Genomic DNA, 57,671 nt, shown 5'->3' on the forward strand with positions numbered 1-57,671 from the left:
TCACCCACAATGCCTCGTTGAGGACAACAATAAGAAAAATCGATTACAGTTAAGTCATTTACAAAAAGTTGCATATTTTGTCCTTACTCTTTCACTTGCCAAGCAATCGTATCGTTTGCACGAATAGGCACCACAACGTCATCGCCAAAGTTAAGTGTTTCAGGAACGTGCCAACTCGTTTTTTCTAATGTGATTGTATCCTTATTAACGGGTAGATTATAAAATGCCGGGCCATGTAAACTGGCAAAACCTTCTAATTTATCTAACGCATTTTCTTGTTCAAATACTTCGGCATAAAGCTCTATCGCAGCATGTGCAGTATAAGCACCGGCACAACCACACGACGATTCTTTAGCATGTTTTGGATGTGGCGCAGAATCGGTACCTAAGAAAAACTTACTTGAGCCACTAGTTGCCGCTGCAATTAATGCCTGTTGGTGAATGTTGCGTTTAAGGATCGGCAAACAAAAATAGTGTGGGCGAATTCCGCCAACTAACATATGGTTTCGGTTATAAAGTAAATGATGCACCGTAATAGTCGCTGCTACATTTTCACCAGCCTGTTGAACAAATTCAACCGCATTTTTTGTGGTGATATGTTCTAAAACCACTTTTAAATTAGGGTAACTTGCCACTAACGGTTTTAAAATTGTGTCAATAAAAACCGCTTCACGGTCAAAAATATCGATATGATTATCGGTTACTTCGCCATGGATCAACAATGGCATATCTACTTCTTGCATTGCCGCTAATACTTGAGCAATGTTATCGATCGAAGTAACACCTGAAGACGAATTGGTTGTAGCACCCGCTGGGTATAATTTTGCTGCGTATACAATACCACTTGCTTTCGCCTGTTTTATATCTTCTGCCGTGGTGTTGTCAGTAAGGTATAACACCATTAATGGCTGAAATTGTGCCGCAGGTTTTTCTGCCATAATTCGTTGATGATAACGTTGCGCTAATTCAGCATTCGTTACTGGCGGAACAAGGTTTGGCATAACAATGGCACGACCAAAATATCGGCTAATATCTGCAACGGTAGTTTTTAAAGCATCACCATCGCGTAAATGTACATGCCAATCGTCTGGACGAGTTATCGTTAATGTTGTCATTTTTTACCCTATTTTCAATTATCTGTAATTCTGTTTGATTTTTGGTTTATTTCTTTGGTCAATTCAATGTGAAATGCTACACAATGAGCCTTTCAAGTAAAAGTGAACTATTTAGAATTCTTCATTTTGTTTATCTTGTTTATCTTGTGCTTGTAATAAACTCAATAATTGCTCTTTTAAATTTGGCGGCACTTTATAAATCGTAATACTTTCATTTGCAGCATTATAGATAACATCTTGTCCGAAATGGCTGCGCTCGAAACTTAAACTGATACCAGCACCAAAGCCGGAATATTTCGTGATTTTATTGACTACGGCTTGATCATGCGGAAAAGATTCTTCAATAGGATAAGACTGGTCTTGGCAAAACTGATAAAAATCTTGTTCACTGCCTTCTTCACCAATAACGTGTCCTAGCTCTTTAATTGATACATCTTGTGCCGATTCTTTTTGTTCTTTGCAATAGCTGAGTAACTCTTTTCGCGTTTTTTGCTTTTCTTGGGCATCTAGTTGATTAACCGCAACAAAATCTTCCACCGCTTGTACTAAGGTTTGAGTTTGCTCTTTTGCGTCTAAGCCTTCTTCACAACCTAAAAATTCTAAAAAGAAATCCGATACTTTTCTACCTGCACGCCCTTTAATAAAAGAGATATATTTATTGCCGTTAGCATTTTGCTGATAATCAAATAAATCAATACGTGCCGCTAATTGCAGTCGTGACGTGTCTAAATGTTGATCCGCAGAAATATTTAATTCGCCATCTACCGAGTAATGCTCTGAAATTGGAATAATAGCGGCAAGTAAATAACGACCTCCCATATATTCATAATGACAAACCACTAAATAGCCAGTTTCAGCCAGCTCATATTTTTCTAGTTCATTTTTTAATAAATTACCGGCTTGGCAACTAAAGTCATGAAACCCTTGCGCTTCTGACAGGTAACTTTCCATGATATCAACAAAGCGTGCTTTGTCACCTTCAGCTGGAATGGTAGCAAAATGGCCATAGGCTTTACTGCCTTTGCTGTTGTAAATACCGTGTAAGGCATCAACAAAGTTTTCTATTTTATGGGTAACTTCAACCGATTCAGGCCCTAAACGAAGCAAAACTTCGCCTGTTTCTTCTTTTTTCGATAAATAATGTAGTGCAATATTAGAAATAATTAAGCTCATAATTAAAGGTCAGTATTATATTGTTAACGCATTTGATAAACTTACGACAAATTATCCAATGCTATTTAGTAAATTATATGCCTATTGTATCTAAGTATTCGAACGAACGTGTAGAAAAAATTATCCAAGAGCTATTAAATGTTCTTGTTGCTGAAAAAGTAACGCCTGATCTTGCCTTAATGTGTTTAGGAAATACTATTACAGACATTATTCATAATGAAGTACCTGAAAACCAAAGAGCCGCGATGGTAGAAAATTTTACTAATGCGTTAAAACAGTCTATAAAGTAAAAAATTAATAAAACCAATATAATAGATAATTCAGTACCCTGCTATTGAATTAATAACAATATAAAAAGAGCACATACGTATCCATGGTTTCATTTGGTTCTACAACATACAGTAAACGGCTATTACCTTTAGTAAGTTGGAGCCATTGGTTTACGTTTTTTAATATTATTGCCTCAATTTTATTATCGTCTTTCTATTTATTTAACGAAGCGAGTCCTGAAACTTTATTAGGCAAAGTTTATTTAGTGATGACTTGGTTAAGTCATATGAGCTTTTTAACTTTTATTGGCTTTGTTTTACTTATATTTCCCCTAACGTTAATTTATCCTAAAACACGTTTTATCAGGGGCTCCGCCTCGGTAATATTTACCTTAGGGCTATTACTGCTTTTACTTGATGCTTTTATATATTCACGTTTAGGTTATCATTTAAACGCCTCGTCTAGCGATCAAATTATCGCGTTAATACAAACCCAAATAGCTGATAACAGTCGTGTTTTTTGGTTTGTTAGTGTTTTATTGTTTATCTCAATTCTTGTTTTTCAATTGGTGGTGAGCAATTACGCTTGGAAACATTTAAGACAATTACAAAAAACGGTGTTTGCTCGTTTTATTGTCATGGGATTAGTAACCGCGTTTTTTATCAGTCATTTATTACATATTTGGGCTGACGCTAATCTCAATTATGATATTTTAAGACAAGATACCATTTTGCCTTTATCTTATCCGTCAACAGCAAAAACCCTACTTACTAAATATGGCATGTTTGACAAAGAGGATTACATCGCCCGTAAAACGAGTCCTTTATCTTTTACTGATGTTTTACCTACTTATCCTGAATTAAACCAACAATGTGCCTCGATTAAACAGGTAAATCAATCAGCTATTTTAGTGTTAACCGATCGGTTATTAGATAATCAGCAAATTAGTCAGTTTGCGCGACGTGCAACAAGTAAAAAGCTAAAATTAACCAACCATATTGATAACGCGTTACCAAAAGATGCTTGGTTCAATCTCTTATATAGCTTGCCCTCTATCTATAAACAAGGCGTTATTAAGCAAAATAAAAAACCGTTACTTTTTTCTGCTTTATCAGCCAATAATTTAACGACTTCTTTAACCGTTATCGATGAGTTGAAAGACGTTTCGTCTGATTTACCTGGTTCTTTGTTGAACTACAAACCGCTTTTTGATGAGGTTAGTCATTTAAAAGATATTTCGAGCTTAGTGTTAAGCCAACGCCTCAATAATTTGACCCATGGCTTACATGTTTTTTATTTTACGGCTTCAGATCATTATCAATATGAATTGTTTATCGATGCCCTATTACTTTCTCAAAAAAATAAAACAGAAAAAGACATTGTTTGGATTAGCTCTGTTGGCAATAAAACTGAGGAAACTAGTTTAACCATTAAGCCCGCTTTGTTTATTTTACCTGATGAAAGAGAACAAGAAATTCATCATTTAACCAGTCATATGGATATACAACCGACGTTAATGCAGCATTGGTTAGCATGTGATATTTCATCCAGTTCATACAGTTCAGGTAAAGATATGGTTAAAGTGAATAATGACCGTGTGATCGCCAATACTATGGATAACGGCATGATAGTTTTTAATAAAGATAAGTCTGTTTTTATCGACCAAAATGGTAACTTTCAAAGTTATTCTCGAGAATTAGAATCTCCGATCACAGTCAGTGCTGATTTTCCTTTAATGATTGATGGCGTTCATTTTATTAAAAGTTTCGCTCAACAACAAAAAGTGACGAATAAATAAGCTAACAGCTTAATCGCTATAGTTTTTTCTTTGCATTAACGGGCGAATTCATTATCATACACGCGGTAAACTGATTATCCCTCCTCAAGTTTACCTTACTCAATAAATATTCGGGGTGTAGCGCAGCTTGGTAGCGCGTGCGTCTGGGGGACGTGAGGTCGCAAGTTCGAATCTTGCCACTCCGACCATGTTTTCAACTTATAAAACAGTCACTTATAGATTTACAATAAAAATTTTAGGTGGCTTTTTTGTATCTAGCACACACATAGCACACACTAGCTAAGAATATTTAGATATTAATCATATGAGAAATAAATTACATCTGTTGGTGGATTATCTTGGGTATTGCAATATTCATTCATATTCTTATAAGCCCAGTTAAAACTAGTTAGTGAAAGATTAACAACCTTGTTATCAATTTGAACTAAAACCTTTTTCCCTAACTTTAAATCGTCTACTAAACGCATTGCTTTGTCTTGATCGGTATATTCCCATTTATACTTTCCTACACCATCTGATGAGCCTGTGTTATCCATTGACTTCATCCATACACGCATATCTATAGGTTTCATTTCATCGATACGTATTTTAATAACCTTCATAGATGAGTATGTTATTTTTTTATGATGAAAGACGATATCTGGTCTATAGCCTTTCCCATTAAATGCTTTAGCACAACCAAGAGTGATATGAACACCATTAACTTTTTCGCTAGAATATTGCATGTATTTTTGATCTGTAAACTTATCAACATGCCCTAATTGAGTCCATTTATTATCTGGTTCACCACATCCCGTAACAACGGTTATTACAACTGGTATTACTAATTTTGATATTTTCATTGTTTATTTCCCTATTTAAGTTTTCCATTACTTCATGAACTCAAACGATGCCTCACACTCAATAAGAATTCATTCAATTTAAATGCTAATACTATTTAACTAAGTACCTTTAATGATGAAAGTAATTCCTACTCAATACAAACTATACATTCAGGCTGTCACAGTACCTGTGTATGTTTTAAATATTAAATCGAAAAAAATTATAATATCATTTGGAAGTTAAGTTGTACTTTAAACAGTCAACACTTAAAAAGTGTCACTTATTAATTAAGAGCTTGGAAACTTAATTGACTTCAATTCCCTTTGCTATATCTAACCTATAAATAAACTCAAAGTGACAATCTTTTCAGTGTTAAATAACTTAGAAAATTTGACCACTATCCTTTAAGGCTTGTTGAACACCAGTAAGTGCATTATCAGCACATTTATCATCTTCATATAATATTTGATAACCAGTTAACTTTCCATCATCGGTATGGTCTAGTTCTCTTTTTAGAGTAGTGTTAGGCTCATAAGCTTTAAGTGCTTGAATATTTATCTTACCAGTTAGTACCATTTCGGCATCAGTATTAATTAACTTTCCGTCAATTCTTATTTTCTCTGGAATGCCTAATCGTTTACATTCAAGAGCATGGATAGCTTTAGCTTTGTACTGAATTTCACTTGATGTAAATTCATTAACGCGATATTCCTTCTTTTTAATTGATTTATATGCATTTAACTTATATGTGCGCTGAAACTCCTTAATAGCTAATCTTTTTTCTAATATTTTTTTAAGTTCAGCATTTGATAACTCAATAGCAGGCTTTTCATAAAAATTTTTACAAGTTCCCCAATCTGATAGCTGTAATCCATTTACATACTGGTTTATAAAATCCTTTTTACCTAGCTTCTGATTTATCTCAACAGGGGCAATATATAAATTTTCAGGTATATTAATTAACCCTTTATGGCTAGAGGGTATCAGGTGACATAATTGCAGTTCTACACTCTTAAACGTTTTAGCACTTGGCAATTTCTGCATAATGCTTTCGATCTCTATACTAGTATTACCGGATATTAATGACTTTAGCCTTTGAATATTTAATAGGCTTTCTTCTAGTTCCTCAACCTCTATTTTACTCATGTTTTCTCTATCATAAGCAAAGTAAATACCACTGTACTCATTTCTTAACCTATATATTTTATAATATTCATAGATCATGAATTTATCTTCTGGTATCTGTTCAATATGGCTAAAGTTTCTACTATATAAATTTAATAACCACTTCCCAAACAAATTATTCCAAAAGTCATTCATTTTACAATTAATACAAAATTGCTTTCCTTTTTCAGGCTCGCTGATGCAATCAGATGCTTTACACTCTCTTGGTTGTTTAGCTGCCTCAATACATTTAGGACATTTTTTAGCATTCTCCCTTTTAGTACTAAAGCGGCTTTTACATTTAGCGCATATAGGTTGCTTTCTTTTTGCTAATGCCATTAATTGTTCCAGTTAAAAGATAATATTATTCAAAAACGCGTTGTGTAATTGTATCGTAACTGCACAGTAAATAACAAACAACACCACATATATAAAGGGGTGTAGAGTGATAACTGACAGTAAATGTTAAAGTTAGAAATACCCACTGCATGCCACCTTAGCAGCGTATTTATTATTATCTATAAGGGAGAATATGGGGTTTTCTTTTGATTATTCCACATACGATCACCTGTACGAAGGATTAAAGGCTCGAACCTTATAATAAAGCTCATTATCAATAATTCGATTTAAAACCGCTAAGTTTGTTATTCACACACCGTAACAGGCTGAAAAAGATCAAGTATTATATTTGAATGGTTAAGAATTTATACCTTAAAGCGTTATTGATTTTGCAATAGTCAGACTGATACAGGACAAGCGACTTCAGACTATAACAACTTTTTAAAATAGCAAAAGCCCTGTATAGGTACTCTGTAATTATCTTTAATTAATTTGTTTTAGATACTAACTCGTCATAACTTAAACTTTTATAATCACCTGCTTTGATTACCTCTTCATACTTAGCACAAGACTCATTTTTAAACCCTAACTTAATTAAACTTTTACAAGCATCAATCCCTCGAACTAAGTTGTCTTTAGTTCTTGTTTCTGACATACCTGATTTTTTGGATGCAGTGAATTTTTGTTTTGTGTTGTCGGTTAATTCGATTTTAGTTTTTAATTCTTCATAACTTAGTTTTTTATAGTTTCCAGAGTTAATAATAGGCTCATATTTTTTACATGACCATGAATTAGGGTTGCTCTCTAATATTTTTTGGCAATAACTAATTGTACTTATCCATTGAGATTTTTGGTTCTCTTTAGCCTGTTTAGCTTTATTTTCCTTAGATTTCTTTTCTCCTAATGCCTTTTGCTGCTCTTGTTTCTCTTTCATCAAAGCAAGCGCTAAGTCTTTTTTCTTTTGTTCTTGTTTATATTCATTTGAATTTTCGTATTCAATTCTATCTTGAATGGCTGCAAAAGTATTTGATCTACCATCATTAGCAATAATGCTTTTATATATTGATGAACACCTATGAATGTATTGCATATTAGCTGCGTTTTTATCACTCAGCCTGAGCATAGTTGCCATTCGCTTAATATCACTGATTGGACTGTAAACAATATCTGCAACAAGTAAATTAATTTCATTGTCTGGCAGTCCTTTTGTTTGATAATAATCTTGCACCTCCTTAGTGACACTATCTAAATAAACTTTAGCCTCTTTATGCAAACTTAAAGAATGAGCAATTCCGGCACAGTTTTGTTTTTCACCCGAAAAAACGTTAAAGCTAATAACAAAAACAACAACAAACATTAATACTTTCATAAACATCCTATTTAAAATTCCATATAGCCAATTTGCTAGTTTTAATATAATCAACTCACAATAATTATCAATTGAATTATTGTATTACCTCATCGCATTCAATCTATCTTTAGCTGTCACCTTACCTTTAACAACCACAAGCGATATATCAGAAGTACCATAAACAGAATCACGAATAGCGTTATCACAAGCAAAGTAAGCTGTTTGATCTCGGTGTTCAGGGTGCATGCTCTCGATAGTAGCGGCTTCCTCAATGTAACAAGCGACTTTATGTAAATTACTTCGCTTAACTTCAATGTTTGCTGATTGAATATAATTTTTTCTTGTTACTGTTCCATCAACATGATTCATAAGGGCTTTTATATTACTTTCACTAATATCTAATTCCTCGAGAATAGTTGCAAAACTGCGCCTTAAGTCATGTGGTCGAATAGTTGGAATATTGGCATCTTGGCAGATTCTATCTAATGTTTTTCTGCAATCAACAATATGCTTTTCTTCACTCAACCCCTTACCTATTCGAGCAGGAAATATATATGGATTAGATTTGGGGTTGTCATTCATACGCCTATCTAATAAATCAGACATTAAAGGCGTAAATGGTAAAGCATGAGGCTTACCATTTTTTGTATCTTGAACTGTTATTAAATAGTTATCCGAATCAATATCAGACCATTTTAAAGTTCTTGCTTCATCTAATCTTAAACCCGTCATAAGAAGCCAAAGAACAAAGTCTCCTTGCACAGCATTAACTTTGTTATTGCCAACTAAGCCAATCCATGCGTCAATAAATTTGGTTAGATTATGAGTTTCAATCAATCTAGTTCTTGGTTTTATTTTATACCGCATTTTCCTCATATTAACAGCGGCACAAGGATTGAAAGAAATCACTTTAGTGCCAACCATGTATTCCATAATGGCTTTTAACGACCTAAATGCTTTATCTATAGCTGTAGGTCTATCTTTGCCATTTAAGTACCAAAGGCAAATATCCTCTTCACTTATGTCATTTACAGGTTTATTAATAAAATCAGAACAATACATGGGGATTTCATATCTATAACCCTTGATAGTACTGGGCTTTAGTTGCTTAGCACTAAGGTATAATTCCATGGCATCAACAAGCTTAATATTCTTAATTTTACTTTCTGTTTCTTCGCTTGCTGCTCTTTCAGCTTTAATCTTCGTAACATCAACACCTTGCTGTAATTCACCTAGAAAAGTTCTTGCGCTAACTCTTGCATCATCAAGAGAAACTAATTCAGCATCACCAATTGTTAAAGTTCTGGTTTGATTGGTTGCCCTCACTCGACCAACTGCTATAAACCTTTTACTACCCGTTGGATTAACTCGAACTCTTAAGCCAGTCACCAAAGTATCTTTAATATCAAACCTTTTAGCTCTTGGTACAATATTACTGATGATTTTATTAGTAAGCTTGATAGGCTTATCGTTAGCCTTATTTAGGTGAATTACTTTGTTGGATGTTACGGTAGATAATGACATCATAGATCTCTCTTACTCGATAGTTTTTAGCACACTTATAGCACGCAGTTAGACATGTAAATGTGACTAAAGGATTCTAGCACACAAAAGCACAATAATTTAATTTATTGTTATACAAGGATAAATATCTTGATTGGAATCAATCTTTCAACTGGGGGACGTGAGGTCGCAAGTTCGAATCTTGCCACTCCGACCATGTTTTATGTATCCATACGTCCTTTTACGTTTTTATGTCTTTTTTTGTCAAGCAACACATCTTGTTGCCATTTGCTTGGTGCTTTATCTGTTCGATGAATACAACCTGGCCAGCAACAAGGACGTTTCTTACCGTTCGTTAAATCATCTATGGTTCGATACACTCGCTTAATTCTGGTTTTTTCTTGTTTAGCATCTTCAATCCAACAAATAAACTCATTACGGCCAATTGGAGTTAAGCTTTCCCATTGATTAATCATTTCTTTTTCAATCAATAATTCAGCAAGAACCGCCGGTATTTTATGGAACAGACCATTTGAAAGTGTGTGATTCATGAGCAAAAACCTCCTTTATTTAGCATATCCTTTACCAGCTTAACTTTTTCGATAACTCAAGATTAATATTCGTTAATCGGCCAATAATCTTGATAGCCGGCAAGATATTCGACTGTGTTTGGACTTGGCGCTAAACATCGTGTTGCATTCGCTAACATCAATATTTCTTGAAAATTTGTAGTGATAAATAATTCAATATGGCAATGTAAGCCTTTTGATAGATATTGATAACCCGCCCACATATTTTTTGGCTCACCACAGGTATGATGTATTTTTATTAACTCATCTTTAAGGGTTTCAAGTGTTACTTGAGCTATATTGGCATCACCTAAATCTTTACAAAACCAAGTAGTGTTCGCCATAAAATAAACTCCTTTTATTTTTACTCAAGCAAACAGTATAGCGTTATATCGAGTTATTCAATACATTAGCAAATAGGCTTTTGTTAAGTCCATTGAAACACTTATCAAATATTGTGGATTGAATAATCTTGTTAACAACGTATTTTCGGGATGTCACGCCAATTTGTGGTGTATTGAGGACTAAGAAATTGGCGTTTCATATTCCACTTTTCGGTTTGTCCGGCACTGGCAATATTGATCGCCCCTGCTCCATAACGTTTATTAATGGTATCGAAGCACTGCATTAAAGCCGGATCACTTTTTTCAACGCTAAAAAGATCTCCTTGTTTAAATTGATCACTTGCCAGTTCAATAGCCCCCACTCCACACCGATAAAAATTAACGCCCGCCTGATATATTTGTGGTAACACCAATGAAACAATATTCGCTAAATAACTCGCACTATTGCTCGGAACAACCAGTGAATAAACAATGGCTTGCTTATAGTAATAATCATCATGTGGAGACGTTGAAGCAAACACCATTAACTTCTTAACCTGTGACGATTGCTGGCGTAGTTTTTTTGCCACAATACTGGCATGACTACACAATGCCGCTTTTAATACATGATAATCGCTAATGCGTTCACCAAAACTTCGTGTTGAAAATATCTCTTTTTTCGGCTCTTTAACCTCATCCCAAGTCAAACAACTGATGCCATTTAGTTCATTGACGGTCCGCTCAGACATAACACTAAATTGTTGACGAATATCTTTAGGATTTTGTTGGGCTAAATCAAAAGCACTATAAATATGTTGTGCGGCAAGCCTTTTACTAATGCGGCTTCCCACGCCCCACACTTCCGATGTTTGCATTCGCTGTAAAATTGGTGCTGCGCTATTAACATCATCAATTACGGCAACACCATCAAAACCATCCAGCTTTTTTGAGGCATGATTTGCTGCTTTGGCTAACGTTGCGGTAATGCCAAAACCAACCCCCACAGGTAAACGTATCTCTTTCCAGATGGCTTTTCTAATTTGGTGACCGTAGTCATACCAATTATCAATAACCTGATGAAAACGATCAAAATATAAAAAGGCTTCATCAATCGAATAAACATGTTGGTTATCACAATAACGAGCAATAATTGTCATCATGCGCTCTGATAAATCGGCATATAGCTCATAATTCGAAGAACGAATAACAACACCGTGTTTGTGTAATAAGTCTTTAATTTGAAAATAAGGCGTAAATTTAGGGATGCCTAATTTTTTTGCGATAGGACAAGCAGCACAAATACATCCATCGTTATTGGTTAATACCACCACAGGCTTATTACGGATACTAGGATCAAAAACCTTTTCAACAGAAGCATAAAACGAAGTGGCATCAACTAAGCAATACATGCTGAAAATTCTGGCACTTGATGATGTAAACGAATAGAACGAGTAACAACGCCTTCTAATTGAAAGTCATCTTCTGGTGTAATCACCACCGGCTGATGATGCTTGGACGCAGAAAGCAACCTAGCTTGTTGTTTATCAATTAATTTACAGACAAAGCAACCGTTAAAATTAGCCACAATAATGTCACCATTTCTTACGGTTAAAGATCTATCTACAATCAATAAATCACCATCAAAAATACCGACACCTTTCATTGAACCGCCTGATGCTTGGCCAATAAAAGTAGCATTGGGGTGTCGTATCAGTAATTGATCTAATGACAAACCTAATTCTTTATATTCTGCTGCAGGTGATTCAAAACCTGAAATTCCTGCTTCTATATATATCGGAATAACTTTCATAATGCTCACAAAATAACTGTATATACTTACAGTATACTTATCTATTGAAAATTAGAAAAGCTAAAAATATATATTTAACTGTTTGAGTTAAGATGTAGCGCTACAACCCCTTTTATTGAATTTATCATTGAAACCTGAAAAGCAAAAAGCCCGTCACTATCGTAACGGGCTTTTCTAAATATGGCGGTGAGATAGAGATTTGAACTCTACTCGAAGGTATTACGCTACAAACCCTAAAATTTATCTAACAAATTAAAGACGAAAAAAAACCGCTAACTTTTCAATTAGCGGTTTTTTAGAATATGGCGGTGAGCTAGAACTTTGAACTCTACTCGAAGGTATTACGCGACAAACCCTAAAATTTATCAAACAAATTAAAGACGAAAAAAAACCGCTAACTTTTCAATTAGCGGTTTTTTAGAATATGGCGGTGAAATAGAGATTTGAACTCTACTCGAAGGTATTGCGCTACAAACCCTTATCTTGATTTTATCGTTGTAACTTAAAAAGCAAAAAGCCCGTCACTATCGTGACGGGCTTTTCTAAATATGGCGGTGAGATAGAGATTTGAACTCTAGAAGGGCTACAAACCCTTGCCGGTTTTCAAGACCGGTGCTTTCGACCACTCAGCCATCTCACCTGTGTGTTGCTTCGTTAAAAGCGGTGCGAATAGTAAAGACTACCAATATATTTGTAAAGGGTTATTTGAAAAAAATCTGTATTTTATTAAGAAAATATCAAGAATAAGCTTTCTCCCTTTCAATAAAAGCAATTGGTTAGTCAAAATGGTTGTTTAAACAAGACACTAAGATAAGTGACAAGAATAATAAATTATGGTTAAAAGTGCATAAAACTTTATGGTTGTGCTATGTTTTTATTAATAAAATATAATTTTTTAAAAGTTTCCTTCCTATGATAATTAAATTACCTACATTTATTGCTTGTAGTTTATGTAGTACCACTGTCTTTGCCCAAGAAAATTTTTTAGAAATAATAGAAGTTACCTCACAATTTAAAAAAGAAAACGTGCAGAAAGTCGCCATTTCAACCTCGGTAATAAATTATGAGCAATTTATCGAGCAAGATATCAACAATGCTACCGACCTCGCGAACATAACCCCCGGCATGTCATTTACTTCATTTGCACCTGGACAAGGAAATATGTCAATTCGAGGAATTCTCTCAAGTGAAGATGGCGCAGGAATGGATAGCTCTGTAGCGATATTTATTGATGGTTTATATCAAGGGCGAATGGCTCATTTAAATACTGAACTATACGAAATAGAACGTATTGAAGTGTTAAGAGGTCCGCAAGGTACAGTTTTTGGTAGAAATGCCATTGGCGGTGCCATTAATATCATTACTAAAAAGCCCGAAGATGAGTTTGCAGCCAATGTTTCAACGACGGTCGGTAGTTATAATACCTTACGATATAACGGCACGATTACAGGCCCCATCAATGAATATATGCAAGGTAAGATCAGTTTTAGTCATCGAGAGCACGACGGCTTTACCGAAAACATATTACTGAATGAAGAAAATCAAAATGAAGATAGCGACATTTTTCGAGCTCAGTTATCAATAAATGAAGCAAATTATCAATGGTATTTTTCTTATGAGAAAAGTACCGATGATCAAAATGATATGGGGCGAACCCCCATTGTAAATGGCAATTTTGATTATGTTAGTACTTGGCAAGCTTTGGGAGGAAAACCGTATTCTGCAACCTCTCCTATCTCTGGGTTTTCATTACGAGAAAGCGAAAGTATTACGATTCAAAATGACATTGAACTGGCTAATGGCAAAATAACGACAATTGTCGGATGGCGAGACAACTTATCTGACTGGGAAATGGCCAGTGTTGGCGCTCCTTTAGCGGGTAATTATGATCTCAATAATGGCATATTAGGTGCTGATGTTAATGATGATATTTATGAAAACGTTAAACAATATTCCATCGAATCACGTTGGTTAACTCAAATAAATCCTTCGTTAGATTTTACGCTTGGGCTCTTTTATTTACAGGAGAAAACCGACAGGCTCGAACAATATAAACTAGATTTTAATTCCCTTGATACTGGGCAAAACACCTTAGGGAATGAATTATCAAGTCAAAAAAATAAAACTCAAAGCGCTGCAATATATGCACAAACGCAATGGCAGTTTATGCCGAAGTGGCAGCTGATATTGGGTGGCCGATACAGCCACGACAAAAAAAATGCTGAATTTCTCACTATCAATTGTGGTCATCAAGACAACGCGCTCGCCATTGATAGCCCATACTGTAGTTCAGGCCAAGGCAGCTTAAACATTTTACAAGAAACCTTTAATACCAAAGTAGATAAAACATGGTCAGATTTTTCACCTAAGTTGGCTATTCAATATTCACCTAACAAAAACATGATGACTTATGCGAGTATTTCTAAAGGCTATAAATCAGGTGGCTTTCCTGGCTCACCCGGGCTTGAGAATATTTCGTTGCAATCGGTTGATCCGGAAAAAGCGATAAGTTACGAATTAGGCATAAAATCAGATTGGTTAAAGCAAAGGTTACGTGTGAATAGCAGTGCTTTTTATACCGATTATAAAAACTTGCAAGTGACTTGGTTTGGTCCTTCAACGCTAAATCCCAGTTTTGGTAGTTTTGTTTCTACCAATATTGATAAATCAAAGATCACTGGGGCAGATATTGACGTGCAATACGTAGTAAATGACTTTGTGTCGTTATCAGGAAATTACGGATACTTAGAGACAAAAGTAAATGATTTTATTATCCCAACTTTTAATGGTGAATTAGATTTAAGTGGCTCTTCACTACGCCAGTCGCCAAAACATAAAGCCTTTATTTCAGCTGATATAGACTACCCTCTTGCTGATGCAAGCCGCCTATTATTCAATATCACTTACCAATACACAGATGAGCAACTTGGCGATTATCTTAATCAGCAAGTGGTTATGCCGAAAACTAACTTAACAAATGCTCGGTTAACTTGGCGGTCAGAAGATGAAAAGTATCAATGGATATTGTGGGCTGAAAACTTAAGTGATCAACAATATATTGCCCATAGTTATGTATTGGGTCCGGGAATAATAGGTGTTTGGGGAAGCCCAAGAACTGTTGGATTAACTTTTAGCATAAAGTTTGAGTAACACGATTATGGAACTATCTGTCATTATTAATATTGTAGGGATCACCGCTTATTCTTTATTAGCGATATTTTTTCTTTGGGTTATGTTAGTCCCGAATATACTATCTCGAACTTTTTTTTGGTTAATTTCAGTTCTTGCAATTCTTTTCGGTAGATTAAATTTATACTTTTTACCTGAATATCTTGCTCAACAAGAAATACAAACAATTTACATGTTCTTGTTAATAGTAGAAAAAGTATTCTTAGTGTTGGGGTTATACTATTTTTTCAATAAAAGAATTTCTTTAAATTATTATGTAAAGGTTTTCTCATTCGCGATAACAGCGTTTGTTTTGATTATTGGTCTCAAATATGGTGCGGATGCTTCATTTATTGCAATGATAGTATTTTCAACTTGCCAAGCCTTTTTCTTACTGTATATCATGAAAATGCTGTATCAAAAGAAAAAGCACATGTATTTAAATCAGCCTTTCTTTATTTTATCTCTATTTGTCTTTTACGCCATACATTGGTTAACGTACCCCATAGCATTAAATTATCCACTTTGGCTGACATACGGCTACTTATTTGGCAACGTATTGAATTTAATCATCTACCTTTACTTAGCTTATCTAGTGTTAGAACGTTTTCAATATAGAATGCTAAAAGCAGAAACATCAGCACTTGAGCTATTAGATGAGGCGAAAAAGGCAAATAGAACAAAAAGTGAATTTTTAGCCAATATGAGTCATGAAATAAGAACGCCCATTAATGGTGTCATGGGCATGCTTGAATTATTGCAAGATGCTGAGATGAAAACTGAGTATAAAGAAAAAATAAATATTGCGTTTACCTCAAGTAAAATTCTCCTTGATGTAGTAAATGAGGTTTTAGATTATTCAAAAATAGAAGCCGGAAAATTATCCTTAGAATACATAGAATTTGACCTGATCAATTTATTTACTGAGGTTTTTCATACCATGGAAAACCTAGCAAATAATAAAGCATTATCACTTACTTTAGACACTGACCTTATAATAAGTCGGCATGTAAAATCTGACCCACTTCGAATTAAACAAATTCTCTTTAATCTGATTGGTAATGCCATTAAATTTACCGAAGAAGGTGAAATCATTGTCAAAGCGGAACAAGTACATAAAGCTAATGTTGATTATTTAGTGTGTTCGATTATTGATACAGGTGTTGGAATTGATGAAGATAAATTAGCCACGGTATTTGAATCATTTCAACAAGCCGATAGTTCTACAACCCGTAATTTTGGAGGTAGTGGCCTAGGGCTTTCAATCTCAAAACAATTAAGTCAATTATTAAAAGGCGATATCACGGTTGAAAGTGTCGAAAACCAAGGCAGTAAGTTTACCGTTACTATTCCTCTAGAAATCATTGAGGATTTTACTTTTGAAAGTACAGAACTTGATACAACTGACATACCTAAATGGCAAGAGAATACTAAAATATTATTGGTAGAAGATAATCGCATCAATCAAGTAGTTGCGATTCAATTACTGAAAAGCTTTAACTTAGTATGCGACGTCGCTGAAAATGGCGCCATCGCAATAGCTAAACTTAAATTATCATTAAGAATTGATACCCCCTACACTTGCATATTGATGGACTGCCAAATGCCCACCTTAGACGGTTATGAAACAACAAAACGGATCAGATCGGGTGAATGCGGTGGTTTATATAAAAAGATACCTATTATCGCCATGACCGCCAATGCTATGACAGGTGATCGCGAAAAATGTTTAGCTACAGGTATGAATGATTTTATTTCAAAACCCATTGAACGAGAAGTCATGTCTAAAGTGTTAAAAAGCTGGATATCAGAAAAGTAAAACACTATGAGAGTAAAGGTGTTTCACTGTTTAAAAATAAAGCAGAGCCAATACTTAAAAACAATTATTTAATAGGTCTTTGACAAACTATTAACGATTCATTGCGTTTTAGTGAAACACGGTTGTTAGTTGTTTATTTTAAACGTAAGATAGCGACAAATTAATTGGTCATACCTATATTTGATTTTTGTAAAGCGGTATCTACTTCATGAATAAATTTAAACTTTTCGGCATTAGTCTGCTTCTATGACTTTTCATCGGTTACAAACATCATCAATCAGAAAACGACGGCAATATTGAACATGTTCATGGCGCGGGATATGAAGCCTGGGTTAACGGTCCTTCATCACATCCATTATCCCCTACTGATGCCGTAAAAGCATTTAAACTGCAAGATAATTTAGCGATAGAAAACGTAGCGGCAGAGCCATTGGTTCGTGATCCAGTATTAATCAGTTTTGATGCTAAAGGACGAATGTGGGTAGCTGAAATGACCAACTATATGCTTGATGTAGCTGGTACTGGCGAGACAGATCCTGTTGGCCATATCGTTATTTTAGAAGATACCAATAACGATGGTATCGGTATGGCGTAGTCTTTGCCTTGGTAACGATATTCTCCCTCGTTTAATCGCCCCACCACGGGAAATAAAATAGGAGCAGAGCCTGCCCAAATTGCAGGATCTGCTTGCCATATATACTCTTGATGATGAGTGGTAGATACTAAACTGTTAAGCTCTGCACCTCGTTCATTAATTTGACAAGTTAACAAGTTGTTGGAAAGCGTATAAACAGCCATAGTCAGTTACTATCAAAGTTAAGCAAAAGTGCGTAACACTTCAAAACATGCGCCTAAGGTGTGGTAGTCACATTTAGCGCCAGCACTACTTTTTTCATTAGATACCTTACTATTATCTCGGTTTAACAGTCTAAACCAAGCGCCATGACTATGGTCAACAAAATGATCATCACAATATTGCCACAGCTTCATATAGTGCTCTAAATATTTTGGTTCATTCGTTTCTTTATACAAGAGCGCAGCGGTTGCGAAACTTTCAGCTTGTACCCAAAAGTATTTATCATCATCACACCAGTTTCCTTGTCGATCAAAACCATAAATTAAGCCACCATATTGATTATCCCAGGCAAGGTTGTATGCTCGTTCATACAAATCAATTGCGCGCTCCACCAGCCAATCTTCTGGGGCGTGTCGATTCAGGACCAGCAATAATTTTGCCCATTCAGTTTGATGACCAGGTTGAAACCCCCAAGGTCGATATAAGTTTTTAGGATCATTTTTATTATAGTCCCAATCAGGTTCAAAGCTTGGGGTAAAATGTTCCCACACTAAGTCATCCGTTAAGCCCGCTTGTTTTACTGCGATATTTTCAGCTAATAATTTAGCACGAGTTAAAAACTTGTCGATTTTGGTTGCTTCGTAAGCGGCGATCATTGCCTCACATAAATGCATATTGGCATTTTGGCCACGATAATCACTAAGCAAACCTTCTGGGCTAATTTCATCCGCGTACAAGCCAAAATCACTTTGCCAAAATCGTTGTTCTAATAAGTCATAAGTTGCCAGCAGTTTCTCATCACTGGAAATTATGCCTACTTTTCTTACCGCTGCATAAGCTAACAACACAAAAGCATACCCATAAGCTTGTTGAGTCATATCGCTTGGTTGATTATTGACAAGCGTCCATGCATAACGTTGGGTATTTGCTTGCCAATGTGTTTTTTCTAAAAACTCTAAGCCGTGTTTTGCAATTTCAACATACGCTTGTTTGTTAAAAACTTGCGACGCTAAAGCGTAATTAACAATTATGCGAGTACTGCTAACTAATTGTTTATGTTGCTGATTAAATGTTTCACCATCATCATAGTAATTTTGAAAATAGCCGCCTTGTTCATCAACAACACGAGGCGTGTAAAAATCTAATATTTCTTGGCAATGTTGTAATAAAAATTGATCACTTAAATAATTCATTTTCTGATCCTACTTAATGAAACGTTCTCTATAAATGTGTTAAAACTGGTGTTGCTCCGCGCTGCGAGCAAACATAGGATGATACAAGACTGGCAAACTCACCGATTTCACTCAACGGCTTGTTTTTTAATAAACCTAAGGTAAGCGCCGCTGTAAACGAATCACCCGCCCCGACAGTGTCAATAACCGTCGTGGCAACAATTGGCACTTCTATCACTTCATCATGATGCAATAACACCGCACCTTGCGCGCCTTGGGTAAAAGCTATTGTCGTTAATTGATATAATTGTTTTAACTGTTGAAGTAACTCGAGGTTATCTCCTGAAATTCCAACGACTTTAGCAATAATCGGTAATTCTTCTTCATTCAGTTTTAGAACATTCGCTAATTCAAGTGACTGCAGAATAACTTCGGTCGAATAAAAAGGCACTCTTAAATTCACATCAAACACTTTTAACGCTTGTTTAGGGACGTGTTGAATAAAGCGATGAATGGTCTCTCTTGAACCAGCATTACGTTGAGCTAGGCTTCCAAAACAAACCGCATCAATTGATGCAGCAGTTTCAGCAAGCTTGGATGACCATACTAAGTTATCCCAAGCACAATTATCAGCAAATTGATAACTGGCTTGATTAGCACCATCTAACATTACCGTTACCGTACCTGTTGGATAGTTTACTTTTTCAATAAGTCCTACATTCACTTGTCGATTTGCCAAATAAGCAATCGCATCATCACCTAATTGATCAGCACCTACAGCACTTATCATATTAACTTTAGCGTTTTTGCCTGATAAATCCGTGATAGCACAAATCATATTAGCAGGTGCACCACCAAAGCGAGGTCCGTCAGGGAAAACATCCCACAGCACTTCGCCGATGCCTACAATATTAAAAGGGTTTTTCATTGTTTACTGTCCTACTATTGATGAACTTTGTTTAATTTCAATGTCATTATGAGAAGCAATGCCCAGTTTTTTTTGTAACGCTTCAAGGGGAACACCTTTTGTCTCTGGCACCATAAAAAATACCCAAATGAGTTGACCTATCATCATCAAACAGAAAAAGCCAAAAACATATTGTGGTGAAAAAACCGTGACAACCGTTGGAAAAAACAATGTCATCATAGCGGCAAATACCCAATGGGTAGAACAACCAAGTGATTGACCAGTTGTGCGGTGCTCGGTAGGGAAAATTTCTGCAATAAAGACCCAAATTACGGCTCCTTGTCCTACGGCATGTGCGGCAATAAAGAAGAAAATACAAAATGGAACAATAGCATATACTTCATTGGCAAACGCCCATGCACATCTTCCTAGTGCAAGTATATAACCAACAGAGCCTATATAAAGTAAAGTTCTTCTACCAATACGGTCGATCAACCATAACCCAACAAAGGTAGCGATAAGGTTGGTAATACCTATACCAGCAGACTGTAATAATGCAGCCTCTTGCCCTAAACCGGTCATTTCAAAGATACGAGGGGCAAAATAAAGAATCGCGTTTATTCCTGATAATTGATTAAAAAAAGCAATTAAAAACGCCAAAATGATGGGATATTTTAAGCGTTGACTCCAAAAAGGTGTTTTAACTCCCACTGTGTTGGCTGCATTGACAATAGATTGTGTTAAGTCCTCAATTTCACTGTCTGTCATGTGTGGGTTTACTTGCGCTAACACTCGTTTACCTGATGCAATATTTTTACACTTACCTATTAACCATCGTGGGCTTTCTGGCAAGAAAAAACAAAAAGCACAATAAATAACCGCAGGTATGGCTTCCACACCAAGCATCCATCGCCACGCGTTTTCACCTATACCACCCAACAAAGCATTAGAAATAAAAGCGACAAGAATGCCAAAGACAATATTAAACTGGAACAAACCTGTTAAACGGCCACGTTTATCTGCTGGTGATATCTCAGAAATATATAAAGGTGCGACAATGGTTGACACCCCAACTCCTAAACCACCAATAAAGCGAGCGATCATAAATGAATAAGGATCAGTCGCTAACGCTGACCATAATGCCGACACTAAATAAAGCACACCAATGGCGATCAATGTTTTTACACGACCAAACCGATCCGTGGGCCAACCGCCAAATAATGCTCCTAAAACCGTACCCCATAATGCAGCGCTTAACGCTAAGCCATGAAGTGTAGATGATAACCCCCATAACGATTGAATGGTTTTCTCAGCACCTGAAATAACCACAGTGTCAAAGCCAAAAAGAAAACCCGCTAAAGATGACGTGAGCGCCCATAAAAATAATTTATTTTTATTATTTGTTTTTTTATTATCGACCATTAAAGCATCCTTTAATTTGTTTTGTATTACGATTCTATCCTTAAAAATTTGATTTAAAATGGTTCTTATTGCTATTTTCTTGTGATAAATTGTGATTTGGTAAAAATTAACAAACATTAGGTAAAGCGTGCAGAATCAAAATCCCCCCGATTATTTACGCTGGGATCACCCGCTATCTGACGATAATGACAAGGTTATTCGCCATTGGTTTGGCGATGAACTCCAGCCCGAATCGTTAATGACCGTGCGTGGTATTGGTATTAAAGAGCCGATGGTAAATGCCAATGTAGATAGACCCATAGGTACGGGCGATTGGTTGATCATGTTGTTTCATCAACCGGCCAGATTGATTAAACAACAAAAAGCACCTTCTACTGAAGCTAAAACGTTGATCATTTGGCCACCAGGTGAAAAGCAATTTTTTAGTTGGGCGACCAAAGCAGGCATTGAATACCACTCTTGGATGCATATTGAAGGGACATGGGTAAATGCACAAATTGAAAGTAATTTATTACCAATAGCAACACCGATAACTTTAACGGATGAGACAGTAATGATCTGTCATTTACAAAATATGATGGATGAAATGCTACACCCTTTTGCATTTGATCCCATTATTATCCAAAACCTTTTTCAAAATTGGGCTCGTGCCATAGCAAGACAAATTGGTACAAAAAATCCAAACAGTAAAATGCCAAGTTATGTGCTCAGTGTTAAAAACTATTTAGACAAATATTTTAATCAAGCGATTGTATTAGATGAATTAGCGTCATTAGCTGGCGTCTCTAGAAGCCATCTTTGTCATCAATTTCGACAGCATTTCGATACCAGTATTAGTCATTATGTTATTCGAAAACGGATGGCAACCGCGCAAAGGTTGTTATTTGATGTTGATATTAAACTCGGGGCAATTGCTCACCAAGTTGGTTATGCTGATATTTATCAATTCTCTAAACAATTTAAAAAAACCTTTGCTGTTTCACCAAGCCGGTATCGTAAACAACAGCTTGTACATTGCCAATAAAATAAACATCTACTTCAAAAAACAAACCATTGATTAAACTTGATGACTTTCATTAATGACAACTTGCAATTGTTTTGATTCTTTTCAAGTTTTAAATTGAGTTCATCAAGTATTTTCAGCTGCTTAGTTTCAGCATTTAATGAAAAAAGCATTCACCATTATCTCAATATGTTCTTTTTCAATTTCCGTTATCGGTTTTAAAATAATCAGACACTATTGAAAATTACCAGCGAATTTAGGCAATTCCTACCTGACAATCTCGGATATTTAACTGTCGTAACTAACACGATAACGTCTGCAATTTCTTATATTTACCACATCATTTACAACCCTAATAACTCCTTAGTACTTTATCTCTATTGGCTTAGATGGCTAATCACACCTTTAATAAATATCCACCGATTTAACTTATTTACATTGAAAGTGAATATTCACACCACCAAAACATAGAGTTATCGGGGTTATTGGTGTCTGCGATTTTAGGGTTACCAGAGTTATTAATGCTAATCTAGCGGAGTTATCAGGGTTATTAGTTGTTGACCATAAGGGGTTATCAGGGTTACTATGATAAACTCATTAAAAAGGGACAAAAACAATGAAATACCCTATTGCACTAAAAAAGATTATTGGCAGTGAACACTATAAAGTTAGCGTGCCTGATCTACCTGGTTGCGAGTGTCATGCTACGACCATTGATCAAGCTTTAATCGACATAGAAAAAAGCATGGCATCACACTTTTCGATTTTGGCTGAATATGGGGAAAGTATTCCTCATGCGTCAACGATAGAGAAACATCAGGAAAGTATTAATCAGGTAATTTGGTGTTTAGTTGATATCGACATCACGCCCTATTTAGGCAAAAGTCATAAAATTAACGTGACATTGCCAGAGCTGTTAATTAAACAAATAGATGATCGGGTGAGTAAATCAGAAGCACATAAAACACGCTCTGGTTTTATTGCCAGTGCGTGTTTACAAGCATTAAATAATTAACTTATGTATGACAGTTATATTCTAAAGACGCTTATGTTTTAAAAGTACAAGCGTGTTAAAGATGAGCCAGAAGCGGTTGTAAATTAAATTTAGCCGCTGCTTTTTGTATATCGGTTTGTTTATCAAGTTGTGCTAGCAAAGGCATAGGAAAAAACTGTGATAGTTCAGCAATGTTTTCCTCAAGATATGGCATGTTGTCTAGGCAATTTGCCACCCAGCCTACACACGTTAAACCGTCTGAAACAATTGCTTGATAAGTTAAAATTGCATGATTTAAACAACCAAGTTTCATATTAACTACGAGAATAACGTCTTGCTTGCTGCTTTGAACAAATTGCGATAAAAATTGTCCATTACCTAGCGGTAGGCGCCAGCCACCAGCCCCTTCAGTGATCACAACATCACAATGATTATTGGTGATACTCTGATAATGTTCATCAAGAAAAGCTAAATCTATCACCTTATTATGTTTTTGAGCGGCAATATGCGGTGCAATGGGTTCTTCAAAAGCAATCGGGTTTACGTTCGCTAACGATTGTTGACAATTTGAAGCATTTGCCAGTAATAAGGCATCTTCATTAACAAGCTGGAACCCCTGCTGCATTTCGACTTTATCACAACCTGCTGATATTGGTTTATAAACAGCAACGGTTAATTGCTGTACAACAAGTGCAGTAATAAGCGACTGCGCCACATAAGTTTTACCCGCATCTGTGTCAGTAGCAGTAATAAAAAGTTTAATCATTTAGTTTTACCATTAAGCCAGAAAAAACTTTATACGTGGCAGGATAAATACCACTAGGTTCAAGAAAGTCCTGATAAGAAACCATCATTTTTTGCCATTTATCTTTACCTGCTAAGCCCTTTGATTGCTTTTTAGGCACTTGGTTAGCGCCTAAACCTTTTAGTTCTTTGGCAAGATGAAGCACATTTTCATATTCTAAAACAATATCTTTGTTTGAAAATTCAATTAACTTTGATTCATCGGTATTGAAGATCGCGGAAAGGTCTTGTTCAGTTTTAAAATCAATAACATGTTTATCATCATCAACTTGTGCCCACGACGATTTTAGTTCGAATAAGGTTCCATCGACTAACGTTGAAAAGATAAATAAACCACCTGGTTTTAACACTCTAATGATTTCAGCTTTTAAAACAGGTAAAGCTTCACACCATTGGATCATCAAATTAGAATAAATCAGATCAATGCTACCATTTGCAAAAGGTAACTGGTAAGCGTCGGCTTCTAACCAAACAATTGACTCATTTCGATTGTGTTTGGCAAATTCCAACATTTTCGTCGATATATCTAAACCAATCACTTGATGATATCGAGACGCTAAAATATCAGTAAAAAATCCGGTTCCGCTGCCTAAATCTACCACGGTTAAATCGTTACGATTTGGTAACCAAGGCATTAAATTTTTTCCGCTATAACGTTGTAAACGAGCAGAAATATCGTACGACTCACTGGCTGAGCCAAATGATCGCGCTATCTTTGATAAATTTATATTTTCTGGCATCAATTGATGGCCTTATTAATGTTTTCAGCTAAGTACTTGATATCTTGTTTATTATGATTAGCACAAATAGTAACACGTAACCGAGATGTGCCATTAGGAACAGTCGGAGGTCTAATTGCTGTTAACCAAATACCCTTAGCTTTTAATTTCTCTGCAATGTCTAAGCTCTTCTTTTCATCACCGACGATTATGGCGTGAATTGATGAGGATGTTGGGATCATTTCGATGTTATCATTTAAACTTTTGGCAAAAAGTCTACTTAACTCTGCAATTTTTTCACGTCGCCAATTGTCCTTTTGAATAATTTCGACACTCTTATTTGTTGCCCAAGCAATTGCCGGTGACATTGCGGTTGAATAAATATAATGACGTGAAAAATTAATCAAATAATCATGCAGTGTTTCATCACACGCAATAAACGCACCTGATGTGGCAACAGCTTTGCCAAATGTCGCCATAACGATATCAACGTGCGGATTAATACTGACACTGCCTTGACCTTTTTCACCTATGATCCCAAGGCTATGAGCATCGTCTAAATATAGCCAAGCTTGGTGTTTTTGCGCGATTTTTTGTAAGGCATTTATATCGGCTTGATCACCATCCATGCTAAATACTCCTTCAGAAACAATAAGATTGTTTGCTAAAGATTTTTTCAGTAATAATTGTTCCAGTTGCTGATAGTTATTGTGTAAAAAGCGTTTCACTTTCGCTTTTCCTGACAATGCTCCATCGATAAGCGATGCATGAGAGAGTTTATCTAACCAAAATTGTGTTTGCTCACATGCTAAAGCACTCAATAGACCATGATTTGCAGAAAACCCACTATTAAATAACAAACACTTTGGTTTGTTTAACCATTCGCATAAAGTATTTTCTAACACGTTATGAGCATAACTAAAACCAGTCACTAAACTGGAAGAACAAGACGATACACCAAATTTACTAACCCCTTCTTGTAAAGCATGGTTAATATCGGGGTGTTGATTTAACCCTAAATAATCATTCGAAGAAAAATTTAAATATTCTTTATCATTACAGAAAAGGTTTGCTTCTTGTTGCTTTGCAATACATTGGCGTTGCCTGAAACGATGGGTAAGTTTTTGCTGAGCGAGTTGCTCAGCAAGATATTCAAAAGCCATAATGTTTAGTCAGTTAAACGCAGACTATGCTTGAGTAGCATCATAAAACAATTCACTGTTCTGCTGATTGATCACAGCAGTGTGAATGGCTTTTTCGTCATTTTGATCAGGGCTATCAACCGTTTCAGTATTTATCCCTAATTTTGCAAATAACTGCATATCTTTATTCGCTTCAGGATTACCTGTGGTTAGTAGTTTACAACCATAAAAGATTGAATTAGCTCCAGCTAAAAAGCACATGGATTGCATTTGTTCATTCATGGCATCTCGGCCTGCTGATAAACGAACATGACTTTTGGGCATCATGATACGGGCAACGGCAATACAACGAATAAAATCGAAATGATCTAAATCGTCGACATCTGCTAATGGCGTGCCTGCTATTTTCACTAACATGTTAATTGGCACACTGTCAGGGTGCTTAGGTAAATTCGCGAGTTGGGCTAAAAACGAGACACGGTCTTGTGCTTTTTCGCCTAAACCAACAATGCCACCACTACACACTTTCATGCCGGCATCTCGCACGTTTTGTAAGGTGTCTAAACGGTCTTGGTAACTACGGGTAGTAATAATTGAATTATAATGCTCAGGTGAAGTATCAAGATTATGGTTATAGTAGTCTAAACCAGCTTCTTGTAGTTCACCGGCTTGATCGCTATCAATCATGCCTAAGGTCATGCAAGTTTCCAACCCCATGGCTTTTACGCCTTTCACCATTTCTACAACATATGGCATATCACGAGCTTTTGGGTTTCTCCATCCGGCTCCCATACAAAAGCGTGTTGAACCTTGTTCTTTAGCAATTTTTGCGGCTTCAAGTACTTTTTCTACTTCCATTAACCGTTCTTTTTCTATGTCCGTGTTATAACGAGCACTTTGAGAACAATATTTACAATCTTCAGGACAAGCACCTGTTTTAATAGACAATAATGTACTGACTTGCACTTCATTTGGATTGAAATTTTCACGGTGAACCGTTTGTGCTTTAAACATTAAATCATTAAAAGGTAAGTCAAATAATGCTTTCACTTCAGCATGTGACCAATCGTGACGGATTTGACTATTGGGGTTAATGCCTAATTGATTATCTTGAACCATTGCGCTACAGCCTATTTTAATTGAAATTGCATCATATAATTTTAACGGGTAGTCTATGGCGCATTAGCGAGTTGTCAACAAAAAACACCACAAAAAGTTTACATATGAACAATAAACATACAGAATTACTTGAATTTGATCGCCAACACATCTGGCACCCTTATACGTCAATGTCAAAACCATTACCGTCATACCTTGTCGAATCTGCTCATGGAGTAGAAATTAAACTTTCATCCGGTGAGACATTGATTGATGGTATGTCTTCTTGGTGGTCAGTTTTACATGGTTATAATCATCCTGTACTTAATCAAGCGTTAACAGAACAAGCTCAGGATTTTTCTCATATTATGTTTGGTGGCCTTACTCATCAACCGGCGATTGATTTAGCCAAAAAGCTGATTCATTTAACCCCGAAAACATTAGACAAAGTCTTTTTCTCTGATAGCGGCTCTGTTGCAGTAGAAGTCGCATTGAAAATGGCGTTGCAATATTGGCAAAGTAAAGGACAAGCAGATAAGTACCGAGTTATGACCGTCAGAAACGGCTATCACGGTGACACTTTTGCAGCAATGTCCGTGTGTGACCCCATTACAGGTATGCATCAAATTTTCGAAAAAGTACTGATGAAGAGTATTTTTGCTCCTGCACCAAGTATAAACATTGATGAAACTTGGCACGATGATGAAATCACGACACTAGAAGCTTTATTTAAACAACATCATCACGAAACAGCCGCCTTTATTATTGAGCCTATTGTTCAAGGCACTGGCGGCATGCGTTTTTATCATCCTAATTACTTAAAAGCGGTACGTCAGTTATGTGATCAATATCAAATTTTATTTATCGCAGATGAAATTGCCACAGGTTTAGGCCGTACAGGAAAATTATTTGCTTGTGAATGGGCTAATATTTCACCTGATATTATGTGCTTAGGAAAAACATTAACCGGTGGTTACCTAACCTTAGCAGCAACCCTTTGTACGGCTGAAATAGCGCAAACCATTAGCGAAGGTGAAGCCAGTTGTTTTATGCATGGCCCCACTTATATGGCTAACCCCCTTGCCTGTGCTGTTGCAAATGCGAGTATTGACTTATTAATTAATCAAGATTGGCAACATAAAATTAGTTCGATTGAACTACAGTTCCAACAACAATTATTACCATTAAAGCAATGTAACAAAGTAGCCAGTACTCGTGTGCTTGGCAGTATTGGGGTGGTTGAAACCACTCATGCGGTTAATGTGGCAACGATTCAAAAACGTTTTGTTGAGTTAGGGGTTTGGATCCGCCCTTTTGGTAAGCTAATTTATATCATGCCGCCGTTAGTGATCAACAAGACACAAATAAGCCAACTGGTTTTAGCGATTAAAACTGTCCTTTCGGAAGATGAGTGTTTTCTCGATTAAACCAGTCTAGTAACAATATAAGCAACCCATGCGATAGAGACAATAAACAATAGAAAGACATTAAATTGTTTATTGTCGGTTTTTCTTCTGCTGCGATATTTGTGCACAAAAATAGAGATATAGCTAAATAAAGCACTTAACCATAACATAATATATAAATACCCAGTCAAAGGTGTTAACCAGAATTTTCTAATCGAGATATTGTGATAACGTAAAACACCATAATCATTTTCAGGTGCTGCATAGTACGAAATGATCAACGCAATGGTAAATAATCCCCACGCTAACAAGGTAGAAATACGAATAGCTTTTAACCAAAAATCTTCTGATCGCCTCCGTTCTTGTTTATCTGACTCCATAAAAATGCCTTTGATTTAAAAATTTATAAAAATTCATCAATAATTAGACCGTAAAACTCAACTTTTACTTGTTAAACAGTACAAGCACGGTAACATATCCCTCCTTATTTCGAGAACAAAAATTTACTAGCAAAGAGGTTGATAAATGTCAGTTATAGCAATTACTGATGTCTTAGCAGGACAATACCCTGTAAACGAAGAAATAACCATCAACGGTTGGATCAGAACTCGCCGTGATTCTAAAGCAGGTATTTCATTTTTAGCGATACATGACGGTTCATGTTTTGATGCCATACAAGCAATTACGCCAAGTGAACTAGACAATTATCAATCTGAAGTTTTAAAACTGACTACCGGTGCTGCAGTTAAAGTGACGGGTATTTTAGTTGAATCTCCAGGTAAAGGTCAGTCATATGAAATTCAAGCAACCAATGTTGTCGTTCATGGCTTAGTGGATGATCCTGATACTTACCCAATGGCAGCTAAACGTCATAGTATTGAGTTTTTACGTGAACAAGCTCACTTACGTGCACGAACAAATATTGGTGGCGCTGTCACTCGTGTTAGAAATAGCTTAGCCCAAGCGGTTCATCGCTTTTTACATAGCAAAGGTTATTTTTGGATCAGTACCCCTTTAATTACCGGCAGTGATTGTGAAGGCGCAGGTGAAATGTTCCGCGTAAGTACGTTAGATATGGAAAACTTACCGAGAACAGACAAAGGCGATGTTGATTACCAAAAAGACTTTTTTGGCAAAGAAACCTTTTTAACGGTTTCAGGCCAACTAAACGTTGAAACATATGCATGTGCCCTTTCCAAAGTGTATACCTTTGGGCCAACCTTCCGTGCTGAAAATTCAAATACCACGCGTCATTTAGCGGAGTTTTGGATGATTGAACCTGAAATAGCTTTTGCTGATTTAGCCGATGCCGCCGATCTGGCAGAAGAAATGTTGAAATATGTTTTTACTGCTGTACTTGAAGAACGTGCCGACGACATGGCGTTTTTCCAACAACGTGTTGATAAAACCGTCATTGATCGTTTAAATTCAGTGATCAATAACGACTTTGTTCGCCTTGATTACACTGACGCAATTACCATTTTAGAAAACTGTGATAAAAAGTTCGAAAATCCTGTTTCTTGGGGAGTTGATTTAAATTCAGAGCATGAACGTTATTTAGCAGAAGAACACTTTAATGGCCCAGTCGTTCTACAGAACTATCCAAAAGATATTAAATCGTTCTATATGCGTTTAAATGACGATGGTAAAACGGTTGCTGCAATGGATATTTTAGCACCAGGTATTGGTGAAATTATTGGTGGTAGCCAACGTGAAGAACGTCTTGATGTCCTTGATTCGCGTTTAGCAGAAATGAACCTCAATCAAGAAGATTATAGCTGGTATCGTGATCTACGTAGATACGGCACTGTGCCTCATTCTGGTTTTGGTTTAGGGTTTGAACGTTTAGTAGCGTACGCAACAGGTATGCAAAATGTTCGTGACGTGATCCCATTCCCAAGAACACCAAATAATGCGGCTTTTTAGATAATTAAGTGTATCCTACACTGCATTAATACCTTATGAATTACAAAGCCCTTTAATAAGGGCTTTTTTTTGTCTTGTTCATTTTATCTGCTTTATCTAACACGGCTTTAAAAGCAAGTCAGTACCCTTTGACACGGGATGAGTTATCAACAGAAACCGGCCGAATTATAAATAACTGACCCGATCATCATATAGTTTTGTTGGTTTTAACGGTAACGATTTAGCTTGCGTACCAATATATAAAAAGCCAACGATATCTTCATGTAAATCAATTGATAACGCCTGTTTAACATGATCATTTAAACTTAAATCCCCTGTTCGCCACATCGCACCATAGCCTAATGCTACGCTGGCCATTTGCATGGCATGTACACAACAACCCGCCGTGATAAGTTGCTCATGTTTTGGTACCTTATCGTGGCGTTGATATTGAGTGGAAACAACCACAATTAACGGTGCTCTAAAAGGCATTTTCGCTGTTTTATCTAACTTAGCTTGATCTGTCGTTGAGGGTTTTATCGCCTGAACAAAAATATCACTGAGTTTTGTTAATCCTTCATTTTGTACAACGGTGAAGTGAAAAGGTAATAATCCTGCATGATCAGGCACCCGCATCCCTGCTGTTAAAATAAGTTCCAAGTCGGTTTTATCGGGTGAAGGCGCGATTAATTGAGGAGTAGATTGACGAGTAATAAGCAGATCTATTGCATTCATATTCTATTTTTATTCACTAAACGAGGTTTTAGCCAGTGATTATATAGGTAATGATCTATGCTGGTAAACCTCCCAGCACCAATAAAAAACAACGCCAATAATAATATAAAATAAGTCGACGCAAACTCAATGCCATTATTTAGCACAACGATTGAGCCTGTTTCATATAACCATTCAGTATGACCATTTTCTGCTAATAACCCCCGCATGGCTTCTAAACGTTTAGCCGCTTCAAGGCTATTGTCTAAACTGCTACTTGCCTGTTCAAAGCCTAACCAAACGAACACTTTGGCAGGACTAATATCTGGATTTGTTGGCGTAATGGCAAACCATCCATTTTCGCCATGAACAGCAGTGGCGGCAATGATCATGGTAAACATTAGAGGAATTGAAATTAATCGAGTGAATAATCCGAACAAAAGTAGCCATCCTCCTAAAAACTCACTCCAAGCAGCTAAATTAGCTAACAGCTCAGGAAAAGGTAAACCAAGTCCCCAGTCAGCATTACCTAACCATTGGACGATATCTGGCGAGGCAAAAAATTGCTCTATTCCAGACACAGAAGGATCCGATAATTGTAGTTTGCTATAACCTGCCATAATAAAAACAGGAGCTAAATATAAGCGAATCAGAAAAGCCGGTAAGCCATTAACGTAATGGAGTTTATCCAATAATTTATGGTAAAACGAAATCAGCAACATAAGTCATTTTATGTAAATAAAGATACTTATAAGAACCCTGCTCACTAACAATAATTTCAATGGATTAACAAAATATGTATTTTTTTACAATTATTACTACATAAAGGGGTGAGATTTCATTAGCATAGGGTATTAATTTTAGTCGGTAACATGGTTATTTATGAATGAACATCCAAGTGCAATTAAGCGCATCTCAAAAAGTCTTTTTGAACTCCTCAATATCTCCCGAAAAATTATCGTTAACTTAGTATTTTTTACGGTGTTATTGCTGTTATTTATTGTATTAACTGCCGATGAAGACGAAATTAATGTTCCCAATAAAGCGGCACTGGTATTAAATTTAAAAGGCGATATTGTTGAACAAAAACAAGAAATTAAACCAATGGATGCTTTTTTAAATGAAGCGTTTGATCAACCTCCTGAAACTCCAGAGGTGTTATTGGCTGATATCATCAATGTGATAGATACCGCAAAAAACGATAATAGAATTCAGGTATTAGCATTACAATTACAAGGCATGAAAAGTGCGGGGTTAACCAAACTAAGAGATATTGCTGAAAGTATCGAAGCATTTAAAGCAACAGGTAAAAAAGTTATTGCATACGGCGATCATTTTCAACAAGACCAGTATTATTTAGCCAGTTACGCCGATGAAATTTGGTTAAACCCAAATGGCTGGATGATGTTAGATGGCTATGGCCGCTACCAATTATATTTTAAATCAGCATTAGAAAAACTGTCTATTAGCCAACATATCTTTAGGGTTGGCACTTATAAATCTGCCGTTGAGCCTTATATGCGTGACGATATGTCCCCTGCTGCCAAAGAATCCAATAAACAGTGGTTATCAGATCTATGGCAACAATATAAACTCGATGTTGCTAGTCAGCGTGAATTTAGCATAGATAATTTTGATGAAACCACTGATGCCTTACTGGAAAAACTGCAGCGTGTAGACGGAAAAATAGCACAATACGCGTTAACCAATCATTGGGTTGATCAATTAAAAACTCGCCAAGAAATCACCCAAGAAATGATTTCACTCGTTGGTCAAAATAACCACAATACTTTTAATCAAATATCATTTAAAGAATACTTAAAAGCAACATCGGATCCTTTTCCCGCGTATCAAAACACTGGTGATCAAGTTGCTTTGATTGTTGCCAAAGGGACTATATTAGATGGCACGCAAAGCCCAGGTACCATAGGTGGTGATAGTACGGCTCGATATTTGAAAAAAGCACGCTTAAACAGTCAAGTAAAAGCCGTGGTGCTTCGGGTTGATAGTCCAGGTGGTAGTGCTTATGCTTCAGACATTATCCGCCAAGAAATAGAATTAATAAAAGCGGCAGGTAAACCTGTGATTGCTTCTATGGGCACTTATGCAGCCTCGGGTGGCTATTGGATTTCTGCACCAGCAGATAAAATTTTTGCATCGCCAACAACTATCACAGGGTCTATTGGTATTTTTGGTTTCTTCATGACCTTTGAAAACTCATTAAGTCAACTTGGCATTCACACTGATGGCGTTGGAACAACCGAAATAGCGGGTTTTGGCGTAACACGTCCTCTAAACGATGGCATGGCGCAAATTTTTCAATTAGGCATTGAGCGTGGTTATCAAGACTTTATTGAGCTGGTAGCGAGTAATCGAAATATGTCATTAGAACAAGTAGATGCTATTGCTCAAGGGCGCGTTTGGTCAGGTATGCGAGCTAAGGAACTAGGTTTAGTGGATGAATTAGGTAATTTAGATGATGCGATTAATGAAGCGGCAAACCTAGCAAAACTTGATTCGTTTGAAACCTTATTAATCGAAAAAGAACGTTCACCACAAGATCTCTTTTTTGAAAGTTTCTTTGGTCAAGCAGTAAAAATATTGCCTGAGCAGCAAGTTCGAACACCGAACGTTATAGATAAATTACTCTTGTCTATACGAAATGAATACCAAGCCCTTAGTAAGCTTAATGATCCACAAGGGATCTATTCATTTTGTTTAGCTTGTCAGATAAATTAACTCATGATCTAAAACAAATATTTGTTATTATAGCCCCGACTTCCGGGGCTTTTTAATGCTCTTAACTAACAGATTATAATAATGAAGAAACGAATATACATTGCTTACACTGGCGGTACCATTGGTATGAAAGCTAGTCAAAATGGTTACATACCCGTTAAAGGTCATTTAACCGAATCAATAAATGCCATGCCTGATTTTCATCGTGAAGAAATGCCTGATTTCACTATTCATGAATATCAGCCATTAATTGATTCATCCAATATGACACCAGCTGACTGGCAAAGAATTGCTGATGATATAGATAAAAACTATCACGCTTACGATGGTTTTGTTGTTTTGCATGGCACAGATACTATGGCTTATACCAGTTCAGCCTTGTCGTTTATGTTCGAAAATTTATCTAAGCCTATTATAGTAACAGGCTCGCAAATTCCTTTTAGCCAATTACGTTCAGATGGACAGGTGAATTTACTCAATTCATTATTTATTGCCGCAAACTACCCGATAAACGAAGTTGGATTATTTTTTAATAATCGATTATTTCGAGGAAACCGTTCGATAAAAGCTTATGCAGATGGCTTTAATGCGTTTGATTCACCAAATATGTCACCGCTGTTAGAAGCCGGTATTAATATTAAAGTACTTGCAGGAAAAATAAATGAGAGCACAAACAACAAAGTGACTCTTTCTAGCATTACTCCTCAACCGGTAGGGGTTGTGCATTTATATCCTGGAATAAGTGCAGAGCTGATTAAAAATATAATCAAGCAACCTGTTAAAGCCCTGATTATTAGAAGTTATGGGGTTGGTAATGCCCCTCAAGATGAAGCTTTACTTAACTGTTTAGCAAAGGCACATCAGCAAGGGATCATTATTGTAAACTGTAGTCAATGTATAAAAGGTACGGTAAATATGGATGGTTACGCCACCGGAGTTTCATTAAGTCAATGTGGTGTGATCAGCGGTGCCGATATGACTCTAGAAGCGACTTTGACGAAATTACATTATTTATTAAGTCAAAATTTTTCCGCCGATGAAATTCGCTCTAAATTACAAGAAAACTTACGCGGTGAGTTGACGTTAAATTAGTTCCACGAAATGTTTGTTAACTTAAACCTTAATTGAGCATTTGCATGACTAAGGCAATATCAAAATTATAATGGTCATTATTCGTAGTTGTTAAAGTGAACACATTAAAATCCACCTTTTGCCACGCTACTTTTTCCGCAAGTAGATAAAAGGTATCAATATTGTCTTGATCAATAACTTGTAGGTCATAAGTTTTTTGATCAAGACCTTTGATGAAAACATTTTTATCATGATGGTGATCATATATTTTTATTAACCCCCACGCCGCTTGAAAAATATGCCCTCCTACCGTAGCGACTAACTCTTTCGATTTCACTTTTTCGATGGCTTCGACCGTCCAATCAAAACCACCAATTTTCATCTTAGGATTCACTTCTTCGTAGCCACTTTTAACAGAATCAAGTACCCCTAGCGCCATACCATCTGACGCAGCCCAAGCGATATCTATTTTCCCAAATCGGCCGGCCATTTGATGAATAATATATCGGCTTCTTTCACGACTCCATATAGCCGGAGCTACTTGTAATAACTCAATATTTTCGTGTTTATCAATACTTTTCTCTAAACCTAACGTTCGTTGAGTTGATTCGCCACTGAAACTACCCGCAAGTCCGGCGACTTTCAATATGTTTTGGTTATCTTTAACAGCCCCAGCGATTAAGGTATCCGCTAATAGTTCTCCAGCAGCGGTATTGTCATGAAAAATTTCACCGAGCCAATAACGATATTTTTCTTGGGGTAACTCAAGAAGTTTTTGTTCTTCAGGTAAAAGCGTGCGTTCTAAAGTGATAAAAGGGATTTTAGCATTCTCCAACGTGGAAAATGACAGCTCTGAGTTGCCATCGTAAGGCATAAACATCAAATAATCAGGTAAGATATTTTTTGAAGTGACGGTTTGAATGGCCTGTAAATTAAAGACTCGGTTATCTTTGCCATACACAACGGTTAAATTGATATCAAGATCTTCAGCGGCCGCTTTTGCGATGGCGGTTACTCTATCCCAAAAAGGAGTTCCCGGCACAGAAGGATTAATAAAGGTGACTTCAATCGCAAAAACTTGCGATTGACACAGCAACAAAAACAAAAAATAAACATACTTCATCTGATTTCTCCTAAAGTATGTTATTTAATATAGCAGTGTTTCAGAAATATTTTATTTCAGCATGAAAAAGCATTTTTTCCCGATAGAAGTTTCAGATACTGATTATGTTTCGATAAAGATCTTATGTACCCGTGCTAATAATGGTTTATCTTCCGAGCTAAGTTGTCCTAAATTAAGCCATTCAAAAAACTGTTCTTCTAAATTAAATGTTTCGCCAGATGACATATGGCTTTGCATTAATTCTACTTGAATGGCTAATCGCTGTTGTTTGTCTTCATCAGGAGATTCAACTTTTGCCATAATTTCTAATGCAATCGTTTTAGCAAGACGATCGTTCGGATCACATGATTCACTCGTTAAGTTCGCCAATTTTTTCTGCCAACTCATCGGTAACGCGTTAAAGTCGTTGCTGTCTGTAGCTATAGTGCTGTCGATAGACTCTGTAAGTATCGAAAATACACGTTGCCAATTAATAACACGTTCTTGTTGTTTCAATTGTGTGAGTGTTTTTTGAAAACTTACCTGTAAAGTCTCAATTTTTTGTTGAACTGCTTTAAGTGGAACTGCCTGTTGCGCCACTTTATCTTTAAGTTGTTTTAAATCACTTAGACATGCCTTTAAAATTTTACTCGAGTTGTCTGTTGACACTTTCTGTTCAATCTCAACCAGCGATTGCATAAAATCATTAGACATTTGTATTGCTTGTTCTTTTTCTTTGTTTTGTGCTTCATTTCTTCGTGCGAAGACTTGATCATTTATCGTTCTAAATTGTTGCCATAATTTATTTTCATCTTTTGGACCGCTGTAACCTATGTCACGCCATTTAGTTTGTAACTTTTTAACGTGATCAACCGCCACTTGAATGTTTTCTTCGGCTAACACTTTTTCAGCTTGTTTTATTAACGACAATTTTTCATCTTTATTATTAAGATGATGCTGATGAATCGCCAGTTTAATAGGCTTAAGTAAGGTATTAAATTCTTCATTGAGTGTTTTATATTTTTCTCTATCAACCTCACCTGCATCACGCCACTTTTGCTTTAATTGATTAATTTTTGCGTCAATTGATTTCCAATTAACATTTTCTTCATCAAAATTCGCCGTGAAAGTAGCGACCTCTTCGAGGATAGTTAACCGGTTAGTAAGATGGTTAGCACGGATTTTATCTTGCTCTGCATAAAACAATCGACATGGAGCAAACGCCTGTTCACAAGCGTGATTAAACTTATCATTCAATTCTTGTTCAACATCATCTTCAGCATGACCTAAAGCATTCCATTGTTGACGAAATGCTTTTACCTTACTTGCTTGTTCAATGGGATTATCTAAAGGAACGTTAACCAACAGATTGATTTGCTCGAGTAATGCTTGTTTTTTCGGCGTTGAAACATAATGTTCCCAATCACTGAGTTCATTGATTTTTTCCTGCGCGGCAGTAAACTCGCGTTCTAATCTATGCTGTTGTTGACCACTTAATAATTCATAGCTGGATTTGATCTTTTTGAATAAGCCAAAGCAAGGATTAAATTTCCCTTGGGATATTAACCGATTGAAATCATTCAGTTTTCGCTGTACCTGATGAAAGTTTTGTTTTTGTTGTTGATGTAAGGGTTTTAATGCTATATCCCACTGATTAACAATCACTTGGTATGATTGCACAATAGAGTCAGGTAAGCTGCCATTTGATTTTTCACTGATAAGCTGCCAATTTTCTAGCCACGCTTGATAGCTCGCTTCTTGTTCTCTTAATTGGGTTAAATTTTCAGGCACAGCATGTTGCGACATCTTAGAGATAAGATGCGTGGCTTGCGTTAACGACTCAGCTATTTCAGGTAACTTTGACAGTTTATTTTTTATTACTTCAACTTGCTTAATAAACGTATGTTTTTCTTTTGCTGCTAATACGGATGTATCGATAGTTGCTTGAAGTTGAGTAAGTTGTTGAATAAATTCGTCTTCATCTATTTGAATACTATTAAAAATAGCATCACTTAAAGATTGCTCATATTTTTGAATATGTTCAGCAAACTGTTTAGTGAGCAATTGTTTTTCTTTTTCTAAAGCATCAGCGATCTTTTGTTGTGCAAATAATTCGGCTTTCACGGCAAATATTTTTTCAAGCTGATCATTAATATCTTGATATTTTGTAGTAAAAGTTAACTGTTGTGATTCTTCTAAGCATGTAAAGTCAGTGGTTAAATCACCCCATTCTTTCGTTAAAGACGCTTGTTTTTCCAAAACGGTTTGATAATCACTGACATCCTTTAAGGCAAGGAGCTTAGCTAAAATTAATTGCGCTCGCTTGGCAATTTTAATCGGTTTTTCTTGTTCAATTTTTATGGCAATAATTTTAGCTTTTATGGATTCAGTAATTTCAGCTATCGTGCTTTTTTTCAATAATTTTTCTAAATTATCAATACTTGTAGCTTGTTCAACTAAATACTGTTGGATTTCAATATGGTTATGGTGTTTGAATACGGTTAAAGCTAATTGCGGTTTCGCAAGTTTTTGGTAAATGGCGATAACTATTTGTGGGTCTGACTCTTCTTTAAGCCAGGTTTCTAAGAATGCTAATGTTGGCTGTTCATTTAAATAAGCCAACTTTTCATCTTTGGATAATTTTAAGCTCCGCTGATTTAAAATAATCGCTACAACTTCTTTTCTCGCATAATCACGAACATTAATGTCATCATTGTTTTCACTAGTTTGTTGCCAAAGTGAAAAATCATTGAATTTAATTAAAACGGCACGACGAACAAGTTCATTGGGATCCTTTGCTAATAACGAGAGTAAAATGTCTTTTTGTTCGACATTAGAAATATCTAAGTCATTGTTAACAGCACTAATGCGCGTATTACTATCTTTACTTTGCCACGTACTTTTATTGCGGAACCGAGAAAAAATCATATATCAGTAAACCTAGCTATATCGTCTTGTATTGGCGTGTTTTCTTTATTACACGCTGTTATTTCACCCTTGTTATTATCTGCACTAAATTGACTTTTTAATTCACGTTTGGTTTTAGTGACTAACTCACCATCTGAGCCAACAGTTAACATTTGATCTGAATTTAAATGTCTAGCTTGATACGCCATAGAAAGTTGTAATGCAGAATCTCGTTGTGCTTGTTCAACCGGAGTACCTTCTGGCCATTTACCGGTTTCTGCTGCATGTTTTAATCGTTGATACATCTCTGGTGACATATTATCGACGACTTGGTGTAGATCCATATTATTTACTCTCTCGTTTTAATAAGATTAACTGCACTCGCGTAGCGATATAGATAAAAAAACCAATTACGGTAGATCCTACGGAAAGGTAATATTGCCATGTGCCAGGCTGCACATTCTTCCAGTAATAAACTAAGAAGCCACCACAAAACATTAACATTGCAATAAATGACCATGTCATAATGCGTTGTGATTTATTGATACGTTCAACTTGCCTATTCGCAGCAAGTTTTTCTTCATCTAAGTTCACTAAATCAATTTGACAATGTGAACATGATTTGGCTTTATCGGAAATTTTTTTACGACAACTTGGACAATTTATAACAGCCATATCTTTCCCTCTTAATTTCAATGGCGATATTCTACCTAATTAAAATAAAAAAAACGCCCTTATGGGCGTTTTTTATTAAATAATTCGATATTATTTTTTACTATCGTTTTCGAATTTTTTTTCCCAAAAGTCAGCATTTTTAATCCCTAATGATTTAGGATCAAATGTGTACTCACTTACACCTTCTTTTTGCTGTCGTTCATAATCTTTTAATGCTTTTATAGCAGGTTTAGACATAAAGAATATGATGATAATTCCGATAATATTTAACCACGCCATAATGCCAACACCAACATCCCCCATTCCCCAAGCAGCACTTGGCTCTGCGACGGTACCGTAAAAAACAGCGCACATAATTAATAGTTTTAAGAAAAATCTTAATACTGGGAATTTAATCGTTCGATTTATATAAGAAACATTGTTTTCAGCAATAAAGTAGTAAGCTAATACTGTTGTGAATGCGAAGAAAAACAATGCTAACGCGATAAATGGCTTACCAACGCCAGTTAATACACTATCCACTGCTATTTGCGTGAAAGCGGGACCATTGATCACAACATTTTCCGCTAAATTTTGTTCAACGAAAGCGGTTGCTCCTTCTGGCATCACGTTATATGACTGAGTAATTAAAATCATAAACGCTGTGGCAGAACAAACAAATAACGTATCAATGTATACAGAAAATGACTGCACTAAACCTTGTTGAGCGGGATGGTCAACTTCTGCAGCAGCTGCAGCATGAGGTCCAGTACCTTGACCGGCTTCATTAGAATAAACACCACGTTTTACCCCCCAACCTATCGCGGCACCAAAACCAGCCATTGGTGTGAATGCATCTGTAATAATCAGTGAGAATATTCCCGGTAATTTATCAATATTTAACGCGATAATTGAACATGCAATGATAATATAAGCAAGCGCCATAAATGGCACAACAACTTGCGTGAAACTAGCAATGCGTTTAACTCCGCCAAAGATAATAAAACCAAGAATTATGACAATAAAAACAGCGGCATATACTTTGGTTAATGGTAACTCTCCAATAACAGAATTAACCGTGCCCCCTTGACCAAATACATTTACTAATGCATCACCAATACCATTTGATTGCACAACCGGTAGTAATAAACCACAAGCTAAAATAGTGGCAAGCGCAAACGTCCATGCATACCATTTTTGCCCCATGGCTTTTTCAATATAATAAGCGGGACCACCGCGATAAACGCCATCTTCTTCTTCTTTATAAATTTGTGCGTTGGTCGATTCAATATAAGCTGTGGCAGCGCCTAAAAAGGCTACAACCCACATCCAAAACACAGCACCTGGACCGCCAAAACCAATAGCGGCAGCTACACCAGCAATATTACCGGTTCCGACTCGACCAGAAAGAGAAACTGCAAGCGCTTGGAATGATGAAATGCCTTTCTCGGAACTTTTACCTGACATTAACAGGCGCCACATTTCTCTAAAATGACGAATTTGGGTAAAGCGTGTGGCAATGGAGAAAAATATCCCGGCACCTAAACAAAGGTAAATAAGATACGAACTCCAAATATAACCATTAAGGGTATCGACTAATTCTTGCACTATTAACTCCTGAAATTATTATAATTATTTTATATGTAGTGGGTAACGGATTATCGTAACTCATCTACAATATGATAAATAGCCGTTAAAACATCTCGACCAAATAAACTACTTCTATTATCAGACCAACCTACACTATGATCTGGCAGTAAGTCATTATCTTTAAATGGCATTTCAATGGTATAGGATAAACACTTGAACTGTTCACCAACCCAAGTTGCACCCAGCGTCAGGTTTGCTTGACCTGCTTCGTCTTTATCATAACCAAACTCATCTTGAAACTCTGGCGTGATCGCTAATAATATATCTTTAAAAGATTCTTCCAATGAATGATGTCGTTCATCGTACGAAGGAATACCTTCACAACCAGCAACAAAATTATACGGAAGCGCTTCGTCACCGTGTATATCAAGAAACATATCAACGCCTGTTTCTAACATTTTATTTCGCACAAGGTAAACTTCAGGACTTGTTTCCATGCTAGGTGTAGCCCATTCACGATTTAAATTAGCACCAGCAGCATTTGTTCTTAAGTTACCTCTTACGGAGCCGTCAGGATTCATATTGGGTACTAAATAAAATACTGCTTTATTAAGTAAGGCACGAGCAACTCCATCATCTTCATCAAGTAATCTATCAATAAAGCCTTCCATAAACCATTCGGCCATAGTTTCACCAGGGTGTTGTCGCGCAGTTAACCAGATGACTTTTTTATTTTCACCTTCTTCACCCACTTTTAACACCGACATATCTCGTCCGTCGATTGTTTGCCCTAATACTTGCAATTGACAGTCAACATCTAACTGAGCTTGGTGTAATAAGTCTTGGTGGCGCTCATAACTATAGGGCGTAAAATAAGCAAAATACACGCTATCGTGATCGGGAGTAAAAGTGATAGTAAGGTTTTCACCATCGAATTCTGTAGGAACTCTAAACCAATGTTCTCTATCGTAAGAAGCAAGTGCTTGATAATTTTCCCAACCGTCAACAAACGCAGATTTACCAGCATTTCTTATCGTCATAATATGTTCTGCACGAACATTATTATTTAATTTAAAGTGAAACCATTGGAAGAAATCTGATTGATTATCTTTATTTATTTCTAAAATAATATTGTTGGGGGTATCGGCTTCTATAACATGAATGTTGCCGCTATCAAATTGAGCAGAAATTTGCATAGGATAAGATCTATTTTATTATTTGAAAGTCCTAGTGTACACAATCAGATATCAGATCAGAAGTACTAAAATGATCTTAAATAAAGACCTATCTCCGTTGAATATCCGATAGATTTTGAAATAACTGTATTATCTTCATCAATGACATAATAACTCGGATAACCGGGAACTTTGTATGCTTGTTTAACATTTTCATTGCCGATTGCGACCGGAAAAGTTAATTGATGCTGAGCGACAAAAGCTTCAATTTCTTCAACATCAACAAAATCTAAGGCAACCGCTATCACATTTATTGTTTCATTTTTCTCATAAAGTGCTTGTAAATTTTCGATACTGGCATGACAAATACTACACCATGGGGCAAAAAAGTAGATGACTGTTTTTTCATTAGCCGTTAATGAAACCACCTCACCTGTTACTGTTGGTACATTAAAGTTTAGCGCGCTTAAATTTTGCTGCGTATCAAGCATTCTTGATTCTTTAAACCAAGTGAGTAATTGAAAAATAACAAAAAATATTGTTATTTGAATAACTAAATTTTTCAACAAAATTAAACTCTACTTTGACAAGTCTGTTTTTATTAAGACCTAAGTAAACGATAAATAATTCGTTAAGGCGACAATTTTTTTAACTTTACGAATAAACATAAAAATGAGCTTATTAGATACCATTGATTATTCATTTAGCAAAAAAAATCCGACCAAAAGCCGGATTGTTATAAAACGAAATCATCGTCGTTAATGAAACATAAACGCAATTAACTAATCTTAGTTAAACCTTTCATATAAGGTTGTAAAACCGTTGGAATATTAATACTACCATCTGCTTGTTGGTAATTTTCTAAAACCGCAACTAAAGTTCTTCCCACGGCTAAACCAGAGCCATTTAAGGTATGGACTAATTCAGGTTTATTGGTTTGTGAATTTCTAAAACGAGCTTGCATACGACGTGCTTGAAAATCCCCCATATTTGAACAAGAAGAAATTTCACGATAAGTATTTTGTGCCGGCAACCACACTTCAATATCAAAGGTTTTGGTGGCGCTAAAGCCAATATCACCGGTACATAACACAACTGTACGATATGGTAATTCGAGTTTTTCAAGAATTTTTTCAGCATGACCGGTTAATTCATCTAACGCGGTAAACGAATCTTCAGGTTTAACAATTTGCACCATCTCAACTTTGTCAAATTGATGTTGACGAATGAGCCCGCGAATATCACGCCCTGACGAGCCTGCTTCACTGCGAAAGCATGGTGTATGAGCGCACATTTTTATCGGTAATGCTGATTCTTCAACAATTTCATCTCTGACTAAGTTAGTTAAAGGGACTTCTGCCGTAGGGATCAGTGAAAATTGACGATTGGCTAAATCTGTGTGAAATAAATCTTCACCAAATTTCGGTAATTGTCCCGTTCCATACAATGAATCGTGATTGACAAGATAGGGTACGTACATTTCTTGATAGCCGTTTTCTTCACTATGTACATCAATCATAAACTGAGCAAGTGCACGGTGTAATTTTGCAATATTGCCTCGCATCACCGCAAATCGCGTTCCGGCTAATTTAGCCCCACTTTCAAAATCTAACCCTTTATCTAAAGCGACAGCAAGATCAACATGATCTTTTACTTCAAAATCAAAAGTTTTTGGCGTTCCCCAACGTCGCACTTCAACATTGTCATCTTCACTTTCACCATGAGGAACAGAGTCATGAATTAAATTGGGGACGGCTGATACAATGGTAGATATTTGCGCCAATACCGCTTTCTCTTCTTCTTTAGCGGCTTCAAGATCTGCCCCTAATTGATTTACTTCTGCGAGTAACGGTTGAATATCTTCACCACGTGCTTTTGCTTGTCCGATAGATTTAGAGCGGGTATTTCGTTGACTTTGCAATTCTTGTGTTTTTACTTGAATCGCTTTACGTTGCTCTTCTAATTGCGTTAATAAAGCAGTGTCTAAGGTATAACCACGTTTAGCCAGTTGTGCTGCAGTAGTTTCAATGTCTGTTCTAAATAATTTTGGATCTAGCATTATTGGTCACGTCTGAATGTAAGTTTATTTATTAAAAAAAGTAACTAAATAAATGCCTATACCCGCTGCAAATATACATAAGCTTACATTGAGTAGCACATTTATCATGGCTTTAAATAGTTCACCTTGTTGCATTAATAATAATGTATCAAGGGAGAAGGTTGAAAAGGTGGTAAATGCCCCTAAAAAACCAATACCTATTAATGTTCGGTAGATGCTAACTTCAATAACACCTTGTTCAATGAGTCCGTATAACGTTCCCATTATTAATGAGCCGGAAATATTAACCGCCAGCGTCGCAAAAGGGAATCCTTTTCCGAGCCAATTTAATATTAATTGCGAAATATAAAACCGCAAACTCGCCCCACCTGCTCCACCAAGAGCAACAAAAGCATATAAAGTGAAATTACTTACCGAATTAGTCATAACGTTTATCTTGTGATTGTTGATCTAATTGTTTTAAGAAAGCTAATTTTTCTTTTAATTGTTTCTCCAAGCCACGGTCACTTGGTTGATAGAAACACGTATGGGCAATAGGTTCAGGAAAATAATTTTCTCCGGCAGCATAAGCATTGGCCTCGTTGTGCGCATAACGATATTCACAGCCATGCCCTAAGTCTTGAGTGATAGCACTGGTCGCATTCTTTAAATGTAAAGGAACATCAAGGTTTGCCGTTTCTTTTGCTAACGCCATAGATTGCTTAAATGCTTGATAAACTGCATTACTCTTAGGAGCTAACGCCATATATACCGCTGCTTGAGCGATTGCACGCTCACCTTCACTTGGTCCTACACGTTGGAAAGTATCCCAAGCATTAATCGCTAATTGCATTGCTCTAGGATCAGCATTACCAATATCTTCACTGGCTATGGCTAATAAACGTCTTGCCACATAAAGCGCGTCACCACCGCCGTTTAATATTCGAGCATACCAATAAAGTGCAGCATCAGGATCTGAGCCCCTAACCGATTTATGAAAAGCGCTGATCATATCGTAAAAGGCATCACCACCTTTATCATATAACGCTATTTTATTGCCCGCCACTTGCTTTATTTGTTCACTTGCAATAATAATTTCATCATTAATAGCATCAACTAAATCTAAACAATTCTCTAATAAATTCAGTAGCCTTCTCGCATCACCATCAGCTAATTTAATCAACTGATGACGAGCATTATCTTTAAACTTGATGTGCAATTGCTGTGTGCGAGTTAAGTAATTTAAGCCATTTTCTAAGACATCGGCTAAATCAAGTTCCGTTAATTTTTTAAGTGTATAGACTCGAGTTCTTGACAGAATCGCTTGGTTAAGTTCAAACGCTGGATTTTCGGTAGTGGCACCAATAAAGATTATCGTACCGTCTTCAATATGAGGTAAAAAAGCATCTTGCTGACTTTTATTAAAACGATGAACTTCATCAACAAAAAGAACGGTTCGTTTTTGTTGATGTATTGCCCTATCTTTTGCGTTGCTGATCGCTTCTCGAATATCTTTTATCCCTGATGTGACAGCAGAAATTCGGGCTATTTCAGCGTCAGCATGGCTGGCAATAATTTCTGCTAGGGTTGTTTTGCCGGTTCCTGGCGGTCCCCAAAAAATTACCGAATGACACTTTCCTTGTTCGATCGCTTTTTGTAAAGGCATCCCCGCAGCTAATATATGTTGCTGCCCTACGTAATCGTTTAGGGTTTTAGGTCTTAACTTTGCTGCAAGCGGTTGAAAATCAAGATTGTCATCGAAAGTTAAAGATAATTCGCCGTTAGCGCTGGTCATCGAGATATACGCCATCTGGTAAGATAAATTTAAATAAATTAGGCTCAATAGTCTGATTAATCGCGACATCAGCCAGTTTAATAACACTTAATTGGCCGGTTGAGTCAATTATACTTAAACTTTTCAGTATGGCGCTATTGGAAACAAAGTTCAGTTCAAGTGTTTTAACACGACTATTGATGTCATTGGCATGAATTAAAAAATCATCATGATTGGTTTGAGTCACGCTATATTGTTGCCACAATACTTTATCCGTAGACGTTAATAATAAAATGGGAGTGTTAGCCACTGAGTCGTCAACTCGATATGCTGTTGCTTGCTCTATAAAAGGGTCGTAAAACCACAAGGTTTCACCATCTGAAACAATCACTGATTCTTCAGGTTGTTCCGTTTGCCAAAAAACTAAATTGGGTTTTTTAACTGAAAGTTTGCCATGGCCTTCTTGTAAAATATTTTGTTCTTCATCGATCACTTGCTGAGAAAAGGTCGCTGAGAAATGGTCAAAGCCAGATAAACGTTCCATCAATGCTTGCTTTGCCATAGAAACTTGTTGCGACTCTGAGCTAGCGAATACATCAGTGGATTGCTCAGCAAAGATTTTTGCTGGCATAAATAACAATGCGCTACAAAGCAAATGAGCCGATAATAATTGTTTTAACGTTAATTTCATGAATTTAGTCTCTTACAGGAGGTGGCGCTAACACTTCTCGAGCACCATTATGGCCTGGAGTGCTAACCACCCCTTGCGATTCCATATCTTCAACAATTCGTGCTGCACGGTTATAACCAATCCGAAATTTGCGTTGTACACTGGAAATAGATACGCGTCGACTCGTGGTCACAAATTCTACTGCTTCATCATAAAGCGTATCTAGTTCGGCATTTTCATCGGCTTCTGCTTGTTCTCCCGGTAAGAGAATTTCATTCTCTGTATCACCGGTTAAGATATCTTCAACATAAGCAGGTTCACCGCGTGACTTCCAGTCATTAACCACCGCATGTACTTCATCATCATTAACAAAAGCACCATGAACGCGCACAGATACTGCTTCACCAGGAGGCAGATAAAACATATCCCCCATGCCAAGTAATTGTTCTGCGCCTTGTTGATCAAGGATAATACGAGACTCCATTCTTGATTGTACCCGTAAGGCCATACGCGTAGGAATATTTGCTTTTATCAAGCCAGTAATAACATCTGCGGATGGACGTTGTGTTGCTAAGATCAAATGCATACCAGCGGCTCGAGCTTTTTGAGCAATTCGAGCGATTAGCTCTTCCACCTTTTTACCAGCAACCATCATCATATCAGCGAATTCATCCACTAAAATGACGATAGCAGGAAGTTTCTCTAATAACGGTGGTGTTTGGCTAAAGGCATCACTGGGTTGCCATAACGGATCGATTAATGGCTCCCCGGCTTCATGAGCTTTAACGACTTTCTCATTAAAGCCTTTTAAATTTCTGACACCCAAAGCTGACATTAGTTTATAACGACGTTCCATTTCACCAACACACCAACGAAGTGCATTCGCTGCCTCTTTCATGTCAGTGACTACTTCAGAAAGTAAATGCGGAATACCGTTATATACAGATAGCTCTACTTGTTTCGGATCAATCATGATCATTCGCACTTCTTCAGGCGATGATTTATATAGAATACTAACAATCATGGTATTAACCGCAACAGACTTACCAGAGCCCGTAGTACCAGCAACAAGTAAATGTGGCATTTTAGCTAAATCGGCTACAACCGGTTTTCCTGAAATATCGCTACCTATTGCCATAGCAAGGTTGGAGGAAGAATCAGAAAACTTTTTATCTGAAATAACATCAGCAAAAAATACCGTTTCTCTAAACTTATTCGGTAATTCAATACCTATAACTGATTTACCTTCGATTACTTCGACTACTCGAACACTTTTAGCTGATAAAGAACGAGCAATATCTTGTGATAAACCACTAACTTTACTGGCTTTAATACCAGGAGCTAAATCTAACTCAAAACGAGTAATAACAGGACCAGGAAAAACGCCGACGACTTCAGCTTTCACGCCAAACTCTAAAAGTTTTTCTTCGACTAATCGGCTTATTTGTTCAAGTTCAACAGGATCTATGGGGTTATCGGAGCGATTTGGACGGTCTAATAACTCTAAGGAAGGTAAACCTTGAGATATGTCACTTTTGTGTTTGTTAACTTTAGCCGCTGGTTCATCAACTACTATCGGCTCTTCTGCTTCAAATGCCGCATTTATCTCATCTTCACTGACATGTTCTTGTACATTGATGGCTAATGGCTCTCCCATTAAATCATCAATATCAACAAAGTGTTCAATTTCATCGTCAAGCTTGAAAGGGATATCATCTTTGCTTTCAGCAAAGGCTTCGGTATTGTGATCGGTAGTAATGGTGTTTAAGTCGGCTTGATAACTTGCTTCATCGTCGTCAGGATAATTATCAGATGCATGTAAGCTATTGGATGTATGCGCTTGTAGCGTTTGTTTTTCGGTGTTTTCTAACTCTTTAACTTTGGCTTTTTTTGCTAATTTGTTTAATTTAGTTTGATCTTCAGTATCGAACTGAGTGCCAAATTTATCTTTTAACAAACGGGGTAACTGAGCTAAACCAAAGGCAAATTTAATAGTTTGCGCACCAATATAATCGATCATTTTCAATAAAGATAAGCCGGTTAATAATACAAAACCGGTGCCAATGAACATCAAAAATAATAATGTGCTACCTACAAATGAAAAATATGGGATAAGCCCGTTACTTAAAATATCACCCAATATCCCGCCAGCTGAAAAGTAAAAGACATCATCAAAATTCATACTGGCAATTGCCGTAACGCCGATATAAAACATAATAAAGCCGATGAATTTCAAACCTAAGGTTAAATAATCGAGCTGAATTAATCGATGGTATTTCTGAAATAACACCCAACCAGTTAAGGCAATCACAAAAGGTAAGCTATAAGCGATAAGGCCAAATAAATTAAGAAGCAAATCAGATAAATATGCGCCAACTGCCCCACCTAAATTACGAATAGGAGTTTGATAGCCAGTTTGTGACCAACCGGGATCGGCCGGATCAAAACTAAATAAAGCCATCATAATGTACATAGCAAAAACACAAGAAACTAAAAGCCCTGCTTCTAATAACCGTTGTACACCATTTAATTTTGAAGATTCTACAGACAAATTACGCGCCAAAAATTCTATTGTTGTTATATACAGTAAAGTATCAAAATATTGTAATAAGTTAAACGCTTTAATCAATAGCTAAGGCGTTTTAATTAACATTATCGTTTGATCGGTAAAAAATTAGTCGATTTGACTTCTTCCATGACCACATAAGTACGGCTTTCACTTACCGCAGGTAATCGTAATAACGTATCGCCAAGTAATTGCCTATACGCTGTCATATCTGCAACACGCGTTTTCAATAAAAAATCAAAATCACCCGATACCAAATGGCATTCTTGGATCACTTCTAAATCATCCACCGCTTTTGAAAAATCATCAAATACATCGGGACTGGTTTTAGTTAATGTTATTTCTACAATAACTAAAAGAGCAGCCTCTAATTTTTCAGGGTTTAATATCGCTTGATAGCCTTTGATATAGTTGTCATTTTCTAAACGTTTTACACGCTCTAAGCATGGTGTAGGACTTAAGCCTACTCTTTTAGATAATTCAACATTTGATAAACGGCCGTTTTGTTGTAGCTCAAATAAAATATTTTTATCGATACGGTCTAATTTTTTTTCTGCCAATAAACTCATTATATAAAAAACCAATAATATTTGTATTTACGATATTATATGCTGACTTACTGAAAATTACGACAGGTTAATCTAGAAATTTATCACTATACTAGTCGCAAATATTACAACAGCATTACAAAAGAGAGTTAAGTATGATTATTGGTGTACCAAAAGAAATTAAAAATCACGAGTATCGTATCGGTTTAACGCCAGCAGGTGTTAAAGAGCTAATCGTCAATGGCCATGATGTTATTGTTGAAAATAATGGTGGAGCGTCAATCGGTTTTGATAATGAACAATATATCGCAGCCGGCGCTAAAATCATTGATTCTGCAGAAGAAATTTTTGCTACGGCAGAAATGATCATAAAAGTAAAAGAGCCACAACCTAACGAATGTAAAATGCTTCGTCCAGGTCAAGTTCTCTTCACTTACTTACACTTAGCCCCAGATCCACAACAAACAGAATTATTAGTTGCTTCAGGTGCTACTTGTATCGCTTATGAAACTGTTACCTCTGCTGCTGGTGGTTTACCGTTATTAGCGCCAATGTCAGAAGTTGCTGGCCGTATGTCTATTCAAGCTGGTGCTCACGCCCTTGAAAAAGCACAAGGCGGTTTAGGTGCCCTTCTTGGTGGTGTACCAGGTGTTGCTCCTGCCAAAGTATTAGTTGTTGGTGGTGGCGTTGTTGGTACACAAGCGGCTCGTATGGCTGTTGGTATGGGTGCTGACGTGACTATTTTAGATCGCTCATTGCCTCGATTACGTCAATTAGATACGGAATTTGATGGTCGTTTAAAAACCGTTTATTCAACTGCTGATGCGATGGATCAATTAATTATTGATGCTGATTTAGTCATAGGCGCAGTACTTATTCCAGGTGCAGCAGCACCAAAACTAGTGACCAAAGAACATATCAAGTCAATGAAAAAAGGCGCTGTTGTTGTTGATGTAGCCATTGATCAGGGGGGTTGTTTTGCAACGTCTAAAGCGACAACTCACCAAGAACCAACCTATGTAGTGGATGATGTGGTTCATTATTGTGTAGCAAATATGCCTGGTGGTGTCGCACGTACGTCAACCATGGCATTAACTAATGCAACATTACCCTTTGCAGTGACACTCGCTAATAAAGGCGCCAAGCAAGCCTTATTAGATGACGAACACTTAATGGCTGGTTTAAACGTTTTAGGTGGTAAGATTACCTATAAACCAGTCGCTGATGATTTAGGTTATAACTATGTTTCGCCACAAGAAGCATTAGCTGCTTTATAAACATCGCGAGTAAGTTTAAAACTTGAACAAGTAAAAAGCTCCTTGCGTGAATTCGCTAGGAGTTTTTTATTTATAAAGCAAAAGTGTTGTATCGTATTTGTTCAACAACTATACGAAAGATTAACAACTCGTACAAAAATTATTGCATTTAAATCCCCTTATCGAATATTTATCTTGAAAAGTTAGTGTACCTACTTGAGATCTTCCCTTAATATCCCAATCATTAAGTTATTCAAATTTTATATTACTGGAGTAATTCATGAGCGAAGCAAGACATTGCCCGTTACTCATTTTGGGCTCAGGCCCAGCTGGCTATACTGCTGCTGTTTATGCAGCCCGCGCAAACTTAAAACCTGTAATGATCACAGGTATGCAACAAGGGGGTCAATTAACAACAACCACCGAAGTTGAAAATTGGCCAGGAGATGCTGACGATCTAACAGGTCCAGCGTTAATGGAACGTATGCAAAAGCATGCTGAAAAGTTTGATACTGAAATTATTTTTGATCATATTGAATCCGTAGATTTCTCCTCAAAGCCTTACAAATTGTCGGGTAGTAGCGAATACACTTGTGATGCTTTGATTATATGTACCGGAGCATCCGCTCAATATTTAGGTCTACCATCTGAAGAAGCTTTCATGGGTAAAGGTGTGTCAGCTTGTGCAACATGTGATGGATTCTTTTACCGCAATCAAAAAGTAGCGGTTGTTGGTGGCGGTAATACTGCGGTTGAAGAAGCGCTTTATTTATCGAATATTGCATCAGAAGTACATTTAGTACATCGTCGCGACACTTTCCGTTCAGAAAAAATATTGACTGACCGTTTAATGGAAAAAGTTAAAAACGGTAATATCATCTTGCATACTGATCGCACTTTAGATGAAGTATTAGGTGACAACATGGGTGTTACAGGCATTCGAGTTAAAGATACAAAATCGGATGCGACTGAAAATATCGACGTAGCAGGTTGTTTTATAGCCATTGGTCACAAGCCAAATACAGACATATTTAAAGATCAATTAGCGATGAAAGATGGTTATATTACCATCAATAGTGGTACACAAGGTAACGCGACTCAAACAAGTGTTGAAGGTATTTATGCTGCTGGTGACGTTGCCGATCATATCTATCGTCAAGCGATCACTTCTGCAGGTGCTGGTTGTATGGCAGCGCTTGACGCAGAACGCTATCTAGACGCAAAAGGCGCTTAATAACGTATGACTCAGACTATCCCATTATTGTCATCGGATAGTCTGATTTTCCCTCCTGTTCACTCCGCGCTTAAAGAGCCAAATGGATTACTTGCCTTTGGCGGCGATTTAACACCTAAGCGATTAGCTAAAGCCTATTCATCAGGAATATTTCCTTGGTTTAGTGAAGGTGAAGTTATCATGTGGTGGAGCCCCGATCCTCGTGGCGTCATTTATTGTAACGAATTAAAAATAAATAAAACCCTCAGAAAGCATCTTAAAAAACAGACATTTACTGTAACGCTTAATCACGCTTTTGAAAAAGTTATTGAGCTATGTGCTGATGCGCCTTTTCGTAAAGAAGGTACTTGGATTGTTGATGAGATGATAGACGCTTACATAAACATGCACCAAGAAGGCTTAGCCCATTCCATTGAAGTATGGTCAGGCAATCAATTAGTCGGCGGGTTGTACGGCGTGGCCATAAACGGTTACTTTTCGGGTGAGTCAATGTTTTATAAACAAAGTAATACTTCAAAAACCGCACTAGTTTATTTAGTTGATTTACTTAAGAGTCAAAATATTGAATTTCTCGATTGCCAAATGTTAAACCCTTTCTTAGCAGAGATGGGCTGTTGTGAAATATCACGTGATGCTTTTCTTCAACATAAAGCACAAGCCTTAAAAAATCGATTACCCAATGATTTTTGGCAGCCACGTCAACTATACTTAAATCATGAATGAAAATTATCAATTAGGGATCAGTCAAACATTTCCCTGTAGTTATTTACCGGATCAGCAAGAGCGATTGTTAATTGCGGTTGATGAACGCCTACAAGACGCTGAGCATTATGGCTGGTTAATGTCGCAAGGCTTTCGTCGAAGTGGTGATCAAATATATCGTCCTCATTGTATAAACTGCAGGGCTTGTCAATCCTTAAGGGTGCTGGCGCATGAATACGTGCCAACAAAGAGTCAAAAGCGATTATTAAAGAAAAACGGTACCTATACCATTAAAGTCAATGATGAATTACAAGAAAATTATTACCCTTTATATAAAAATTATATCAATGAAATTCACAAAGATGGTGCTATGTACCCCGCTAACTATGCACAATATCAAAGTTTTTTAAGTGGCAAACTCACCCAACAATTATTTTTAGAAATATGGCATGATGAACGACTGATCAGTGTAGCTGTGACGGATATTTTAAGTCATGCATTATCGGCTGTTTATACCTTTTACCACCCTGACTATCGAAAAAATGGCATCGGTGCTTTTTCGATCATTCAACAAATACTCTTGGCAGATAAATTAAACAAAAAATATCTTTATCTGGGTTATCAAATAGATGATTGTCAAAAGATGAATTATAAAAATCGTTATTATCCTCACCAGCTTTTGAAAGAAAATAGCTGGAAAACCATAAATAAATAACACTATAGCTTTACTTTAGCCGCTGATTTGGGCATTATCTGCGCAGCTTTTTATTAACGCACAATTTAGAGGTTTAACGCCCAATGGCGAAAGAAGAAAATATTGAAATGCAAGGTACGGTTTTAGATACCTTACCAAATACTATGTTTCGTGTTGAATTAGAAAATGGACACGTTGTAACGGCTCATATCTCAGGAAAAATGCGTAAAAACTATATTCGTATTTTAACGGGCGATAAAGTAACAGTTGAGTTAACACCTTACGATTTATCTAAAGGCCGCATTATTTTCCGTGCAAGATAATAGCAATAAATTTTTTAAAAAAGCTCTAGTTATAGAGCTTTTTTTATACCTGAAATTTTATGATTACAAATAAAAAAGCAAATAACCTCATCATGTTATTTGCTTAAAATGATATAAAAATGAATTAAGAGCGTTAAACTTAATGTTCAACAAGTTCCTTTTTAGACTCATAACTTAATACAAGCTTATCTTTCTTAACTCCTATTTTCGCAATACCACCGTGAGTCAAACCGCCAAAAAGTAATTCATTGGCTAATGGTTTTTTCAGATGCTCTTGGATCAAACGCGACATAGGCCGTGCTCCCATCGCTTTATCGTATCCATGCGTTGCTAACCATTTTTTAGCGTCTTTCGTTAACTCTAACGAAACGCCTTTTTCATCTAATTGAGCTTGGAGTTCAACAATAAATTTATCCACAACTTGATGGATCACATCATCCGATAAATGATTGAACCAAACAATATTGTCTAAACGGTTTCTAAATTCTGGAGAAAACACTTTATTGATTTCATCCATGGCATCAACACTATGATCTTGTTGTTTAAAGCCGATTGACTGACGAGTAGTTTCTTGAACCCCCGCGTTGGTCGTTAGCACTAAAGTAATGTTTCTAAAGTCGGCTTTACGGCCATTGTTATCCGTTAATGTTCCATGGTCCATCACCTGTAACAAAATGTTGTATACATCTTCATGAGCCTTTTCTATCTCATCTAATAAGACAACTGCATGAGGGTGCTTTAAAACGGCATCTGTGAGTAAACCACCTTGTTCATACCCCACATAACCAGGAGGAGCACCTATTAAGCGGCTAACTGCATGTTTTTCCATATATTCAGACATATCATAGCGCAGTAACTCAACCCCTAATATTTTAGCTAATTGTTGGGTGACTTCCGTTTTACCAACCCCCGTAGGGCCAGCAAATAAAAACGAACCGATAGGTTTTTCTTCATTACCTAAACCAGCACGCGATAACCGGATCACGGAGCTAAGTTCATCAATGGCATGATCTTGACCAAAAACGACTAATTTTAAATTTCTATCTAAGGTTTTTAAGCTATCTTTTTCAGAAGAAGACACTGATTTTTCAGGAATACGAGCTATTTTTGCAACGATCGTTTCTATATCATTATCATTAATAACTTTTTTACGTTTTGATGCAGCAACTAATTGTTGTTTAGCGCCTGCTTCATCTATGACATCAATGGCTTTGTCCGGTAAAAATCGTTCATTTATATATTTAGCAGATAACTTAGCTGCAGCATGTAACGCCTTATTGGTATAACGAATCCCATGATGTGATTCGTACTTTTCTTTTAAGCCTTGTAATATTTTAGTGGTATCAGCAACACTGGGTTCTACAACATCAATTTTCTGAAAACGACGAGCTAAAGCGCGATCTTTTTCAAAAATACTTTGATACTCTTGGTAAGTTGTCGAGCCAACGCATTTCAATTTACCTGATGATAATAGTGGTTTAATTAAATTGGACGCATCCATCATGCCACCAGAAGCCGCACCAGCGCCGATAATCGTATGGATCTCATCGACAAATAAAATAGCATTGCCTTCTTTTTCCAATTCTTTTAGCAATGCTTTAAACCGTTTTTCAAAATCACCACGATATTTTGTCCCTGCTAGTAACGCCCCCATATCTAACGAATAGATGGTGGCATCTTTTAAAAACTCCGGAACTTTCTCTGAAATGATGAGATTCGCAAGGCCTTCTGCAATAGCTGTTTTGCCAACTCCCGCTTCCCCCACGTATAAAGGATTATTTTTACGTCGACGGCCAAGGACTTGCAGGGTTCGTTCAAGTTCACTTTCACGACCGACAAGCGGATCAATATTGCCGCTTCTTGCTTCATCATTTAAATTTGTCGCAAAATTTTCAATGGTTCTAGGCTCTTCATCAGTTTGCTGTGTTGTTTCTTCTACAGATTGAGCATCATTTAGTTCAACTTTAGCAATGCCATGAGAGATATAATTAACAATATCTAATCGGCTGATATCTGATTTTTTAAGAAAATAAGCGGCCTGTGATTCTTGTTCGCTAAAAATGGCCACCAAGACGTTAGAGCCATTGACTTCGCTTTTACCCGAAGATTGCACATGAAAAACCGCTCGTTGCAGAACTCGTTGAAACCCTAGTGTAGGTTGTGTTTCTCGTTCTTCTTCACCAGCAGGGATAACAGGCGTTGTTTCTCCAATAAAATCAAGCAACTCTTTGCGTAATTTACTCATATCTGCACCACATGCTTGTAATGCATCAATAGAAGAAGGGTTATCTAATAACGCCAATAATAGATGCTCAACCGTCATAAACTCATGGCGGGACTCTTTGGCTTGGCGGAACGCCAGATTAAGGGAAATTTCTAAATCTTTATTTAACATAGGCTACTCCACATTAAAACCTAGTAACATTACGCTTTCTCCATCGTGCACTTTAAAGGGTGCTGATTTTCTAAGGCATAATTGCACACTTGATTTACTTTCATCTCTGCTACTTCTGCAGTAAATGTGCCACAACGGCCTTTACCTTTGTAATGAATTTCTAACATTACATCAGTTGCTTTTTCTTCATTCATACTAAAAAATTTTCGCAATACATCTATGACAAAATCCATCGGAGTATAATCATCATTTAATAAAACAACATTATACATTGGCGGTTTTTGATATTGCTTTTCAACTTCTTTTTCGAGGAGTTCTTGATCCTCAATCGATGGTTTCCAATTACTCATATTTCTATATTAGTCTGTCGCAGCAATTTTTGCTGCATCATTTTTGATAAAACAAGATAAAATTCTGTTAAATATATGTGAATTTTACTTGACTATTTAAATAAATTATCTACGATTTAATCAGTGGCGATTTATTAGTCACTTTTTTTAGGTGGATAATGCTTTTGGGGAAGCATACCTAATTACCGATGATTTTAGAAGGAAGTTGAAGTATGGCTCACGGTACAGTTAAGTGGTTTAATAACGCGAAAGGTTTTGGTTTTATTCGTCCTGAAGATGGTGGAGAGGATATATTTGCTCATTACTCAACCATACAAATGGATGGTTATCGTACGTTAAAAGCGGGACAGGATGTAAATTACGAACTAAATGCAGGTCCTAAAGGGCATCATGCAGCAAGTATTACTCCTAATGATATTGAAGAATCAAACGAATAACGCTTTTTATTTGTTAATATCAATATTACTCAAGTATATTTAATAAAAAAACACAGCTTAAGCTGTGTTTTTTATTTTAGTGAAATAAAACTTAGCATGTTTAATTACATGTTTTCGATGATACATTCACCAAATTGAGA

General features: G+C 36.6%; 55 protein-coding genes and 2 tRNA genes (2 of these 57 cut by a window edge). 18 read left to right on the forward strand and 39 right to left on the reverse strand.

The window, feature by feature from the left end; all coding sequences use genetic code 11:
• From RM573_RS00210 to yejK, 3 genes are all read right to left on the reverse strand, one after another.
• On the reverse strand, positions 1 to 74 hold the 5' end (the start) of the coding sequence (locus tag RM573_RS00210) for a 6-carboxytetrahydropterin synthase (RefSeq protein WP_311575429.1). 808 nt of this gene lie to the left of the window's left edge; 74 of the gene's 882 nt are visible here — the first part of the coding sequence; the start codon lies at positions 72 to 74; its stop codon lies off the left edge, out of view.
• A 9-nt stretch (positions 75 to 83) separates the two neighbouring features.
• Entirely contained in the window at positions 84 to 1,115 is a 1,032-nt protein-coding gene (gene pyrC / locus RM573_RS00215; protein WP_311575433.1) for a dihydroorotase, read from the reverse strand.
• 111 nt (positions 1,116 to 1,226) lie between these two features.
• On the reverse strand, positions 1,227 to 2,288 hold the full coding sequence (gene yejK, locus RM573_RS00220) for a nucleoid-associated protein YejK (RefSeq protein ID WP_311575437.1): 1,062 nt from the start codon (positions 2,286 to 2,288) through the stop codon (positions 1,227 to 1,229).
• A 77-nt stretch (positions 2,289 to 2,365) separates the two neighbouring features.
• Here yejK and RM573_RS00225 point away from each other — a divergent pair, with 77 nt between their 5' ends.
• The 3 genes from RM573_RS00225 (at position 2,366) to RM573_RS00235 (ending at position 4,544) form a co-directional block, all read left to right on the forward strand.
• On the forward strand, positions 2,366 to 2,578 hold the full coding sequence (locus tag RM573_RS00225; RefSeq protein WP_311575440.1) for a YejL family protein: 213 nt from the start codon (positions 2,366 to 2,368) through the stop codon (positions 2,576 to 2,578).
• An 83-nt stretch (positions 2,579 to 2,661) separates the two neighbouring features.
• The gene (locus tag RM573_RS00230) at positions 2,662 to 4,356 is read left to right on the forward strand and encodes a DUF3413 domain-containing protein (protein ID WP_311575445.1); all 1,695 of its coding nucleotides are present in this window, start codon (positions 2,662 to 2,664) and stop codon (positions 4,354 to 4,356) included.
• A 111-nt stretch (positions 4,357 to 4,467) separates the two neighbouring features.
• Positions 4,468 to 4,544, forward strand: a tRNA-Pro gene (locus RM573_RS00235).
• A 108-nt stretch (positions 4,545 to 4,652) separates the two neighbouring features.
• Here the strand turns inward: RM573_RS00235 and RM573_RS00240 are convergent.
• The 9 genes from RM573_RS00240 to RM573_RS00280 form a co-directional block, all read right to left on the reverse strand.
• Positions 4,653 to 5,198 carry a hypothetical protein gene (locus tag RM573_RS00240; protein WP_311575448.1) on the reverse strand — a complete coding sequence of 182 codons (546 nt, stop codon included), beginning with the start codon at positions 5,196 to 5,198 and terminating at the stop codon, positions 4,653 to 4,655.
• A gap of 361 nt (positions 5,199 to 5,559) precedes the next feature.
• Positions 5,560 to 6,681, reverse strand: a complete 1,122-nt coding sequence (locus tag RM573_RS00245) for a hypothetical protein (protein ID WP_311575452.1) — start codon at positions 6,679 to 6,681, stop codon at positions 5,560 to 5,562.
• Positions 6,682 to 7,168: 487 nt separating this feature from the next.
• Positions 7,169 to 8,050 (reverse strand): hypothetical protein, encoded by an 882-nt coding sequence (locus tag RM573_RS00250; RefSeq protein WP_311575455.1) that lies wholly within the window; start codon positions 8,048 to 8,050, stop codon positions 7,169 to 7,171.
• 84 nt (positions 8,051 to 8,134) lie between these two features.
• The gene (locus RM573_RS00255; RefSeq protein WP_311575459.1) at positions 8,135 to 9,559 is read right to left on the reverse strand and encodes a tyrosine-type recombinase/integrase; all 1,425 of its coding nucleotides are present in this window, start codon (positions 9,557 to 9,559) and stop codon (positions 8,135 to 8,137) included.
• A 197-nt stretch (positions 9,560 to 9,756) separates the two neighbouring features.
• Positions 9,757 to 10,086, reverse strand: a complete 330-nt coding sequence (locus RM573_RS00260; RefSeq protein WP_311575463.1) for a YdeI/OmpD-associated family protein — start codon at positions 10,084 to 10,086, stop codon at positions 9,757 to 9,759.
• A 62-nt stretch (positions 10,087 to 10,148) separates the two neighbouring features.
• Complete coding sequence (locus RM573_RS00265) at positions 10,149 to 10,448, reverse strand: hypothetical protein (RefSeq protein WP_311575468.1); 300 nt, start codon at positions 10,446 to 10,448, stop codon at positions 10,149 to 10,151.
• 131 nt (positions 10,449 to 10,579) lie between these two features.
• The gene (locus RM573_RS00270; RefSeq protein ID WP_311575472.1) at positions 10,580 to 11,836 is read right to left on the reverse strand and encodes a Y-family DNA polymerase; all 1,257 of its coding nucleotides are present in this window, start codon (positions 11,834 to 11,836) and stop codon (positions 10,580 to 10,582) included.
• A complete protein-coding gene (locus RM573_RS00275) occupies positions 11,824 to 12,237 on the reverse strand; it encodes a LexA family protein (RefSeq protein ID WP_311575475.1) in 414 nt (137 codons plus the stop codon). Before RM573_RS00275 ends, RM573_RS00270 begins: the two co-directional genes overlap by 13 nt.
• 549 nt (positions 12,238 to 12,786) lie before the next feature.
• A tRNA-Ser gene (locus tag RM573_RS00280) sits at positions 12,787 to 12,877 on the reverse strand.
• A gap of 272 nt (positions 12,878 to 13,149) precedes the next feature.
• Between RM573_RS00280 and RM573_RS00285 the strand changes: the two genes are divergently transcribed.
• From RM573_RS00285 to RM573_RS17480, 3 genes are all read left to right on the forward strand, one after another.
• Positions 13,150 to 15,387 (forward strand): TonB-dependent receptor, encoded by a 2,238-nt coding sequence (locus RM573_RS00285; RefSeq protein WP_311575478.1) that lies wholly within the window; start codon positions 13,150 to 13,152, stop codon positions 15,385 to 15,387.
• Positions 15,388 to 15,394: 7 nt separating this feature from the next.
• Complete coding sequence (locus tag RM573_RS00290) at positions 15,395 to 17,224, forward strand: ATP-binding protein (protein ID WP_311575482.1); 1,830 nt, start codon at positions 15,395 to 15,397, stop codon at positions 17,222 to 17,224.
• A 388-nt stretch (positions 17,225 to 17,612) separates the two neighbouring features.
• The gene (locus RM573_RS17480) at positions 17,613 to 17,819 is read left to right on the forward strand and encodes a DUF7133 domain-containing protein (protein WP_432280200.1); all 207 of its coding nucleotides are present in this window, start codon (positions 17,613 to 17,615) and stop codon (positions 17,817 to 17,819) included.
• Here RM573_RS17480 and RM573_RS00300 read toward each other — a convergent pair.
• From RM573_RS00300 to RM573_RS00315, 4 genes are read right to left on the reverse strand one after another with little or no spacing between them, the layout of a single operon-like run.
• Positions 17,723 to 18,022, reverse strand: coding sequence for an aldose epimerase family protein (locus RM573_RS00300; RefSeq protein WP_311575488.1), 300 nt, complete (start codon positions 18,020 to 18,022; stop codon positions 17,723 to 17,725). The genes RM573_RS17480 and RM573_RS00300 overlap by 97 nt on opposite strands.
• 18 nt (positions 18,023 to 18,040) lie before the next feature.
• The gene (locus tag RM573_RS00305; protein WP_311575492.1) at positions 18,041 to 19,213 is read right to left on the reverse strand and encodes an AGE family epimerase/isomerase; all 1,173 of its coding nucleotides are present in this window, start codon (positions 19,211 to 19,213) and stop codon (positions 18,041 to 18,043) included.
• Positions 19,214 to 19,241: 28 nt separating this feature from the next.
• A complete protein-coding gene (locus tag RM573_RS00310; protein ID WP_311575497.1) occupies positions 19,242 to 20,120 on the reverse strand; it encodes a carbohydrate kinase family protein in 879 nt (292 codons plus the stop codon).
• Positions 20,121 to 20,123: 3 nt separating this feature from the next.
• Complete coding sequence (locus RM573_RS00315; RefSeq protein WP_311575501.1) at positions 20,124 to 21,638, reverse strand: sugar porter family MFS transporter; 1,515 nt, start codon at positions 21,636 to 21,638, stop codon at positions 20,124 to 20,126.
• Between the two features lie 10 nt (positions 21,639 to 21,648).
• Here RM573_RS00315 and RM573_RS00320 point away from each other — a divergent pair, with 10 nt between their 5' ends.
• Positions 21,649 to 22,545: a helix-turn-helix transcriptional regulator gene (locus RM573_RS00320; RefSeq protein WP_311575505.1), complete on the forward strand. Its 897-nt coding sequence runs from the start codon at positions 21,649 to 21,651 to the stop codon at positions 22,543 to 22,545.
• A 595-nt stretch (positions 22,546 to 23,140) separates the two neighbouring features.
• Positions 23,141 to 23,539 carry a type II toxin-antitoxin system HicB family antitoxin gene (locus tag RM573_RS00325; protein WP_311575509.1) on the forward strand — a complete coding sequence of 133 codons (399 nt, stop codon included), beginning with the start codon at positions 23,141 to 23,143 and terminating at the stop codon, positions 23,537 to 23,539.
• A gap of 55 nt (positions 23,540 to 23,594) precedes the next feature.
• On the opposite strand, the gene bioD is transcribed toward RM573_RS00325, so the two are convergent.
• The 4 genes from bioD to bioB are packed head-to-tail and all read right to left on the reverse strand — an operon-like array spanning position 23,595 to position 27,302.
• Positions 23,595 to 24,284, reverse strand: a complete 690-nt coding sequence (bioD, locus tag RM573_RS00330) for a dethiobiotin synthase (protein WP_311575514.1) — start codon at positions 24,282 to 24,284, stop codon at positions 23,595 to 23,597.
• The gene (bioC, locus tag RM573_RS00335; protein WP_311575518.1) at positions 24,277 to 25,062 is read right to left on the reverse strand and encodes a malonyl-ACP O-methyltransferase BioC; all 786 of its coding nucleotides are present in this window, start codon (positions 25,060 to 25,062) and stop codon (positions 24,277 to 24,279) included. The genes bioD and bioC overlap by 8 nt, the downstream gene beginning before the upstream one ends.
• Positions 25,062 to 26,204 (reverse strand): aminotransferase class I/II-fold pyridoxal phosphate-dependent enzyme, encoded by a 1,143-nt coding sequence (locus RM573_RS00340; RefSeq protein ID WP_311575523.1) that lies wholly within the window; start codon positions 26,202 to 26,204, stop codon positions 25,062 to 25,064. The genes bioC and RM573_RS00340 overlap by 1 nt, the downstream gene beginning before the upstream one ends.
• A gap of 24 nt (positions 26,205 to 26,228) precedes the next feature.
• Entirely contained in the window at positions 26,229 to 27,302 is a 1,074-nt protein-coding gene (gene bioB / locus RM573_RS00345) for a biotin synthase BioB (protein ID WP_311575529.1), read from the reverse strand.
• Between the two features lie 104 nt (positions 27,303 to 27,406).
• Between bioB and bioA the strand changes: the two genes are divergently transcribed.
• Positions 27,407 to 28,708 carry an adenosylmethionine--8-amino-7-oxononanoate transaminase gene (gene bioA, locus RM573_RS00350; protein WP_311575533.1) on the forward strand — a complete coding sequence of 434 codons (1,302 nt, stop codon included), beginning with the start codon at positions 27,407 to 27,409 and terminating at the stop codon, positions 28,706 to 28,708.
• Here bioA and RM573_RS00355 read toward each other — a convergent pair.
• Positions 28,705 to 29,067 carry a hypothetical protein gene (locus RM573_RS00355; RefSeq protein WP_311575538.1) on the reverse strand — a complete coding sequence of 121 codons (363 nt, stop codon included), beginning with the start codon at positions 29,065 to 29,067 and terminating at the stop codon, positions 28,705 to 28,707. The genes bioA and RM573_RS00355 overlap by 4 nt on opposite strands.
• A 145-nt stretch (positions 29,068 to 29,212) precedes the next feature.
• Between RM573_RS00355 and asnS the strand changes: the two genes are divergently transcribed.
• Positions 29,213 to 30,613 carry an asparagine--tRNA ligase gene (gene asnS / locus RM573_RS00360; protein ID WP_311575542.1) on the forward strand — a complete coding sequence of 467 codons (1,401 nt, stop codon included), beginning with the start codon at positions 29,213 to 29,215 and terminating at the stop codon, positions 30,611 to 30,613.
• Between the two features lie 165 nt (positions 30,614 to 30,778).
• Here the strand turns inward: asnS and RM573_RS00365 are convergent, their stop codons facing one another.
• Together RM573_RS00365 and RM573_RS00370 are read right to left on the reverse strand one after the other, a co-directional pair.
• Positions 30,779 to 31,327, reverse strand: a complete 549-nt coding sequence (locus tag RM573_RS00365) for an NAD(P)H nitroreductase (RefSeq protein ID WP_311575545.1) — start codon at positions 31,325 to 31,327, stop codon at positions 30,779 to 30,781.
• Positions 31,324 to 32,028 (reverse strand): HvfX family Cu-binding RiPP maturation protein, encoded by a 705-nt coding sequence (locus RM573_RS00370; RefSeq protein ID WP_311575549.1) that lies wholly within the window; start codon positions 32,026 to 32,028, stop codon positions 31,324 to 31,326. Before RM573_RS00370 ends, RM573_RS00365 begins: the two co-directional genes overlap by 4 nt.
• 160 nt (positions 32,029 to 32,188) lie before the next feature.
• Here RM573_RS00370 and sppA point away from each other — a divergent pair, with 160 nt between their 5' ends.
• Together sppA and ansA are read left to right on the forward strand one after the other, a co-directional pair.
• Positions 32,189 to 34,045 (forward strand): signal peptide peptidase SppA, encoded by a 1,857-nt coding sequence (gene sppA, locus RM573_RS00375; RefSeq protein WP_311575552.1) that lies wholly within the window; start codon positions 32,189 to 32,191, stop codon positions 34,043 to 34,045.
• Positions 34,046 to 34,123: 78 nt separating this feature from the next.
• Complete coding sequence (ansA, locus tag RM573_RS00380; RefSeq protein ID WP_311577375.1) at positions 34,124 to 35,137, forward strand: asparaginase; 1,014 nt, start codon at positions 34,124 to 34,126, stop codon at positions 35,135 to 35,137.
• A gap of 28 nt (positions 35,138 to 35,165) precedes the next feature.
• Here the strand turns inward: ansA and RM573_RS00385 are convergent, their stop codons facing one another.
• The 13 genes from RM573_RS00385 to lrp form a co-directional block, all read right to left on the reverse strand.
• On the reverse strand, positions 35,166 to 36,239 hold the full coding sequence (locus RM573_RS00385) for an ABC transporter substrate-binding protein (RefSeq protein WP_311575555.1): 1,074 nt from the start codon (positions 36,237 to 36,239) through the stop codon (positions 35,166 to 35,168).
• 102 nt (positions 36,240 to 36,341) lie between these two features.
• Entirely contained in the window at positions 36,342 to 39,146 is a 2,805-nt protein-coding gene (locus RM573_RS00390; protein ID WP_311575558.1) for a DUF349 domain-containing protein, read from the reverse strand.
• Positions 39,143 to 39,469: a YeaC family protein gene (locus tag RM573_RS00395; RefSeq protein WP_311575563.1), complete on the reverse strand. Its 327-nt coding sequence runs from the start codon at positions 39,467 to 39,469 to the stop codon at positions 39,143 to 39,145. The genes RM573_RS00390 and RM573_RS00395 overlap by 4 nt, the downstream gene beginning before the upstream one ends.
• A gap of 1 nt (position 39,470) precedes the next feature.
• Positions 39,471 to 39,800 carry a hypothetical protein gene (locus RM573_RS00400; protein WP_311575566.1) on the reverse strand — a complete coding sequence of 110 codons (330 nt, stop codon included), beginning with the start codon at positions 39,798 to 39,800 and terminating at the stop codon, positions 39,471 to 39,473.
• Positions 39,801 to 39,890: 90 nt separating this feature from the next.
• On the reverse strand, positions 39,891 to 41,387 hold the full coding sequence (locus RM573_RS00405; protein ID WP_311575569.1) for an alanine/glycine:cation symporter family protein: 1,497 nt from the start codon (positions 41,385 to 41,387) through the stop codon (positions 39,891 to 39,893).
• Positions 41,388 to 41,437: 50 nt separating this feature from the next.
• Complete coding sequence (locus RM573_RS00410) at positions 41,438 to 42,565, reverse strand: M14 family metallopeptidase (RefSeq protein WP_311575575.1); 1,128 nt, start codon at positions 42,563 to 42,565, stop codon at positions 41,438 to 41,440.
• Positions 42,566 to 42,630: 65 nt separating this feature from the next.
• Positions 42,631 to 43,035, reverse strand: coding sequence for a TlpA family protein disulfide reductase (locus tag RM573_RS00415; protein WP_311575579.1), 405 nt, complete (start codon positions 43,033 to 43,035; stop codon positions 42,631 to 42,633).
• A gap of 287 nt (positions 43,036 to 43,322) precedes the next feature.
• Positions 43,323 to 44,603 carry a serine--tRNA ligase gene (serS, locus tag RM573_RS00420; RefSeq protein ID WP_311575582.1) on the reverse strand — a complete coding sequence of 427 codons (1,281 nt, stop codon included), beginning with the start codon at positions 44,601 to 44,603 and terminating at the stop codon, positions 43,323 to 43,325.
• Between the two features lie 24 nt (positions 44,604 to 44,627).
• Positions 44,628 to 45,029, reverse strand: coding sequence for a fluoride efflux transporter CrcB (gene crcB, locus RM573_RS00425; RefSeq protein ID WP_311575586.1), 402 nt, complete (start codon positions 45,027 to 45,029; stop codon positions 44,628 to 44,630).
• A complete protein-coding gene (locus tag RM573_RS00430; protein WP_311575589.1) occupies positions 45,022 to 46,377 on the reverse strand; it encodes a replication-associated recombination protein A in 1,356 nt (451 codons plus the stop codon). Before RM573_RS00430 ends, crcB begins: the two co-directional genes overlap by 8 nt.
• Positions 46,364 to 47,047: an outer membrane lipoprotein periplasmic chaperone LolA gene (lolA, locus tag RM573_RS00435; protein WP_311575592.1), complete on the reverse strand. Its 684-nt coding sequence runs from the start codon at positions 47,045 to 47,047 to the stop codon at positions 46,364 to 46,366. The genes RM573_RS00430 and lolA overlap by 14 nt, the downstream gene beginning before the upstream one ends.
• A 4-nt stretch (positions 47,048 to 47,051) precedes the next feature.
• Positions 47,052 to 49,577: a DNA translocase FtsK gene (locus RM573_RS00440; protein WP_311575595.1), complete on the reverse strand. Its 2,526-nt coding sequence runs from the start codon at positions 49,575 to 49,577 to the stop codon at positions 47,052 to 47,054.
• A 101-nt stretch (positions 49,578 to 49,678) separates the two neighbouring features.
• Complete coding sequence (gene lrp / locus RM573_RS00445) at positions 49,679 to 50,161, reverse strand: leucine-responsive transcriptional regulator Lrp (RefSeq protein ID WP_311575598.1); 483 nt, start codon at positions 50,159 to 50,161, stop codon at positions 49,679 to 49,681.
• Positions 50,162 to 50,295: 134 nt separating this feature from the next.
• Here lrp and ald point away from each other — a divergent pair, with 134 nt between their 5' ends.
• The 5 genes from ald to infA all read left to right on the forward strand — a co-directional run bounded on the left by ald (position 50,296) and on the right by infA (position 54,349).
• Positions 50,296 to 51,417, forward strand: a complete 1,122-nt coding sequence (gene ald, locus RM573_RS00450) for an alanine dehydrogenase (RefSeq protein ID WP_311575601.1) — start codon at positions 50,296 to 50,298, stop codon at positions 51,415 to 51,417.
• 259 nt (positions 51,418 to 51,676) lie between these two features.
• Positions 51,677 to 52,630: a thioredoxin-disulfide reductase gene (trxB, locus tag RM573_RS00455; protein WP_311575604.1), complete on the forward strand. Its 954-nt coding sequence runs from the start codon at positions 51,677 to 51,679 to the stop codon at positions 52,628 to 52,630.
• A 6-nt stretch (positions 52,631 to 52,636) separates the two neighbouring features.
• Complete coding sequence (aat, locus tag RM573_RS00460; RefSeq protein ID WP_311575607.1) at positions 52,637 to 53,353, forward strand: leucyl/phenylalanyl-tRNA--protein transferase; 717 nt, start codon at positions 52,637 to 52,639, stop codon at positions 53,351 to 53,353.
• Positions 53,346 to 54,047, forward strand: a complete 702-nt coding sequence (locus RM573_RS00465) for an arginyltransferase (RefSeq protein ID WP_311575610.1) — start codon at positions 53,346 to 53,348, stop codon at positions 54,045 to 54,047. Before aat ends, RM573_RS00465 begins: the two co-directional genes overlap by 8 nt.
• An 83-nt stretch (positions 54,048 to 54,130) precedes the next feature.
• Complete coding sequence (infA, locus tag RM573_RS00470) at positions 54,131 to 54,349, forward strand: translation initiation factor IF-1 (protein WP_011043571.1); 219 nt, start codon at positions 54,131 to 54,133, stop codon at positions 54,347 to 54,349.
• A 139-nt stretch (positions 54,350 to 54,488) separates the two neighbouring features.
• On the opposite strand, the gene clpA is transcribed toward infA, so the two are convergent.
• Both clpA and clpS read right to left on the reverse strand, forming a co-directional pair.
• Positions 54,489 to 56,744 (reverse strand): ATP-dependent Clp protease ATP-binding subunit ClpA, encoded by a 2,256-nt coding sequence (clpA, locus tag RM573_RS00475; RefSeq protein ID WP_311575637.1) that lies wholly within the window; start codon positions 56,742 to 56,744, stop codon positions 54,489 to 54,491.
• 29 nt (positions 56,745 to 56,773) lie between these two features.
• Positions 56,774 to 57,094 (reverse strand): ATP-dependent Clp protease adapter ClpS, encoded by a 321-nt coding sequence (gene clpS / locus RM573_RS00480; RefSeq protein WP_311575640.1) that lies wholly within the window; start codon positions 57,092 to 57,094, stop codon positions 56,774 to 56,776.
• Positions 57,095 to 57,306: 212 nt separating this feature from the next.
• Between clpS and cspD the strand changes: the two genes are divergently transcribed.
• Positions 57,307 to 57,531: a cold shock domain-containing protein CspD gene (cspD, locus tag RM573_RS00485; protein ID WP_311575643.1), complete on the forward strand. Its 225-nt coding sequence runs from the start codon at positions 57,307 to 57,309 to the stop codon at positions 57,529 to 57,531.
• Between the two features lie 104 nt (positions 57,532 to 57,635).
• On the opposite strand, the gene icd is transcribed toward cspD, so the two are convergent.
• Positions 57,636 to 57,671 carry the 3' end of an NADP-dependent isocitrate dehydrogenase gene (icd, locus tag RM573_RS00490; RefSeq protein ID WP_311575646.1) on the reverse strand. Its footprint extends 1,215 nt past the window's final position, so 36 of the gene's 1,251 nt are visible here — the last part of the coding sequence; its start codon lies off the right edge, out of view; the stop codon is at positions 57,636 to 57,638.

The sequence above is a fragment of the Thalassotalea castellviae genome, assembly GCF_031846185.1.
In the GTDB taxonomy this organism is placed as follows: Bacteria; Pseudomonadota; Gammaproteobacteria; order Enterobacterales; family Alteromonadaceae; genus Thalassotalea_H; species Thalassotalea_H castellviae.

Coding starts and splice junctions, on each gene's coding strand:
- pyrC (WP_311575433.1), bottom strand. CDS start 1,115: ATGACAACATTAACGATAACTCGTCCAGACGATTGGCATGTACATTTA.
- yejK (WP_311575437.1), bottom strand. CDS start 2,288: ATGAGCTTAATTATTTCTAATATTGCACTACATTATTTATCGAAAAAA.
- RM573_RS00225 (WP_311575440.1), top strand. CDS start 2,366: ATGCCTATTGTATCTAAGTATTCGAACGAACGTGTAGAAAAAATTATC.
- RM573_RS00230 (WP_311575445.1), top strand. CDS start 2,662: ATGGTTTCATTTGGTTCTACAACATACAGTAAACGGCTATTACCTTTA.
- RM573_RS00240 (WP_311575448.1), bottom strand. CDS start 5,198: ATGAAAATATCAAAATTAGTAATACCAGTTGTAATAACCGTTGTTACG.
- RM573_RS00245 (WP_311575452.1), bottom strand. CDS start 6,681: ATGGCATTAGCAAAAAGAAAGCAACCTATATGCGCTAAATGTAAAAGC.
- RM573_RS00250 (WP_311575455.1), bottom strand. CDS start 8,050: ATGAAAGTATTAATGTTTGTTGTTGTTTTTGTTATTAGCTTTAACGTT.
- RM573_RS00255 (WP_311575459.1), bottom strand. CDS start 9,559: ATGATGTCATTATCTACCGTAACATCCAACAAAGTAATTCACCTAAAT.
- RM573_RS00260 (WP_311575463.1), bottom strand. CDS start 10,086: ATGAATCACACACTTTCAAATGGTCTGTTCCATAAAATACCGGCGGTT.
- RM573_RS00265 (WP_311575468.1), bottom strand. CDS start 10,448: ATGGCGAACACTACTTGGTTTTGTAAAGATTTAGGTGATGCCAATATA.
- RM573_RS00270 (WP_311575472.1), bottom strand. CDS start 11,836: ATGTATTGCTTAGTTGATGCCACTTCGTTTTATGCTTCTGTTGAAAAG.
- RM573_RS00275 (WP_311575475.1), bottom strand. CDS start 12,237: ATGAAAGTTATTCCGATATATATAGAAGCAGGAATTTCAGGTTTTGAA.
- RM573_RS00285 (WP_311575478.1), top strand. CDS start 13,150: ATGATAATTAAATTACCTACATTTATTGCTTGTAGTTTATGTAGTACC.
- RM573_RS00290 (WP_311575482.1), top strand. CDS start 15,395: ATGGAACTATCTGTCATTATTAATATTGTAGGGATCACCGCTTATTCT.
- RM573_RS00300 (WP_311575488.1), bottom strand. CDS start 18,022: ATGGCTGTTTATACGCTTTCCAACAACTTGTTAACTTGTCAAATTAAT.
- RM573_RS00305 (WP_311575492.1), bottom strand. CDS start 19,213: ATGAATTATTTAAGTGATCAATTTTTATTACAACATTGCCAAGAAATA.
- RM573_RS00310 (WP_311575497.1), bottom strand. CDS start 20,120: ATGAAAAACCCTTTTAATATTGTAGGCATCGGCGAAGTGCTGTGGGAT.
- RM573_RS00315 (WP_311575501.1), bottom strand. CDS start 21,638: ATGTTTGTTAATTTTTACCAAATCACAATTTATCACAAGAAAATAGCA.
- RM573_RS00325 (WP_311575509.1), top strand. CDS start 23,141: ATGAAATACCCTATTGCACTAAAAAAGATTATTGGCAGTGAACACTAT.
- bioD (WP_311575514.1), bottom strand. CDS start 24,284: ATGATTAAACTTTTTATTACTGCTACTGACACAGATGCGGGTAAAACT.
- bioC (WP_311575518.1), bottom strand. CDS start 25,062: ATGCCAGAAAATATAAATTTATCAAAGATAGCGCGATCATTTGGCTCA.
- RM573_RS00340 (WP_311575523.1), bottom strand. CDS start 26,204: ATGGCTTTTGAATATCTTGCTGAGCAACTCGCTCAGCAAAAACTTACC.
- bioB (WP_311575529.1), bottom strand. CDS start 27,302: ATGGTTCAAGATAATCAATTAGGCATTAACCCCAATAGTCAAATCCGT.
- bioA (WP_311575533.1), top strand. CDS start 27,407: ATGAACAATAAACATACAGAATTACTTGAATTTGATCGCCAACACATC.
- RM573_RS00355 (WP_311575538.1), bottom strand. CDS start 29,067: ATGGAGTCAGATAAACAAGAACGGAGGCGATCAGAAGATTTTTGGTTA.
- asnS (WP_311575542.1), top strand. CDS start 29,213: ATGTCAGTTATAGCAATTACTGATGTCTTAGCAGGACAATACCCTGTA.
- RM573_RS00365 (WP_311575545.1), bottom strand. CDS start 31,327: ATGAATGCAATAGATCTGCTTATTACTCGTCAATCTACTCCTCAATTA.
- RM573_RS00370 (WP_311575549.1), bottom strand. CDS start 32,028: ATGTTGCTGATTTCGTTTTACCATAAATTATTGGATAAACTCCATTAC.
- sppA (WP_311575552.1), top strand. CDS start 32,189: ATGAATGAACATCCAAGTGCAATTAAGCGCATCTCAAAAAGTCTTTTT.
- RM573_RS00385 (WP_311575555.1), bottom strand. CDS start 36,239: ATGAAGTATGTTTATTTTTTGTTTTTGTTGCTGTGTCAATCGCAAGTT.
- RM573_RS00390 (WP_311575558.1), bottom strand. CDS start 39,146: ATGATTTTTTCTCGGTTCCGCAATAAAAGTACGTGGCAAAGTAAAGAT.
- RM573_RS00395 (WP_311575563.1), bottom strand. CDS start 39,469: ATGGATCTACACCAAGTCGTCGATAATATGTCACCAGAGATGTATCAA.
- RM573_RS00400 (WP_311575566.1), bottom strand. CDS start 39,800: ATGGCTGTTATAAATTGTCCAAGTTGTCGTAAAAAAATTTCCGATAAA.
- RM573_RS00410 (WP_311575575.1), bottom strand. CDS start 42,565: ATGCAAATTTCTGCTCAATTTGATAGCGGCAACATTCATGTTATAGAA.
- RM573_RS00415 (WP_311575579.1), bottom strand. CDS start 43,035: ATGCTTGATACGCAGCAAAATTTAAGCGCGCTAAACTTTAATGTACCA.
- serS (WP_311575582.1), bottom strand. CDS start 44,603: ATGCTAGATCCAAAATTATTTAGAACAGACATTGAAACTACTGCAGCA.
- crcB (WP_311575586.1), bottom strand. CDS start 45,029: ATGACTAATTCGGTAAGTAATTTCACTTTATATGCTTTTGTTGCTCTT.
- RM573_RS00430 (WP_311575589.1), bottom strand. CDS start 46,377: ATGACCAGCGCTAACGGCGAATTATCTTTAACTTTCGATGACAATCTT.
- lolA (WP_311575592.1), bottom strand. CDS start 47,047: ATGAAATTAACGTTAAAACAATTATTATCGGCTCATTTGCTTTGTAGC.
- lrp (WP_311575598.1), bottom strand. CDS start 50,161: ATGAGTTTATTGGCAGAAAAAAAATTAGACCGTATCGATAAAAATATT.
- ald (WP_311575601.1), top strand. CDS start 50,296: ATGATTATTGGTGTACCAAAAGAAATTAAAAATCACGAGTATCGTATC.
- trxB (WP_311575604.1), top strand. CDS start 51,677: ATGAGCGAAGCAAGACATTGCCCGTTACTCATTTTGGGCTCAGGCCCA.
- aat (WP_311575607.1), top strand. CDS start 52,637: ATGACTCAGACTATCCCATTATTGTCATCGGATAGTCTGATTTTCCCT.
- RM573_RS00465 (WP_311575610.1), top strand. CDS start 53,346: ATGAATGAAAATTATCAATTAGGGATCAGTCAAACATTTCCCTGTAGT.
- infA (WP_011043571.1), top strand. CDS start 54,131: ATGGCGAAAGAAGAAAATATTGAAATGCAAGGTACGGTTTTAGATACC.
- clpA (WP_311575637.1), bottom strand. CDS start 56,744: ATGTTAAATAAAGATTTAGAAATTTCCCTTAATCTGGCGTTCCGCCAA.
- clpS (WP_311575640.1), bottom strand. CDS start 57,094: ATGAGTAATTGGAAACCATCGATTGAGGATCAAGAACTCCTCGAAAAA.
- cspD (WP_311575643.1), top strand. CDS start 57,307: ATGGCTCACGGTACAGTTAAGTGGTTTAATAACGCGAAAGGTTTTGGT.